The sequence below is a fragment of the Herbiconiux daphne genome, assembly GCF_024979295.1.
GTDB classification, from domain to species: domain Bacteria; phylum Actinomycetota; class Actinomycetes; order Actinomycetales; family Microbacteriaceae; genus Herbiconiux; species Herbiconiux daphnes.
Genome location: NZ_JANLCJ010000001.1, coordinates 335177 through 390242, shown reverse-complemented (window position 1 = coordinate 390242; position 55066 = coordinate 335177). Strand labels below are relative to the sequence as shown.

The window sequence follows — 55066 nt, the reverse complement described above, 5'->3', positions numbered from 1 at the left end:
TCTACGATCTCGGCCAGTGCGCCGGTCGCGTCGTAGTGATGCACGGCGCCACCCCCGTACAGGGCGACCCAGACCCCGTCTTCCGCATCCACCCAGAGCCCGTCCGGGTTGCCCACGCCGTCCGCCAACACGACGAGCGGTCGACGGCCTGTCGGCACGCCGTCGACATAGTCGAAGACGTCGATCCGGCGGGTCGGGGAATCGACGTAGTACAGCCGCGAGCCATCGCCGGTGAAGCCGAGCCCGTTCGAGATCGTCACGTCGCCGAAGACGCGGTCGACCGTCAGGTCCGATCCCAGTCGCCAGACGGCGCCGGCGCCCGGAGCGCGCGTGTACGACATCGACCCGCAGAGCAACCTCCCCTCCGGGTCGCACCCGCCCTCATTGAAGCGGACGCCGTCGCCCGTCGGCCAGACGGGCTCGCCGACCCACTCGCGCTCCCCGAGCGCATCCCAGAGCGTGAACTCGCGCTCGGTCACCACGACGGATCCCCCACCGATTCGCGGCCGCACCATCGCGGCGACCGGCGACCCGGTGTGCATCCGCCCCACCGATCCGTCAGACGCCAGGGACAGCACGTCTCCCCTCAGCATGTCGACCCATTTGAGACCACCCCAGGCCTCTGACCACACAGCTCCCTCGGCGTGGTGGGCGGCCGGATCGGTGATCTGTTCGGCCCTGACCATTCGTGGTGACTCCCTTGTATGTTGGTTAACTCTCAATGTATGTTCTATTTATAACATCGATGGTTCGATCTCAAACGTCGATGGCCGCGTCCCCCACAGATCATCCCGCGCGAAGGAGCGCTCACCCCGATGAGGATCTCCGCCTTTCCGAAGGCCTATCTCACTCCCATGGTCGTCGACCGCACGATGTCGGTCTTCGACTGGATCGACCTGGCTCGAACCCTGCCCGTCGACGGACTCGAGCTGCACACCGGATTCTTCTGGGACACATCTCCGGCCGGGGTCGACCGCGTCGGGGATGCCCTCGCCGATGCCGGGTTCGAGATGCCGATGCTCTGCGCGTCACCTGATTTCGTGCATCCGGATGCCGGCCGACGGAGGCGCGAGATCGACGACCTGGCCGAGATGATCGGCATCTCGGCGCGACTGGGCGGCGAGCGCGCGACCTGCCGCGTGCTGAGCGGCCAGGCTCATCCGGAGACGTCGATCGACCAGGGGCTCGACTGGGCGAGCGAAGCCATCCTCGAGCTGATCCCCGTCGCGCGACAGCACGGAGTGACCCTGGCACTTGAGAACCACTACAAGGCCAGCACGTGGGAATACCCCGAATTCGCCCAGCGCAAGGAGGTCTTCCTCGCGTTGCTCGAACGCATCCCCGAGCGAGTGAGTTTCGGTGTTCAGTTCGACCCTTCCAATGCCCTGGTGGCCGGTGAGGATTCGGCGGACTTCCTGGAGCTGGTGGTCGACCGCGTGGTGACCATGCAGGCATCCGACCGGTATCTGCAACCAGGCACCACGCTCGAGTCGTTGCGCCAGGCCGACGGCACGATCGGCTATTCGCCGGCGCTTCTGCACGGTGTGATCGGCCGCGGCCTGAACGACTACGACCGCATCTTCCGAATTCTGACCGACGCGGGATACGACGGCTGGATCAGTATCGAAGACGGTGTGAACGGCCTCGACGAGATGCGCGAATCGGCGGAGTTCCTCGGCAGGGCCCGCGACGACTACTTCGGCGGATCGCACGCGGTCAGGGTGCGATCACACGACCTCGCGATGGCTGCGGCCGTGCAGGAAAGGACTGCGAGATGACTCACGAGACCACCACGATCCCGCTCGACACGGACTGGCTGTTCGGCGGCGAGATTCCGCTGCCGGGAGCGGAGGACGCGCTCGATCCCGCTCGGATCGCGGAGTATGCCGATCCGGATCTGGACGATTCCGGCTGGCAGCCCGTCACCCTTCCGCACACCGTCACGCCGCTCTCCTGGAAGCTCTGGAACCCGGCGACCTGGGAAAAGGTGTGGGCTTATCGCCGTCGGTTCGCGACGCCGGACACAACGGCCGGAGAACGCGTTTTCGTCGAGTTCGATGGCGCCATGACCACAGCGGTGGTCGCTCTGAACGGGGTCGTGCTCGGCACCCACCAGGGCGGGTACCTGCCGTTCGCGTTCGAGATCACCGACGGTTTCAGCCCCGACGGCGACAACGTGCTCACCGTTGTGCTCGACTCCCGATTCAACCTGAACGTGCCACCGAACATCACGGCGCCGGCGCTCAGCTCGTCGATCGACTACGCCCAGCCAGGCGGCATCCATCGCTCGGCTCGGATGCGGATCACGCCTCCTTCGTTCATCGAGCACGTGGCTCTCAGCCATCACGACGTTCTCGACCCGGCCGCCCGCCGCACGGAGATCGTCGTCACGATCGACGCGTCCGCCCCGGCGGCGGATGCGCTGCTCACCGCACGGCTGTTCGACCGAGAGGGCGCCGAGGTCGCGAAGTCGGTCTCCGAGCCCTGGGCGGTCTCAGCCGGGCGCGACACGCACACCCTCGAACTGACCGACCTGGGCGGGGTGCAGCTCTGGGACCTCGATGACCCGGTTCTCTACACGATCGAGGTGACATTGAGCGCTGGAGGGGATGCTGCATCCGAGCGGCTCGACCGCCACACGGTGCGCACCGGTTACCGCGAGGCCCGCTTCGAACCCGACGGCTTCTTCCTGAACGGCGTGCGTCGCTACCTGATGGGCGTGAACCGGCACGGCTATTTCCCGTTCGCGGGATTCTCGATGCCCGACCGGGTGCACCGCCACGATGCGGAGATCATCAAGAACGACCTGAACTGCCAGATCGTGCGCTGCTCGCACTACCCGCAGACGGAGTCGTTCCTCGACGCCTGCGACGAGCTGGGCCTGCTCGTCTGGGAGGAGTCTCCCGGCTGGCAGCACGTGGGCGATTCGCTCTGGCAGGATCGCGCGGCCGACGACATCGAGAAGATGATCGCCCGCGACCGCCACCGCCCCTCGGTCGTGGTGTGGGCTGCTCGCCTCAATGAGACACCCGACCGACCGGAGTTCTATGCGCGCACCGAAGCACTCGTGAAGCGCCTCGATCCGACCCGGCAGACGAGTGGCACGACCCACGGCGACTACGCCCGCGCGGGCGTCTTCCAGCACGACGTGTTCAGCTACGACGACTACACGACCCGCGTCGACGACGACGGCGAGCGGCGACCGGTGCTGCTGCCGCCCGCCGACGAGCGGCCCTACCTCGTGAGCGAGGCGATCTCGACCCGAAGCAGCCCCACCACGCTCTACCGTCGGGCTGACGGCGCACGTGTTCAGCAACATCAGGCACTCGATTACGCCTACGGCCACGACGACGCGCGCGGCGACCGGCGGTTCAGCGGTTTGATCGCGTGGGTCGGCTTCGACTACGAGGCGAACATGGGCAATCATTACCGCGGAGTGAAGACCTCGGGTCTTGGAGACGTCTTCCGCATTCTGAAGCCGGGAGGGGCCATCTACCGGTCACAGGTGTCGCCGCACGTGCGCCCGGTGGCCGAACCCGCGTTCACCTGGGACCCTCCGGAGTTCGGGCAGGCCAACGCCTTCGGAGATCGTGCGGAAGGCCGCCTCTGGGGTCCGGGCGAACGTGCCATGATCTGCTCGAACCTCGACCGCCTCGACGTCTACCTCGGCGATCGTCTGGCAGGGTCGGTCGCTCCCGATCGTGCCCGGTTCCCTCACCTCGACTACGCCCCGAGCTTCGTCGACCTCACGATCCTCGCGGGCGATGGGACCGATCTGCGCATCGACGGCTTCCTCGATGGCGAGCGCGTGCTTCAACGGAGGTTCTCTGGCGATCGCTCGGGGGACTCCTTCGCACTCACCGTCGACCATCCGCATCTCGTCGCCGATGGAGCGGACGCGACGCGCGTGGAGATCGCGGTGGTCGATCGCTTCGGCGAGGCGCGGGGTTCGTCGCGCGAGCGCATCGAGTTCACCCTCGACGGTCCGGGCACACTTGTCGGCGAGTCGCCGTTCGATCTCGAAGACACCGGCGCTGTGGGAGCGGTCTGGGTGCGCACCCATCCTGGAGTGCCCGGGGTCATCGCGCTCACCGCGACGACGAGAGAGCTCGGGAGCCGCACCGTCATGATCACCAGCCACGGAGCCGGGAGCATCCCGGATGAGGAAAGGACCACAGCATGATCATCGATCTCGAGGGCCGCGTCGCGCTCGTCACCGGAGCCGGGCGGGGGATCGGTCGAGACCTGGTGCTGCGCCTGGCCGACGAGAAGGTGACGACCCTTGCGCTCGACGTCAACGCGCACGACCTCGAAGCGCTCGGCGCCGAGTTGTCGGAGCGAGGAGCCACCGGCAGCCAGTTCGTCGCGAACGTCACCGATCTCGCTCGCATCCAGGAGGTCGTGGCCGAGGCCGTGGGGCTCTACGGGCGCATCGACATCCTGATCAACAACGCCGGCGTCACGGCGACCGGCCCGATCGACACTCTGCCCGAGGAGGCCTGGCGACGGGCGCACGACGTCAACCTCACGGGCACCTTCCTCGTCTGCAAAGCCGTCATCCCGGTGATGAAGGCGCAGAAATCCGGGCGAATCATCAATGCGTCGTCGTTCGCCGCCGTGGTGCCCAGCGTGGCGCACGCGGCCTACGCCTCATCGAAGGCGGCCGTCGCGCACTTCACCCGCGCGCTCGCCGGGGAGCTCGGGCCGTGGGACATCACCGCGAACGCCTACGCACCGGGCATGATCCCGACCGCGCTGAACCACTTCACGGAGCGGCCGCAAGCCGAGCAGGACGTGCTTCTCGACACACTGACCCTGCGGCGATGGGGCTCGACGGATGACATCGGCAACCTGGTGTGCTTCCTCGCCTCAGACCAGGCGTCGTACATCACCGGCACACTGATCGACGTGAGCGGAGGCAAGCTGGTCACGCAAGTGCCGCGCGTCGCCTACGACATGTTCGATTCGGGCGACGACGCCATCATCTGACGACCGGTCGACGGCTGCTCGGTCGCCTCGTCACGCGCCTCAGGCGTGCAGCACGACCAGCTTCTCCTGAAGCAGGTCGGCTACGGCGTACTTCACGCCCTCGAGCCCCTGGCCCGAGCCCTTCACCCCGCCGTAGGGCATGTGATCGGCCCGGAACGACGGTGGCATGTTCACCAGCACGCTGCCGGCCTCGGCGGTGCGGGCGTATCGCATCGCGACCGCGAGGTCAGCCGTGTAGATCGACGTATTGAGCCCGAAGTCGGCCGAGTTCACCTCGGCGATCGCCTCCGCCACGTCGTCGACCACGACGACGCTCACCACCGGACCGAAGGCTTCCTCGCAGACCAAGGGGCTCTGCCGGGGAACGTCGACCAGCACGGTCGGCGCCAGCACTCCGTCGACGACCGACCCGCCCGCGGCGACGCGGGCTCCGGATGCCACGGCCGAATCGATCCACGACACCAGCCGGTCTCGTGCCTCAGCCGAGATCAGAGGCCCGACGACGGTGCCCTCCAGACGCGGATCGCCCGCCTGGGTGTCCGCCACGAGCGCGGCGAGGGCCGCGACGAATCGCTCGGACACTCCGCGCGTCGCATACACCCGCTGCAGGGAGACGCACGCCTGCCCGGAGTTGCCGAGCGCGGCATCCGTCGCCGCCCGGGCGGCTCTGGCGACGTCCGCGTCGTCGGCCACGACCATGGCCGTGTTCGAACCCAGTTCGAGCACGTGCAGTTTGCGGGGCGATGCCGCCTTCAAAGCCCAGCCGACCTTCGACGAGCCGGTGAAGGTGATCACCGCGACCCGGTCGTCGTCTTGCCATGCGCCCACGACAACGTCGGGAGGCCCGGTGACGAGGTTGATCCATCCGGCCGCAAGGCCCGCCTCGTGGAACAGCGAGACCAGGAGTCCGGCGGTGAGAGGGGCGTGGTCAGACGGCTTCACCAGCACGGGGCAACCGGCGGCCAGGGCCGGTCCCACTTTGTGCATCAGGAGGTTGAGCGGAAAGTTGAAGGGCGTTATCGCCGCCACCACACCCCGCGCGATCGGAATGGTGAAGGCGAGCGTGTCGGCCCCGCCGGCCACGGCGTCCAGCGGCACTGTCTCTCCCGGGAGACGCTTGGCCTCCTCGGCCGACAGCTGCACCGTGGTGATCGCACGCCCCACCTCGGCCCGCGACGCCGTGATCGGCTTGCCGGTCTCGGCCGTGATGAGTTGGGCGAACTCTTCGGCGTGCTCGCCCATCAGCTCGCCGACCCGCGCGAGCGCCCGCGATCGCTCAGGAACCGGAAGGCCGGCGGCGAGCGCCCGTGCCGCGGCGTCGACCGCAGCTCGTGAGGCTGCGGCATCCGCCACTGCCACCGTGCCGATGATGTCACCGGTCCACTTGTCGGCCACCGGCCGGTTCTCCGGCGCGGCCACCCAGCCGCCGCCGATGTAGAGTCCTTGTTCCCGCATCCGTCCGATTCCTATTCCACTGTCGTGTGCTCGGCCGCGAGCGCATCGATGTTCGTCAGCACCGAGACCACGAACTCCTCGGTGGTGGCCGTTCCCCCGAGGTCGCCGGTCATGACGCCCGACGCGAGGCTCGCCTCGAAGGCGGTCACCAGGTGCGCCGCCGCGCGCGGGTGGCCGAGGTGCTCGAGCATCATCGCTCCGCTCCAGATCTGACCGATCGGGTTGGCGATGCCCTTGCCCGCGATGTCGGGTGCCGAACCGTGCACAGGTTCGAACATCGACGGATGCTTGCGCTCAGGGTTGAGGTTGGCGCTCGGGGCGACTCCGATCGAGCCCGTCACGGCGCTGGCCAGGTCGGAGAGGATGTCGCCCAGCAGGTTGGAGGCCACGAGCACGTCGAACGTCCACGGACGCAGCACGAGAGCAGCTGCGAGCGCATCGACGAGAATGCTGCGGAGCTGCACCGCGGGGTACCCCTCGAGCGTCTGCTCGACCACTTCGTCCCAGAACGGCATGGTGTGGATGATGCCGTTGCTCTTGGTGGCCGATGTGACCCGGCCGCTGCGGGTCGACGCGAGGTCGGCGGCGAAGCGGGCGACCCGGGCGATGCCGGTGCGGGTGAAGACGGTCTCTTGCATCGCGGCCTCGGAGGGCAGGCCGCGCCCGTACCGGCCACCGATCTCGGAATACTCCCCCTCACTGTTCTCGCGCACGATCATCAGGTCGATCGGGTCGTCGCGTCGGAGCACCGAGGGGATGCCCGGCAGCGATCGAGCGGGCCGCAGGTTCACGTATTGCTCGAACCGGCGGCGAATGGGGATGAGGAGACCCCACAGGGTCTCGGTGTCGGGGATCGACGGGTCACCGACGGCGCCGAGGAAGATGGCGTCATGCCGCGCCAGGAGGTCGAGCCCGTCGGCCGGCATCATGCGACCGTTCGCGCGGTAGTAGTCGGAGCCCCAGTCGAGCTCTCGCCACTCCAGCTCCACGCCGTGCACCTCGCGCACGGCGTCGATGCAGCGGATGGCGGCGGGCACGACCTCGAGGCCGATGCCGTCACCGGCGATCACGGCGATGCGTGCCGGACCCGTCGTTCCGCTCACGGCTTCGACCCCGCCAGCTCCGGCGATCCCGAGGCAGCGGTCGCGCCGACCTTCTCGATGGCGATGTCGAACTGGGCCAGCATCCGCTCGTCTTCAGGCCTCAGCCCGGAGTCGACGATCAGCCGGTCGATGGCGTCCCACTCACAGGTGCGCACCATCGCCGACGTCTCGAACTTCGACGAGTCGGCCAGCAGCACCACGGTGTCGGAGACGTCGATCAGGGCGCGCTTGGTGATGGCGTCGAAGCTGTTCCCGCAGTACGCACCCCGCTCGTTGAGACCGCTGGCCGCGAGGAAAAGCGTGTCGATGTGCAGGTTCGCCAGGGCGGCAAGAGTGGCCGGGCCCGAGAACGAGAGCGACTCCTGGTGCAGCACCCCGCCGAGACCGGTGATCTCGACGCCCTGGTTGTTGCTCAGGATGTTGATGGCTGGTAGCGAGTGCGTGATCACCTGCAATCGCCGGTCCTGAGGAAGCAGGGCCGCGAACTGGGCCGCCGTCGTTCCGGCGTCGACGGCGATCACGGCACCGGCTCCGACCAGGCCGACGGCGTGTTCCGCGATGGCGCGTTTCGCCTCGCCCATCTTCTGGTCGCGGTCGCCGTAGTCAACACCCGACACCTCGACCGGCGAGAGCGATCCGACGCCGCCGTGGAACCCGCGCAGCCGCCCCTCGCCGACGAGGCGCGCCACGTCGCGGCGGATCGTCATCTCGGAGACGCCGAAGCGCTGCGAGAGCTCGAGGATGGTGCTGTAACCCTGTTCGATCACGTACTGAGCGAGGATGTCGCGCCGCTCCGACGCGGAGGCGTATGCGAAGCGCCCATCAGTTTCAGTCATTCGCCGATCTCTTCCTTGACACCTTCGAGTCGCGACTTCCGAACGATGCCGGAGAGGCGCTTGAGGCGGGCGACCGACCGATCGGCCATCGCCTCAGCGGGGTCGCGTTCCACTACCGTATCCGCCCAGATCGCCCGCCCCGCAAGGAATCCACTCGCGCCGCCGGCACAGCTCTCGGCCACCGCGTCGGCGAAGTCGGCCTGTTGAACACCGTTGGAGAGCACGACCCACTCCCGCTCCGCCGCCTGCGTCAGCGCGCGCGACTGGTCCCGCACCTGGGAGAGGTCGCCCGGCAGATAGCCGGGCACCTCCGCCTTGTAGACGCTGGCGCCTCGCGAGAGGTCGGCGGCGGCCTCCAGGATGGCAGCGTGCCGGTCGGCTGCGTCGACCCAGGAGCCGCCCTCCGGCGGGCGAACGATGCCCTCGACGAAGCTCGCGACTCCCGCGGCATCGGCCAGTTCGAGGAATTGCTGCACGGTTCTCTCGTGGTCGCGCACGCCTCGACGCCAGATGATGAGCAGCTTCACGGCGGCGGCTCCGGTGGCCCGTACGAAGTCGGCGGTGACCTCCTGGTCGACCGAACTACCCACCACCCCCGCACCGCGCACGCTGTGCAGCACGTCGGCGGCGAGGATCAAACCGCAGCCGCGGTCGATCCAATCCGGTCGCTCGGGCAGCGTCACACCCAGTGGGCGGTCGACGAGCACGCCGGTGGCGTGAGGGGTGAGGATGCGCGAGGCCGTCTCTTTGAAGGATCGCAGCACCGCGTCATCCACCAGGGTTCCGTCGACCGCAGGGGGGAACATCTCCCGCAGCGATTCACGCTGATCGAGGGCGACCATCGCGAAGCCGCCCTCCGGCGTCTTGAGCGGTGCGAGCAGCGCTCCGGTCGTCGTGTTCGTGCTTGGCATCAGTGCTCCACTCGATTCAGGTCGTGACAGTCATCGGCACGGCGACACCGCCGTGCGCGTTCAAGAAATCGGCGAGCTCGTCGCGGCGCGGGATGGCAGACCGGCCGTCGAGAGCGCGGCAGGAGAGGGCGGCGACGGCATTGGCCGAGCGAACGGCCTGCGGAAGGGCGTCGCCCGCGACCAGGGCGGCCAGCAGGGCGCCGTGGAACACGTCGCCGGCGCCGAGGGTCGACACGACGGGCACGTCGAAGCCTTCGACGCAGATCGAGGCGTCCGCGTCGGCCGCGGACGAGTCGCCGCCACGCAGGTAGGCGCCACCTGATCCGTCGGTCGCGACGACGACGCGTGCGCCGTCGGTCAGGGCTGCGGTGATGGCCGCCTCACGGCCGGCGCTCGCGGGGTAGCGCGTGAGCAGGCTCGACACGGAAGGCACGAATAGGTCGACATCCGCCAAATCGCCGGGCGGGAGCGGATTGCCGGCATCCACGCTGAGCCGGGGGCGCACATCCGTCACCCCCGAGAGAGCCGCGCGCACCGGCGCGAACCCGCTCTGGTCGACGTGCAGCCACCGCGAGGCGTCAACCGGGATGTCTGCGGCCGCCGGTTCGGCCGCCGGCCAGGCCACGATCGCCCGGGACTCCCCCGAGACGATGATGGAGCTCTGCGCCGTGCGCGAGCCGGGCACCATGGTGAGCCAGCGCACGTCGACGCCCTCGCGTTCGAGAGAGGCGCGCACCCGGAGGCCGGCGTCGTCGTCTCCCACCACACCGCAGAAGCCGACGGATGCGCCGAGCCGGGCGAGCGCGACGGCGGCCGTGGCGGCCGGGCCACCGCCCGCCCCGAGGAATGAGGTGGCGACGACGCGCTCGTCGGCGCGTGGCATACGCGCCACCGAGGCGATCACGTCATCGGTGGCCGAGCCGACGCAGATGACATCCAGTTGCGACATCCGCCCCTCCGTTCTAAAAGTCACACGCCATCGTCGGCATACCGAGAGTTTACACCCAGATGTTCTACTTCTATCAAGTTATGTTTGATTTCTAACACATAGTGGTTATATTGGTGGTCAACCCCTCAGTTCAATGGAGAAAGAGATCGTTGATGAGCACTCATCCCGAGCACAGCGAGCGGCGGCCATGACCGCGTCGACGCTGGATGCCGCGGTCCGTCGGTCACCCGTCCCGAACCCATCGGCCGCGCGTCGTCGCAAGAATCGCCGCCGCTTCATCGGCTGGGGGTTCCTGGCGCCGTTCCTCGTCGTGTTCGTGTTCGCACTCGCGGCTCCGATCGTCTACGCGATCTACCTCAGCTTCTTCCAAGACCGGCTGGTGGGCGGCAACGTCTTCGCCGGCTTCGACAACTACGTCGCCGCCTTCCAGGATCCCAAGTTCTATTCGGCGCTCGGCCGCGTGGTGCTGTTCTTCTTCGTGCAGGTGCCCATCATGCTGGCACTCTCGCTCTTCGCCGCCCTCGCGCTCGACAGCGCTCGGCTGCGCTGGCCGGCCCTGTTCCGCATCACGTTGTTCCTCCCCTATGCGGTGCCGTCGGTGGTCGCCGCCCTGATGTGGGGCTTCATCTACGGCACCGATTTCGGCCTGGTGGGCAACCTCAACTCGTTCTTCGGGTTGAGCATCCCCGATCCGCTATCCAGCAACCTCGTGCTGGCCGCCATGGGGAACATCGCCACCTGGGCCTTCCTCGGTTACAACATGCTCATCATGTACTCGGCGCTCCGCACGGTGCCGAAAGAGCTCTACGAGGCCGCCGACATCGACGGCGCGGGAGCGTTCCAGGTGATCCGGGCCATCAAGCTGCCGGCGCTCCGCTCCGCGTTCGTGGTGGCCCTCATCTTCTCGGTCATCGGGAGCTTCCAGCTGTTCAACGAACCGAACGTGCTGCGCACGCTGGCGCCGAACACCATCGCCACCAACTTCACCCCCAACATGTACGCCTACAACCTCTCGTTCGCCGGGCAACAGTTCAACTACGCCGCGGCGATCGCGATCGTCATGGGCATCATCACGATGATCGTCGCCTACGTCGTGCAGACGGTCGGCGTGCGGAAGGAGGACCGCTGATGGCCATCGGCACACCCACCGTCGACCGCCCCGGGCGCTCAGGGCACGCCGGGCGCACCGACCGCATCCAGGGCACCGACACCGCCGAGCGCCCTCGGGCCCAGCGCGCCAAGCGGCCGCGCAAGTCGATCATCCTGACCGCCGCCATGGGCCTCATCCTGATCTACAGCCTGGTGCCCCTCGTGTGGCTGCTGATCAACGCCACCAAGACGCAGCCCAAGCTCCTCTCGAGCTTCGGTCTCTGGTTCTCGGGCGACTTCGTGCTGTGGGACAACATCGTGCAGACCTTCACCTACGAAGACGGCGCGTTCGGTCATTGGCTGCTCAACACGCTGCTCTACGTGGTCGTGGGCGCCGGCGGCGCCACCATCCTCGCCACCCTCGCGGGCTACGGGCTGGCCCGGTTCAACTTCCCCGGAAAGAAGGCGATCTTCGCCATCATCCTGGGCGCCGTCGCCATCCCGGGCACCGCGCTGGCGGTGCCGACCTTCCTGATGTTCAGCTCGCTGGGTCTCACCAACGGCCCGTGGGCCGTGATCATCCCGTCGCTGATCAGTCCGTTCGGTCTCTACCTGATCTGGACCTACGCAATGGAATCCGTGCCCGTCGAGCTTCTGGAGGCGGCGCGGGTGGATGGCGCGGGCGAGATCCGCATCTTCTTCACCATCGCTCTGCGGTTGCTGATGCCCGGCTTCGTCACCGTGCTGCTGTTCACCGTGGTGGCCACCTGGAACAACTACTTCCTGCCCTTGATCATGCTGAGCGACTCGACCTGGTTCCCGCTCACCGTGGGTCTCAACCACTGGAGCGCGCAGGCGGTCTCGGCCGGCGGGCAGCCGATCTACAACCTCGTCATCACCGGATCGCTGCTCACGATCGTGCCGATCGTCGTCGCCTTCCTGCTGATGCAGCGCTACTGGCAGTCGGGACTGACCGCCGGCAGCGTCAAGGGCTGAGCCGTTCGACTCATCGCATCTTTCGAAACACCCCGATTACGAAGAAGTGAAAGGAAACCCATGTTCGCACACAGCACGAAACGCCGGCGTCTGGCCGGTGTGCTCCTCGGCGGCTCCGTCGCCACGGTGCTCGCCCTCACCGGATGCGCGGGCCCCGGCGGCGCGGCCGGCACCCCGACGCCGAAAGCGGTCGCGACCCAGGCCGACATCGACGCCGCGCTGCAGGAAGACACCACTCTGCAGTTCTGGGCGTGGGGGCCGCAGTACCAGGCCGAGGTCGACGCCTTCATGAAGGAGTATCCGAAAGTCAAGGTGGTGCTCACCAACAATGGCAGCAACGCCACCGAATACACCAAGCTGCAGAACGTCATCAAGGCCGGTTCCGGAATCCCCGACATCGCTCAGATCGAGTACACCGCCCTGCCGCAGTTCGCCTTCGGCGACTCGCTCGTCGACATGGCCGAGTACGGCGTGGCCTCGATGGAGGACAAGTTCTCGAGCTCCACCTGGAACCAGGTGAACGTCAACGGCGGAATCTACGGCCTGCCACAAGACGCCGGGCCGCTCGCGATGTTCTACCGTCAAGACGTCTTCGACCAGTACGGCCTCACCGTGCCCACTACGTGGGAGGAGTACTACGAGACCGCCGAGAAGCTGCACGCAGCCGATCCGAGCAAGTTCATGGCGGCCGACGGCGGAGAGGCCGCGTTCACCAACGCGATGATCTGGCAAGCCGGCGGCAAGCCCTACGCTGCGGAAGACACGGATGTCACGGTCGACCTGCAGGACGAGGGAAGCCTGAAGTGGGCCGACATGTGGACTCCGCTGGTGCAGGAGGATCTCGTCGAGCAGACCCCCACCTTCACGCCGGAGTGGACGTCGGGTCTCTCGGCCGGCAAGTACGCCACCTGGGTCGGCGGTGCCTGGGCGGCGGGAACGCTGCAGCGGCGAATCCCCGAGGCCGCAGGCACCTGGCGGGTGGCGCCCCTCCCACAGTATGAAGCCGGCGACACGGCCAGCGGCGAGCAGGGCGGCTCATCCTCGGCAGTTCTGGATGCGAGCGAGAACAAGCTCGCCGCCATCGGCTTCGTGCAGTGGATGAGCTCGGCCGACGAGGCGGCGAAGATCTGGACCGACAACGGCGGGTTCCCGGCGCAGGCGGCCACGCTGGCCTCCGACGACTGGCTGAACGCCGAGATCCCCTACTTCGGCGGACAGCAGATCAACCAGGTCTTCGCGGCGTCTGCCGATGGCGTGCTCCCGGGCTGGCAGTTCCTGCCCTTCCAGGCGTACGCCGACAGCGTCTACAGCGACACGATGGGCCAGGCCTACGCGTCGAAAGGCGATCTCGCCGACGGCCTCAAAGCCTGGCAAGGGAACATCGTCGACTACGGCAACAGCCAAGGGTTCTCTGTCAACAAGTAGTCACTCGAATGACCGGATGCGCGGGGCTGCGTGACGAAACGCACCCCCGCGCATCCGTCGATCTAGGATTCGGAGATCATGAAAGCCTTCCTCGTCACCTCTGTCGCCACAGGCACGGTTCAGGACGTCGCCGCCCCTGAGCCCGGCCGGGGCGAGGTGGAGGTCGCCGTCAGTCACGTCGGCATCTGCGGCACCGATGTGTCGTTGTTCAACGGCGACGAGGCGCGCCTCGCACACGCCCGCAGCTCATACCCGCTGCGGCTCGGGCACGAGTGGGACGGCACCGTGGTCGACGTCGGAGAGGGCGTGGATCGCTCGTGGATCGGCAAGCGGGTGACAGGCGACACCATGCTGGGTTGCGGCCACTGCGAGAGGTGCCTCGACGGGCGCCATTACCTCTGCGCCGACCGCTACGAGATCGGCGTGCGACGCGATCGGCCCGGCGCCCTGGCCGAGCGGTTGCTCGTGCCGGTGACCGCTCTGTTCGAGTTACCCGACGCCATCACCGACCGGATGGGCGCGATGATCGAGCCGGGCGCCAACGCGTGGCGGAGTGTGCAGGCCGCTTCAGTGCGCGAGGGATCGCGCGTGCTGGTGCTGGGCACGGGGGCGATCGGGCTGCTCTGCGCGCTGTTCGCGCGGGCCGATGGCGCCGAGGTGCATGTGCTCGGCCGCGATCACGATGCACTCGAGCTGGCGCGATCGTTCGGTCTGGCAGGCGCATGGACCCAGGAGGCCCTGCCTGCTCTTGTGTGGGACGCCGTCATCGATGCCACGAATGCGCCGTCGATGCCGCAATTCGCGGTCGACGTGGTCGAGCCCGGCCGTCGGGTGGTGCTGGTGGGGATCTCAGACGATCCGAGCCTGATCGATTCGCGGGTGGTGGCGCGGAAGGACGTGACGGTCGTCGGCATCCTCGGCGGTTCGCTCGGAATCCAGGCGACCATCGACGCCTACGCGAGCGGCGCGGTGGATCCGCTCCCCCTGGTCTCGCAGGTCATCGGACTGGACGAGCTTTCTGACGTGCTCACCGGGGCGCGGCCCATGAAGGCCGCCGGGGCTCCGAAGGTGCTGGTCGACCTCGCGCGCTAGGCCGAGCGACGAGCCGCCATCGCTTTCGCGTGCTCACGAGCTAGCGGATGACGGCGAACCCCCCGTTCCAGCCGATCTTCTCGGCCATCGCGAGAGTGAGCTGCAGGAAGCCGACCGCCTCGAGTTCGCGAGCGCGGCTCAGGGCGCCCGCGTCGAGGGCCGAGACGCCTCCGGCCGTGATGGCCTCGATCAGAGCATTCTTGGCTTCGGCGTCGTCACCCGCGACGAGCACGGTGGTGGGCACGCCGCCGACCTGCCTGCTGACGAGCGTGGCGGCGAACGTCGTGTTGAAGGCCTCAAGCACCCGGCTACCGGGGAGCTTCGCCTGGATCTCGGCCGCGGCGGAACCGTCTGCCGGCACCACGAGCGAGTCGAAGGTGGAGAAATCGAGGGGGTTGGTGATGTCGACGATCGTCTTGCCGTCGAGCTGTGCACCGAAGGCCGTGAGGATCCCTTGCCCTTCTGACGAATTTCGTTGCGGAGACGATCGAGCACGGTCGCTCAGCCCCGGCTGCCGCCGGTCGCGAGATGATCGTGCACCATCCTGACGACGCTCGCGCCCTCGCCGATCGCTGCCGATATCCGCTTCACCGACCCGCTCCGTGCGTCGCCGACGGCGAAGACACCTGGCATCGACGTCTCGAGAGAGCGCCGAGTCGAGCCCGCAGGCGTCGTGCGGCCTCCTGTGATGAGGTAGCCGCGGTCGTCTCGCTCGAAGTCCGGCCCCAGCCACGATGTCGAAGGGGTCGCTCCGACGAACACGAAGAGGTGGCTCGTGGCGATCTCTCTTCGCTCGCCCGACGGCATGTGCTCGACGATGACCGACTCGAGGTGGCCGTCGCCGTTCGCATCGACCAGCACCGTCTGCAGATGCACACTGATGCGGGAGTGATTCTCCACCTGCACGGTGAGGTAGCGCGACATGCTCGCGCTCAGGTCAGCCCCGCGCACGACCAGGTGCACGTGCGATGCGGTGCCGCCCAGGAAGACGGCAGCCTGCCCGGCCGAGTTTCCGCCACCGACCACGACGACCGGTTCCCCGCCGCACTCGCGCGCCTCGTTGATCGTGGCGGCGTGATAGACGCTGGTGTATTCGAAGCGATCGAGGTTGGCGACGTCGAGGCGGTTGTACGTCATCCCGCAGGCGATAACCACCGTGCGTGGAGAAGCGCTCGTTCCGTCGGAGAAGCCCACCACCAGCGAGCCCTCGGCGGCGGCGGCCAGGCTCTGAGCGGTCGACGGGGCGAAAAGTGTGGCGCCGAACTTCGAGACCTGAAGGGTGGCGCGCTCGGCGAGTTCTGCCCCTGAGATGCCAGAGGGGAAGCCGAGGTAGTTCTCGATCCGCGCCGACAGCGCCGCCTGGCCGCCCGTCGCGACGGCGTCGGCGAGAACCACGGAGAGCCCATCGGAGGCGGCGTAGACCGTGGCAGCGAGGCCCGCCGGACCAGCACCGACGACGAGCACGTCGCTGGTCGTCGGAGGCCGGGTGCTCCGCATGCCCAGAGCGCGCGCGACCTCGACGACGGACGGGTTTCGAAGGATGCGGGACCCGGCCACGATCACAACCGGCACGTCTGAGACACCCAGGCCCATGCGGCGCAGGATGGACTCGGCGCCCGGGTCGCGTTCCACGTCGAGGAGCCGATGCGGTATCCGGTTTCGAGCGGCGAAATCGAGCAGCTGACGGGTTTCGGGCGAGAAAGGCGATCCGATGACGCGCAGCCCGGCCCCGAATCCGATCGCCATCGACCGGCGAATCAGATAGGCCCGCAGGATGACGTCGCCGAGCAACGGGTCTCCGGTCACGATTGCTTCCAGTTCCTCGATCGGCACCTCGAGCGCCATCCCCCTCTCCACGGCGGCGATAGTAGTGAACGTCGGCTGCCCTTCCAGCAGTCCGATGTCGCCGACGAAGCGGCCGGGACCGTGGATCTCGACGTGCTCGCCTTCGTAGACCGCCAATCGCCCCTCAAGCACCACGAAGAACGAGACGGGAGACTCGCCCGCCCGCACGAGCACCTCATCCCCCGAGACGGGCACGGTCGTGCCGACCCGGCTCAGCGTCTCCAGCTGCGCCGGCGTGAGCCGCGGATACGCCCCGATGGTGTCCGGTGTCTCCGCGACCAGGCGCTCCGGCCCGGCGCTCGTCATGCGAATTCCTCATCGATGTAGCACCAGCGCCAGGTCTCGCCGGGCTCGAGGGAGCGCACGATGGGATGCCCGTCGTGCTGCGCGTGGGCTCGCGCGTGTCTCATGGGCGACGAGTCGCAGCATCCGACTTTGCCGCAGGTCAGACACAACCGAAGATGCACCCACGGCGTGCCGAGTGCCAGGCAGTCTTCGCAGGCACCGGGAGTGCGGGGAGACACTGGGCGCACAAACGCGAGGTGTGGATCGGCGCGGGCGGTCATGAGCCGCTGCCCTCCTTCTTCATCGCGTCGTCGAACCAGCGGCGCAGCACCGCGACCGGGGCGGCGCCGGCCTGCCGGGCGATGAGCTCGCCTCCGTGCAACACGAGCAGTGTCGGCACGGCCTGAATGCCGAAGCGCGACGACAACCCGGGAGCGCGATCGACATCCACTTTGACGAGTTTCACCTCGCCCGCCCGCTCGGTGGCCAATTGTTCCAGCACCGGGCTGACCATGCGGCACGGGCCGCACCAGCTCGCCCACATGTCGACGATCACCGGTGGATCGGCCTTCTCGGCCACCTCGGCGAATGTGTCGTCGAGGGCGTCGACGATCCAGGGGAGTGCCTCGTGGCAATTGCCGCAGCGTGGGCGGCCCGTGCCGGCCGCCAGCACGCGGTTCTTGTGACCGCAATGCGGGCAGCGGATGATCGTGCTCGCGGGTTTCATGTCACGACGTCCCGATCGGTGTCGGCGGGCGTCTGCTCCAGGTCGATGACGAGGTCGTCGTCGCGCACGTCGATGCGCGCGACCGAGCCCTCGCTCACCGCTCCGGACAGTAGCGCCCGCCCCAGCCGCGTCTCGATGTCGTGCGAGATGTACCGCCGCAGGGGCCGCGCGCCGTAGAGCGGGTCGTAACCGCGCTCGGCGATCAGGCGCCGAGCTTCCGGAGTCAGCTCGAGGGTGATCTGGCGTTCGGCCAGGCGGCGCCGGAGGTCGCCCATCAGCAGCTCGACGATCGATTCGATCTGTTCCAGCCCGAGCGGCGCGAAGACGATGGTGTCGTCGACGCGGTTGAGGAACTCGGGGCGGAATCGGCCGCGCAGCTCCGCCAGCACGAGATCGCGCACGTCATCCGTGATGCCGCCGCTGCTGTCGCGAGCGCCGGTCAGCAGGTGCTCCGCTCCGATGTTGGAGGTCATGATCACGACCGTGTTCCGGAAGTCCACCGTGCGGCCCTGGCTGTCGGTGATGCGGCCGTCGTCGAGCACCTGCAGCAGGGTGTTGAAGACATCCGGATGCGCCTTCTCGATCTCGTCGAAGAGCACGACGCAGTACGGTCGCCGCCGCACCGCCTCGGTGAGCTGGCCGCCCTCGTCGTAGCCGACGTACCCGGGAGGGGCCCCGACCAGCCGGCTGACGGTGTGCCGCTCCTGGTATTCGCTCATGTCGAGACGGATCATCGCCGACTCGCTGTCGAACAGGGCGCTGGCCAGGGCTTTCGCGAGTTCCGTCTTGCCGACACCCGTCGGCCCCAGGAAGATGAACGACCCGATGGGCCGCCGGGGGTCGCGGATGCCCGACCGGGCACGGATGATCGCGTCGGCGACCAGACGCACGGCTTCGGGCTGCCCGACCACCCGCTCCTCCAGCACCTCGTCGAGCTTCAGCACCTTCTCGCGTTCCCCCTCCTGCAGGCGCGCGACCGGGATGCCCGTCCAGGCGGCCACGATCTCGGCGATCTCCTCCTCGGTCACGACCTCTCGCAGCATCCGCTGGGGGCCCTGTTTCGACCGGAGTCGCTCCTCCTCGGCGGCGAGCTGACGTTCGAGGTCGGCGAGCGTGCCGTAGCGGAGTTCGGCAGCACGGTCGAGGTCGTAACGGCGTTCGGCGTCCTCCGCCTCCCGCCGCACGCGCTCGAGCTCGCTGCGCAATTCCTGCACCTTGCGGATCGCCTGTCGCTCGGCCTCCCACTGTGCCCGTTTCGCGTCGGCGTCCGCCCTCAGGTCGGCCAGTTCCCGGCGCAGCTCGTCGAGGCGGAGGCGGCTCGGCTTGTCCTTCTCTTTCGCCAGGGCCGCCTCTTCGATCTCGAGGCGGGTCACCCGCCGGGTGAGTTCGTCGAGCTCCGCGGGCATCGAGTCGATCTCGGTGCGCAGCCGTGCGCACGCTTCGTCGACGAGGTCGATTGCCTTGTCGGGCAGGAATCGATCGGTGATGTACCGGTGCGAGAGCGTGGCGGCCGCGACGAGCGCGTTGTCCTGGATGCGCACCCCGTGAAAGACCTCGAGGCGCTCGCGCAGTCCGCGGAGGATCGAGATGGCGTCTTCGACACCGGGCTCCTCCACCAGCACGGTCTGGAACCGGCGCTCGAGCGCGGCATCCTTCTCGATGTGCTGCCGATACTCGTCGAGCGTCGTCGCGCCGATGAGGTGCAGTTCGCCACGCGCGAGCATGGGCTTCAGCATGTTGCCGGCATCCATCGCTCCTTCGGTCGCTCCGGCGCCGACGAGGGTATGCAACTCGTCGATGAACAGGAGGATGCGGCCATCGGACGAGATGACCTCCGCCAGCACCGCCTTCATGCGCTCCTCGAACTCTCCGCGGTATTTCGCGCCCGCGACCAGAGCTGCGAGATCGAGCTGGAAGATCGTCTTGTCGCGCAGCCCTTCCGGAACGTCGGTGCGCACGATCCGCTGCGCCAGCCCCTCGACGATGGCGGTCTTGCCGACACCCGGTTCACCGATCAGCACAGGATTGTTCTTGGTTTTGCGCGACAGGATCTGGATGACGCGACGGATCTCCGTGTCGCGGCCGATCACCGGGTCGAGGCGACCCGCACGGGCATCGGCCACCAGGTCGCGGCCGTACTTCTCCAGGGCCTCGTAGGTCTGCTCGGGGGTCGCGGAATTGACGTGCTGATTGCCCCGAACGGCGGTGAGGGCCGTGAGGAAGCTCTCCCGCGTGACACCGCCACTCTGCAGGAGGCGCGCCGCCGCACTCCCGGGGTCGTCGGCGAGAGCGAGCAGCAGGTGCTCCACGGAGACATACGAGTCTTTCAGTCGCGTCGCCTCCCGCTCCGCACGATCGAGGGTCGCCGCCAGGGCCTTCGAGAGGAAGACCTGGCCGGGCGTCGCGCCGGGCCCCGTGGCCCTGGGCTTCCGTTCGATCGCGCGCTGCACGTCAGCCAGCAGAACGGCCAGGTCGACCCCAGACGCTTCAAGCAGTCGCGGAATCAGCCCGCCTTCCTGGGTAAGCAGCGCCAGCAGGAGGTGCTCGTTCTCGGTCTCCGTCTGCCCGTTCCGGCTCGCAATGCTCTGTGCTTCCTGAAGGGCTTCCTGGGATTTCTGGGTCAGTTTGTTCATCTCCATGGTGGAGTCCCCTTTCCGGAACGAAGCACCCATCGCCGGCTTTCGAGCACGTCGATGCGGGCGAGCAGATCGATGACGAGGGCGACGGCGGTGTAGTTGAGCGACAGATCGGCGTGCAGGCGCACGATCCGCCGCACCAGTTCGGGCGCGGACGGCTCGAACCACAACCGGCCCGCGCTGTCCCGCCGAGCGGGAACGAGGCCGAGCTCGACGAAGCGCTCCACCAGCTCGGGGTGTGTGCCGGAAGCGGCGGCGACCATCCCGACGTCGAGGCGGGGTGGAAGCGCCGGAAGCAGCGGAGAGCTCATGATGCGGCCCTCGGATCGTAGGCGGAGTCGCGCCGGAGTTGTTCGAAGAGCTCGCGTTCGCGGTCGGTGAGGTGCGGCGGGACCATGATCTTGACCTTCGCGAACAGATCGCCCGGTTTTCCTCCGGATTGCGGCATGCCCTGACCTTTCAGCCGCAGGCGGCGTCCGCTGGAGGAGCCGGGCGGAACCCGCACGGTGATCGGGCCCCCGGGCGCTCTGGTCGAGACGCTCGACCCGAGCGCGGCTTCCCAGGGGGAGATCAGCAGGTCCATCTCGATGTTCTTCCCGTCCAGGCGCATCCGGTGACCGGGCCGCACCCGGAAGGTCACGATGAGGTCTCCGGCCCCGCCGTCCTGTCTGCCCGTGCCTCCGCCGCCGGCCACCCGCATCCGTTGGCCGTCGAGAACTCCCGGCGGGATCTGGATGTCGAACGTCTGCCGATCGCCGTCCGGGCCGGAGACGACGACCGTGCGGTCACCCCCGCGGAAGGCCTCCTCGACGGTCAGCTCGAGGGTGGCCTCGTGGTCGATCCCCCGCATCGAGCCGAAGACGTCGCCGAAGAGGTCGCCCCAGTCGACGGATGCGCCGCCCGGCCCCGTGCTGCCCTGTGCGCTCGACCAGGTGAATCCCGAGGGTCCCGGGCGCGCTCGGGTGCCGCCGCCGCCGCCCGCCGCGCCGGCCCGCGTCTGTGACGCGTACTCGCGCTCGGCTCCCGCGTACTGACGGAACTCCGGCCCGAACCGGTCGTACTGGGCGCGCGAATCCGGATCGGCCAGCACGTGGTAGGCCTCGCTGATCTGCTTGAACCGGTCTTCGGCCCCGGCATCCTTGTTGACGTCGGGGTGATATTTGCGGGCCAGTTTCCGGTAGGCGCGCTGGATCTCCTTGGCATCGGCCGATCGCGAGACACCCAGCAGTCGGTAATAGTCGTCGGCCGCCATGACGTCACTCCTCGGCTGAAGTGACGATGACGCCCGCGGCGCGCAACAAGCGCTCCGGGGTGCCGAATCCGAGTCGGGCGACGGCCACGACCGTTCGCGGCGGCCGATCGCCCCGTTCGACCACCGACACCACCTCGTGGATGCGTGGATCGAAGGGCACCCCGACCTCGTCGATCCGAGGGTAGCCGAGGCGTTCGAGGGCGGCGATCGCTTGTTCCCGGATCGATTCCATTCCTTCGGCCAGGCCGGCGCGCTGCCCTCGGGCGTAGGTGACCGCATCCTGGAGCCCGTCGACCACGGGGAGGAAGACGGATGCCGCGCGCGCACGCTCGGCATCGCGCACGAATTCGATCTCTCGGGCCGCCCGCTTCCTCATGTTGTCGAGGTCGGCGACCGCGCGGTGCCAACGATCCTCGAGGTCGGCCAGACGCAGATCCTGATCATCGGGCGGAACGGGCCGGCTCGCCGTGACACCCCCGTGAGAGTCGGTGTCGGTGTCGGAGCCATCCGAGTCGTGCATGTCACGCTCTCTCAGTCTCGATCGAACTCGGCGTCGACCACGTCGTCGGAGTCGCCGTCATCGGCCTGGTCGTCAGACGATGGACCGTCGGATGGCCGGGCGACGGACAGGGCGGCATCCATCTGCTGCAGTTCGCTGGTCAGCTCTCGGGCCTCGGAGGCCGAGACCTCGCGCGCCACGGCCTCGCGCGCCTGCCCGATGAGCATCTCGGCGCGGGAGCGCTCGTGCTGCGGCACGGAATCGCCGTGATCGGCGAGCGTGCGCTCGACCCGGTAGGCGGCCGCGTCGAGCTCGTTGCGGGCGTCGATGTCTTCACGCAGCCGCTGGTCTTCGGTGCGGTGCTGCTCCGCCTCCTGCACCATGCGCTCGATCTCGGCCTGATCGAGATTCGTGGTGCCGCTGATCGTGATGCCCTGCTCGGCGCCGGTGTCCTTGTCACGCGCCTTCACGTTCAGGATGCCGTTCGCGTCGATGTCGAAGGTGACCTCCACTTGTGGTTCGCCGCGCGGCGCAGGCCGGATGCCCGTCAGGGTGAAGCGGCCGAGCACGCGGTTGTCGGCGGCTCGTTCCCGCTCTCCTTGCAGCACCACGATCTCGACGGAGTCCTGGCTGTCTTGGGCGGTGGAGAACACTTCGCTCCGGCGCGCCGGAATGGTGGTGTTGCGCTCGATGATCTTCGTCATCACGCCGCCGCGCGTCTCGACACCGAGCGACAGCGGGGTCACGTCGAGCAGGAGAACGTCGCTGACCTCGCCCTTCAAGACGCCCGCCTGGATGGCCGCCCCGACGGCGACGACCTCGTCGGGATTCACGGTCATGTTGGGGTCTTTGCCACCGGTGAGTCGCTTGACGAGGTTCTGCACCGCCGGGATCCTCGTCGAGCCGCCGACCAGGATGACCTCGTCGATGTCGTTGTCCGTGACCTTCGCATCTTGCATCGCCTGGCGAACCGGGCCGAGGCACCGCTCGACGAGGTCGGCGGTGATGTTCTCGAAGGTGGCGCGCTTCAGTGTCGTCGTGAGATGCTTCGGGCCGGCGGCATCCGCCGTGATGAATGGCAGACTGACCTGGGTCTGGCTCACGGTGCTGAGTTCGACCTTGGCTTTCTCGGCCGCCTCGAACAGCCGCTGGAGCGCTTGCGGGTCGTTGCGAAGATCGATGCTCTCCGCTTTCTGGAACTCGTCGGCGAGATAGTCGACCACGCGACGGTCGAAGTCGTCTCCGCCGAGGTGGGTGTCGCCCGCGGTCGAGCGCACCTCCACCACGCCGTCGCCGACATCGAGCAGGCTGACGTCGAAAGTGCCGCCGCCGAGGTCGAACACGAGCACCGTCTCGTGTTCCTTCTTGTCCAAGCCGTAGGCGAGGGCGGCCGCAGTGGGCTCGTTGATGATGCGGAGCACCTCGAGACCCGCGATGCGGCCGGCATCCTTGGTCGCCGTGCGCTGAGCGTCGTTGAAGTAGGCGGGGACTGTGATGACCGCCTCGGTCACCTTCTCGCCGAGGAACTTGGCGGCGGCGTCGACAAGTTTGCGCAGCACGAGAGCGCTGATCTCCTCCGGCGAGTAGAGCTTGTCGCGGATCGTGAAGCGCGCCTCGCCGTTCGGCCCGGGCACGATGTCGAAGCCGACCGCTTTGGCCTCTTCGTCGATCTCGTCGAATTTTCGTCCGATGAAGCGTTTGGCCGACGAGATCGTGCCCTTCGGGTTGAGGATCGCCTGCCGTCGGGCGAGCTGACCGACGAGTCGCTCACCCGTGTCGGTGAACGCGACCACCGACGGGGTCGTGCGAGCTCCTTCTGCGTTGGGGATGACCTTCGCCTCTCCCCCTTCCCAGACGGCGATCACCGAGTTCGTGGTGCCGAGGTCGATGCCGACTGCTTTGGCCATCAGAGATCCCCTTTCACTTCCGCATCAGTACCGACGGCGACCGCATGACCTTCGCGGTCGCTCGGCGCCGAAGTGATGTCGACGCGCCTCGGCTTGCTCGACTCGTCGACCGGAACGTGCAGCGTGAGCACGCCGTTCCGGAAGTCTGCCGAGAGCTTCGAGCTGTCGAGGCTGTCGCCCAAGAAGAGCTGGCGCACGAACTCACCGCGCGGACGCTCGTCGATGAGCAGCACGTCGTCGGGTCCGAAGGTGGGCCGGCGGTGCACGGTGATGGTGACCACATTGCGTTCGACGCGCACATCCACATCGGCGGGGTCGGTTCCCGGCACATCCGCGACCACGAAATAGTGTTCGCCGCGCCGATAGCCCTCGAGCGGCACGGCGCGCGTGCGCCGATTGGCGCCCAGCGCTTGTTCGACCGCCCGGTCGACATCGCTCATCCGGTCGAATCCCATCAGCGTCATGACATCCTCCTGGCTCCGGCGGGAACGATCCCGCTGAAGCCGAGTGTGCCGCGAGGGCGGCGGCGTCTCTTCGACCCGTCGAAGCCAAAGAAGTGCCGGGCATCGCCCTGTCGGGCCCACTCGAAAGCGGCTAGCCTTGGGGTGCGGAGTTCACCATCATGTGCGCACTGAGCGACCTGGAACCAGTCGCGCAAGCCGACCTCGATGCCAAGGCACGGTCAGACCTGTACGACCTCTTCAGGGTGGGTTCGACGATGTTCGAGCGGCCCACCACCCGCCGCACCCTGCGTCTCACATCCGCGGCGGCCAAGACGATCGCCGGATGCACCGTTGTAGCCGCGTACGTCGCCGAGGGCGATCGGCTCGCCCGTTACTCGGGCAGGGCGAACCGGCGCCTTGACCTCCTCGTGGAGTCGTGCGCCGGGTCGAGCGGGGCACTCAAGACCGGCCGAGGCTGGCGATACGCTCTGTTCTTGCGGGGAACCAGCAAGGTCAAAGGCGCCTTGGTGCTGCAGACCACGGTCGAGCCGTCGCCCCAGGCGCTGTTCCTGCTCTGCGCCTTGGCCGAACCGACCGGCGCGGCGCTGGCCACGTCCGAGCTCATCGACCGCGAGCGTCACCGTGTCGATGAGCTGCGGCAGCTCGGCGAGGCGAGGGAGGGCGTGAACCGCACGTTGGCGGCGACGGTCGTGCGACTCAACACCCACCAGCTGATTCTCGACTCCTTCGTCGCTGCTGCGGGCACGGGCAACGGCGAGGCGCAGATCGTCGCCGCATTGAGCGCCGTCACGCGCCGATCAGTTGCACTCCAGGATTCGTTCGGTAACGAGCGCGCCTTCGTCGGAGTCGACGGCTCGCCTGCGCCGTCCAACCTGCGGGCGCCTGCCGGCGTTCTGACGCCCGGATGGCGTTCGACCGAGATCCGCGCGGGCGAGGAGACCGTCGGCGTGATCGGCATCTTGGATCCGGATGACGACCGCTCCGATGACGATCGATTCGCGGTCGAGCACGCCAGTGCGATGATCGCCGTCGAGCTCGTGCACCACCGAGGCGTCGCGGAGGTCGAGATCCGGTTGGGTCGTGACCTCGCCGACGACCTCGTCGCCGGCGCCGATGTCATCGACGCCGGTGCCCGTGCTGAGATGCTCCATTTCGACCTCAGTGGCCCGCAACGCGCCGTGCTCGTGTCCTGGCAGCACCCCTCACCCAACGGCTTCGATCTCGGCACGGCGCTCGGCCACGAACTGGCGGCGATGCGAGTGCCCGCCCTCATCTCCCGTCGAGCAGACACCGTGCTCGCGATCGTGGCCGACCGCACCGACCTCTCAAGCCTCTACGAGAGGTTGTCGTCGGCGCTGTTCAGCGAACGGGGCACGATCGGTGTGGGCGGATGTTGCATCGCCGACGATCTGCCGCGCTCCTTCGCCGAGGCCGGCAGAGCATTGAAGATCCGAGTCGAGTCGTCCCGCCCCTACGGTCTTTCCAACCACGACGACCTCGGCCTGCTCCGCATCCTCGACACCTCGAATGACGGGCTCGAGCTCAACCGGTACCTCGACGAGTGGCTCGGCACACTGGTCGAGCACGACCGGGATCATCATTCCGAGCTCGTCCACACGCTCAGCGTGTATCTGGATTGCGGCGGCAACTACGACCGCACGGCAGGCGCGCTGATCATTCACCGCAGCACCCTGCGATACCGGCTCGGGCGCATCCGTGACCTGACCGGCCGTGACCTCGCCGACCCGGACTCCCGGCTCAACCTCCACATCGCCGTGCGCGCCCGGGCGGCCCTGCGTGACGGCCTGCGCTGAGCCGCGCCCGTTCGAAGGCGCAGAGGAAGAGAGTGTGACGTGGCATCCGATTCTCACGAAGCAGAGTTCGTCGGCCCGGGCCGGCAAGGAATAGCGGCCGGTCTGCTCGACTCGTACGATCAGACGCGCAGAGACCAGCATTCCGTCTGGGTTTCGCTGGAGGCGCCGACCGGGTGGGGCAAGACTCGCATCGCCCGCGAGTTCTACTCCGCGCTGGCCCGAACGCGCCAGACCGAGCCGGCCTACTGGCCGCGGTCGATCTCGGCCGATCGCTCGAGGGTCTCCGAGCGTCGCAAAGTCGTCAACCCGCCCGACTTCGAGCACGTGCCGTTGAGCCGGCCCGACTACCTGTGGTGGGGAATCTCCTGTGGCATGCGGAACGGCACCCCCACCGAGTCGCTGCTTCAGGATGTCGCGGTGCTGCGCAAGCACGTCGACCACCTCGAGAACGCCTGGTGGTATCGGGCCGGCTTCGTCGATAAGTTCGCCCATCCCGCGTTCCTGGCCCTCCGCGCGAAGGTGCTCGAAGACGGCGTGACCGCGGTCGCCGACTACGGGTTGACGAAAGCCGCCGAGCTCGTCGGCGGAGCGCTGCCGGGATTCTCGGCGATGAGCTGGCTGGTTCGGAAAGGCGTCGAGCAGAGCAAGGCCGCCCGGGCCCGCAGCAAGAACCTCCGCAGCGCGGAGGCGATCGTGTACCAGCCCTCCGAGGTCGACGAGGTGGAGTCGTTTCTCACCAAGATCGCTCCTCTGGTTCCCGTCGTGCTCTTCGTGGAAGACGTGCACGACGCCGACGACCTCCTCGTCGAGCTCCTCGAGCGCCTGATTCGGCGCGACGCCCCAGTGATGATCCTCACCACCGGGTGGCCCGGCGTCATCGACGCGAACCCCGGTCTCGTGCGCGCGATGAGCGGGGCCGGTGAGCGGCTGATTCGCGTCGATGAAGAGACGGCTCCCCTGCCGTCGCCTTTCCCGCCAGAAGCGTCACTTCGGGCGTTGGAGACCGCCGACCTCGCCTCGATCATGAGCTCGCACTACGAGCAGGTCAGCCCTTATACACGCGACACCCTGTTGTCTACCTACCGGAACCCCTTCGCTCTCGAACTGGTGCTCGAGACCTACGGCGACCCCGACGAAGACGTTCTCGAAATCGACCCGGTCGACCTCGAAAAACTCTCGGGCAAAGTGGCCGACCTCTACAAGACGGCATGGGAACGGCTCGGCGAACCCGAACGGGAGCGGCTGACGCTGGCGACCCTGGCCATTCCCTCGATTGTCTCCGCCGATGCCACCGACAGTCGATCCTGGGATCGGGTGATGCTGGATGCCGCGTTCGCGCACCTCGGCGACGATCGGCTCGGAGGGCACGTGGCCGGGAGCGCGATCGAGCGCGCCTGGGTGCGCCCTGTCGACGACTTCTTCTCGCAGTTCCACGATGTGGCTCAGATGAACCTCGCCGCCAACGAGTTCGCCAAGGCGCCACAGCGCATCCGGGTGCGTGCCGCACTCATCGACGAAGCAAAGCGCCTCATCGCCGACGGCGACGCTCCGGCGGATCGCGCCGCGCAAGCGAGCCGTCTCCTGCTGGCTTACCAGGCCGATCTCGACGACCGCGAATTCGTCGACGCGAGTCGCGCCCTCGTCGGCGTTCTCAGCGATCTCCACCAGGAGAACGAGGCGATCGCGCGCCTGGGCGACGATACCCACCGACGACTCGACCTCAGCGATCAGCGCGACCGCGATCTGCTCCGGACGTTCGCTCACGCTCAACGACAACGGGGCGACCCCCGGAGCGCGATCGAACTGCTCGAAGAACTGGTGGACGCGGAACGACAGGTCTATGGCCGCGAGTCGCCGGAGGTCCTCAGCACGAGTCGTTCGATCGCGGACACGATCCGCGAGAGCGATCCGGGCACGATGGACTTCGGCGCCCCGGAAGGAGCACACTAACGGTAGGCGTCTGGGGCACCCGCGGCATTGCTGGGGGATTTATTTGCGGTCCGAGCCGTCCCGGGAGAACTCATGGGCCACCTCACATACGACGGCACGCGGGTCGGTTTCGACGACCGGGTGCTCACTCATGTGCAGATCGTCATCATCCAGAAGTTTCACCGCGGTGACTGTTTTCTCATGTCGTGGAAAGACTCCCCCGCCGTCGGAGATGGCCGCGCGTCGATCTGGCTCACCCCGAGCATTCCGATCTACTTCAAGTTCCTCGGCGGCCGGGTGCCGGCGATCAACCGCATCTGGCTTGAAACGCTCAGCGCCTCGGCCGACAGTTCGACCGGGATGATCGTCACCGATGAGGATGGCAAGATCGCCCACAGCACTCCGGACCAGGACTACTTCAGCGCGATTCACTCGAGATAGGCATCACGCACCAGGTGGCTGGTCACTCCGAGGTCGTAGGGCTTCGGGCTGTCGATTCTCCTCCTGTTGACCGCTCCTGTGAACCCCCTACAAGCACGGCGCAGCCGATGCCTATGATGACGGCGATCACCCGAGGGCGCCTCTCGGAAGAATCCGCCCTCCGTCTCGAGGAGGAGAAAAAAATGAGAGCAGTCGTCTACGAGGGCCCGCGCAGTGTCAGTGTCATCGACGTGCCGGACGCGCGGATCGAGCGTCCTACGGACGTGCTCGTGCGCATCACGACCACGAACATCTGCGGTTCAGACCTGCACATGTACGAGGGCCGAACCGACTTCGAAACCGGCCGCTGGTTCGGTCACGAGAATCTCGGCCAGGTCGTGGAGGTCGGCGACGGCGTCGACAAGGTGAAGGTCGGCGACTACGTCGTCATCCCGTTCAACGTCGCGTGCGGACATTGCAAGAACTGTGAGCGCGGCCTCACCAACTACTGTCTGACCGCCCAACCGGTGCCGGAGTGGGCCGGCGCCGCATATGGCTTCGCCGACATGGGGCCCTGGGCCGGCGGCCAGGCCGACCTGCTGCGTGTGCCGTGGGGCGATTTCAATTGCCTCCGGCTCGGCGAGGATGCCGAGGAGAAGCAGGCGGACTACGTGATGCTCGCCGACATCTTCCCCACCGGGTACCACGCCACCGAACTCGCCCACGTCAAACCGGGCGACCAGACCGTCATCTACGGTGCCGGACCCGTGGGCTGCATGGCCGCGTATTCGGCCATCATCAAGGGCGCGAGCAGGGTCATGGTGGTTGATCGGCACCCCGACCGCCTGAAGCTCATCGAGGAGATCGGAGCGATCCCGATCGACGACTCCGCGGTCGACCCGGTGGAGGCGGTCAACGACATGACGATGGGGTTGGGCGCTGACAACGGGTGCGAGTGCGTCGGCTACCAGGCTCACGATCCACAAGGGAATGAGGACCCGAGTCTGACCTTGAACCGGTTGGTCAAATCCGTACGCTTCACCGGGGAGATCGGCGTCGTGGGGGTCTACATCCCTCAGGATCCGGGAGCCGCGGACGAGTTGGCCAAGCATGGCGAGGTCGCCTTCGATTTCGGTGAGTTCTGGTTCCGCGGGCAGAAGCTCGGCAGCGGCCAATGCCCCGTGAAGCGCTACAACCGGCAGCTGCGCGACCTGATCGTCGCCGGCAAGGCGACGCCATCCTGGATCGTCAGCCACGAGCTCTCGCTCGAGGACGCGCCGGATGCCTACGAGCACTTCGACAACCGTGACGCCGGCTGGACCAAGGTCGTCCTGCACCCCGACCTGGCGTCTGCGAAGAAATAGTAGAGCGTCAAGGAGGGTGGATCCGGTGGAACCACGCGAAGACGGCCGCACGCGAGCCGGGTCGGACGACTTCAGCCGTGCGGACCCTGGCCGCGCGATGGCCTTCAGCGACGCCGTCATTGCGATCGTGATCACCCTTCTCGTTCTCGATCTGCGGCCGCCCGACACCGAGCCGGGCGGGCTGCTCGCCGGGCTTCTGGACGAGTGGCCGACGTACCTCGCATACGCGGCCTCGTACGTGTATCTCGCCGTGATCTGGCTGAATCACAAGGCCGCTTTCACCCGAATCCGCGAGATGGACATCGGCCTCCAGTGGGCGAACCTCGGAATCCTGGCGACGCTCGCGCTGGTGCCGTGGCCGACAGCGGTGATCGCCAACACCGCCAGAACCGGCAACCCGGACGACCAACGCGTCGCTGTCGCGCTCTACGCCCTCGTCGGGGCCTTGCTCTGTCTGGCGTGGCTCGTCTTCTTCTCCTACTTGGCCCGCCATCCCGACCTCACCAAGGAGCATGTGCACGATTCGTACTTCGCCAACGAACGCCCGCGTGCGCTCGTGGGTGTCGTGTTGTACCTCGCGGCGGGAGCGGCGGGCGTCTTGATTCATCCGCTGGTCGCTTCGGTGATCTTCCTCCTCCTGCCAGTGTTCTACGGCATCACCAGCCACGGCTACGACCAAGGGCCGTCCTTCTTCCGCCGCCGTGCCTCCTCGCCCAGAAGCAGCTGACCTCAGGCCTGCTGTGGTGAGATCAGCGGGGCGGTAGCGCCGCGGCCAGGAACGGCGCCGTGACGCTCGGGTGGGCGACCGCGACCTCGCGCGGCGTGCCCTCGGCCATCACCCGGCCGCCGGCGTCGCCCGCGCCCGGGCCGAGGTCGATCACCCAGTCGGCCTGGGCCACCACCCGCATGTCGTGCTCGACCATGATCACCGTGTTGCCGCCGTCGACCAGCTGTTGCAGATGCTCGAGCAGGCGGTCGGTGTCGGCCGGATGCAGCCCCGACGTCGGCTCGTCGAGCAGGTAGAGCGTGTCGCCGCGCTGCACGCGACGAAGCTCCGAGGCGAGCTTCACCCGCTGCGCCTCGCCGCCCGACAGCTCGGTCGCCGGCTGCCCGAGCGCGACGTAGCCCAGCCCGACATCGAGCAGCGCATCCAGGTGCCGCGTCGCCTCGGCGTCGTCGGCGAACAGCTCGCGGGCGCGCGTGACGCTCAGGCCGAGCACCTCGGCGATGGACAAGCCCTCGAACCGGATCTCGAGCGTCTCGCTGTTGTACCGGGCGCCGTGACAGGTGCTGCAGGGCGCATGCACCGTCGGCAGGAACAGCAGCTCGACCTCCATCGTGCCCTCGCCCTTGCACGTCGGGCACCGGCCGCTCGGCAGGTTGAACGAGAATCGGCTCGCGGCATACCGCCGCTTGCGGGCCTCCGGGGTCGCTGCGAACAGGGTCCGGATGCGATCGAACAGGCCGGTGTAGGTCGCTACATTCGATCGCGGCGTGCGCCCGATCGGCTTCTGACTCACCTGCACGACCCGCCTCAGCCGATCGGCCGGCCCGGAGGCGTGCCCCGCGGTGGCCTCGGGTGCGGGAGTGAGCAGCAGTGCGTCGGCGGGCGCATCCGTTGCCGTGGTCTCGGCGCTCGACCCGCTCTCACGCTCGTCGACCTCGCTGGCGAGACTGGCCCGAAGCAGCTCCGGCACGGCCTGGTTCACCAGCGTCGACTTGCCCGACCCCGAGACGCCGGTGACCGCCGTCAGGCAGCCCAGCGGGAACGACACCGACAGCCCCGCCAGGTTGTTGCGCGTCACGTCGCTGAGTTTCAGAACGCCGTCGGCGACGCGAGGGGCGGATGCGCGGGGCACGGTCGCGGCGGAGGGACCGTCATCGAAAAGGTACCGTCGTGTGACCGACTCCTCGGCCTTGCGAAGGCCCTCGAGCTCGCCCGAGTAGACCACACGTCCGCCCGCCGCACCGGGGCCCGGGCCGATGTCGACGATCCAGTCCGCCTCGCGGATGACGTCGAGGGAGTGCTCGACGAAGAATACGGTGTTGCCGCTGTCGCGCAGTCGGCGCAGGATGCCGAGCAGCGCGGTCGTGTCGGCCGGATGGAGTCCCGCCGAGGGCTCGTCGAGCACGAACACCACGCCGAACAGCTGCGAGAGCACCTGCGTGGCCAGCCTCATGCGCTGCAGTTCGCCCGAGGAGAGCGTGATCGTGGTGCGGTCGAGCGACAGGTAGCCGAGGCCGAGGTCGGTGATCGGAGACAGCCGGGCGAGCAGTTCGCCCACGAGCCGCTGGGCGGCCAGTCGCTTCTCGGGAGCCAGGGGTCCCGCCCCGAGCGGCTCCCAGTCGGGCTCCAGCGCGACGGCCATCAGCTCCGCCACCTCGTCGAGCGGCATCGCCGCGACGTCGGTGATGGCGCGACCCTCGAAGGTCACGGCCAGGGCCTCGGGTTTGAGCCGTCGGCCGCCGCAGGTCGGGCAGCGCACGCTCCTCATGAACGACGAGGCGCGCTCGCGCATCCGGGCGCTCTTGGAGTTGGCGAACGTGTCGAGCACGTAGCGCCGCACCCCGAGGAAGGTGCTCATGTAGCGCGGCGAGCGGCCGGCGGCCACGGCCTTGCGCACCTCGGCGGGCGACCGGTCGGTGAAGATGGGCACCTGCGGCGACTCGTCGGTGAACAGTGCCCAGGTGCGCTGCTCTTCGGAGAGGTCGCGCCACGGCACGTCGATGTCGTAGCCGAGTGAGATCAGACTGTCGCGCAGTTGCTTGCCGTGCCAGGCGGTGGGCCAGGCGGCCAGGGCTCCGTCACGGATGGTCAGCGAGTCGTCGGGCACCATCAGCTCGAGCGGCACGTCGAAGACACGGCCGATGCCGTGGCAGGTGGGGCAGGCGCCCTGCACGGTGTTGGGCGAGAAGTCCTCCGCGTAGAGCATCGGGGCGCCCTCGGGGTACGTGCCCACGCGCGAGTAGAGCATGCGCACCACGCTGGAGATGGTCGTGGCGCTGCCGACGGTCGAACGCGCACTGCCGCCCGTGCGCTGCTGTGGCAGAGCCACTGCCGGCGGCAGCCCCTCGATGGAGTCGACGTCGGCCACGCCGACCTGGTCGATCAGGCGGCGGGCATACGGGGCAACCGACTCGAAATACCGGCGTTGGGCTTCGGCGTAGATCGTGCCGAACGCCAGCGAGCTCTTGCCCGACCCCGAGACTCCCGTGAAGGCCACGAGGGCGTCGCGGGGCAGATCGACGTCGACGTTCTGCAGATTGTGCTCGCGGGCGCCCCGCACCTGCACGAGATCGAAGGGTGTTCGGGCGGAGCGAGCGGTGTGTGGGGTCATTTCTTCCAGTGTGGCCCGGGGCGCCGGTTCTGCACCGCGCGCGCCGGCCACACCCTGAGTGGCGAAAGTTCACGACGTGCACCGCCCGGCCCGACGCCCCCCGCTTCACACTGCGCTTTGAGGTCGTCCGTCGGATCCGTCTCCGAGGGAATTGGCGCGACGCACGAGGTCGTCGACGAGTTCTTGCGTAAGCCGGCCCTGACTCAGGGTCACAAGCGTTTGCAGCGGAAGCTTCGCGAGCGGGGCCACGACCGCCTCGTCGACGCCGGCCTGACCGAACAGATTCCGCACCAGTGGCCCGCCCTCCGGATGATCGAGCCAGGCTCCGAGCGAACTGGTCGCGCTGACCGGTGTCGCATGGGCGCCCACGCGCGCGGTGTTGCTCAGCGCATGAGGCTCGGAAGCGGTCACGCCCGCGCTGTCCAGCGCTGCAACGCCAGACCGCACCGGCACGCCGAGGTGCGCGAGTTGCGCCGAGACACTCATCTCCGCGGCGAAACGCAGGTGGCGCGGCAGGGTCGAATAGACCGCATCGCTCACCGCTTCGACCGTGACCTCGCGCGGCGGCGACGACTCGGAGAATCTGCTCACCACACCCTCGACCGCGCGCAGCATCTCGGTTCGAACCGCGTGGTGCTGCACCGCGACCGCGGACAGGTCGTCAAGCATCGGCCCGTGACCCGGGAGCACCAGCGCCGATCCGAACTGCGCCAGGCGCTCCAATGACGTGAAGTACTCGCCGATCGATCCGTCGGGTTGCGCGATCACCGTCGTGCCCCGCCCGAGGATGGTGTCGCCGGTCAACATCGATCCCTCGGACGCGCCGAGCGGTCCCTGTTCGAGCCGACGATCCTCCTCGAGGTGAAAGCTCACCGAATCGGCCGTGTGGCCAGGAGTGCCAACGATCCGGATGCGAGTACCCGCAGCGATGATCTCCTCATCGGGCTGCAACGCGTCGGCCGCGATGCAGAAGTCGGGGTCGATCGCCCGTACGGGCGCTCCCGTCAGGGCAGAGAGCCGCCCCGCTGCCTCGGTGTGATCAGGATGGAAGTGGGTGAGCAGAATCAGGTGCACGTCGCCGTGTCCCGACACGGCCCGCATGTGGTCGTCGTCATCCGGCCCGGGGTCGACCACGACGCCGCCGCGGGAATCCGGATGCCGGATGACGTACGTGTTCGTGCCTTCCAGGGTCATCGGGCCGGGGTTCGGCGCCAGCACCCGGGTCACCAGCAAGGTCAAGCGACCCGAAGTCACCTCTTGCGTCGGCACGGTCATGCCCCGATCAACGACGAAGGACGGATTCGAGTCACAACATCGACACTAATGGGCTACAGCAGTACAGGTGAGGCTGGCCGATAGCGGGTGGAGTCACGGCGTCTTGCGGCGGCCGGTTCGCGTGCGGCCGATGGACCGGCCGTCGAGTTGCAACTTCACTCGTCCATCGCGGAAAAAGCCCCGCATTCCCTTGCTTCAGGGACCTACGGGGCTTTCGCGGTGGCGGTACCGGTGGGATTTGAACTCTAAGTTGACCACCGGAATCGTGGGGGTAGGCCGGGCGATACCCTCCACCTTGCGGAACTAAGCACTCGCATGATCACATCGGCGGGCGATGGTTTCGACAGCGATGTAGTCAACATGTAGTCACGCGCAACGTTGTGACTTAGAACACTGTGGCAGCTTAATGTGAGGTGGCCTGAGGAATCGGATTCGCTGACATGTGATACGACACCACGCCGATAGGCCTGCGTTGCCATTCAACAAGTGTGGCGCCCACTAGCATCTGCCTAGGGGGCATGGATGCAGGCCGAGATGTCGTTTCTAATCGACTCGAACATAGTGATCTCAGCCGAGCCCTTCAACGGCCAATTAGAGGACCAACAGCCCGCAGTCAGCAAGCTTCTCCGAATCGCGGCCGAAAATGGACACCGGGTATACGTCCATCCGGCCACACTCGACGATCTTCAACAGACCACCTCCGCGGCTCACAGAGCGCAGAATGTCGCTGCCTTCTCCAAGTACCCCGCGCTGTCGGAGATGCCGGTTCCCGATGAGGTTTGGGCGGTCTTTCCGGCAAGCCCGAACCCCCACGACCAGCGCGACGCTCGCATACTCACGGCCCTTCATAGCGGTGCTGTTCACTTCTTCATCACTAGCGACGAGCGATTACGCAAACGGGCGATTCGTCTGGGCCATGAACTCCGAACACTGCGACCGGGTGAGGCCGCAGTACAGCTTGCCGCCTGGCATCCAGAGTCGCCACCACCCCCACCCATGGTCGAAGCCGTGAAGACATACGAACTAGACGAAAGACAAGAGATATTCGGGTCGCTTCGAGCGGACTACAGTCCGAGCTTCGACAGCTGGCTTCAGAGAGTCAAACGCGAATCGAACTCGCGTCGGGCATGGATCATCCGGTCTCCTGAGGGCAGCTATGAGGCCCTCGCGCTGTTGAAAATGCGGGACACGCATCCAACCCGAGCCGACGACTCAGCGATAAAGCTATCCACCTTCAAGATTAGCGAAGGCGCCGGAGGGCGGCGCTTAGGTGAGTTGCTTTTGAAGGCGGTGCTGCGCTGGGCGGCCTCCGAGCCTGGTCGGCCGAGCGATCTCTTTGTCGAAGTCAACGCGAAGCAGGAACGGCTACTCGAGTTTCTCGCTGACTTCGGGTTCTTCGACGCTGGAGCCAAGACGGGTCGAGACGACGAGCGCATTTACCTCAAGCAACTCGATCCGGATGAACTGACGTCATCAAGCGGACTCGAGTATCACATTCGTTACGGTCCGCCCGCCGTCGGTTCGGGACAGCCAATGTACCTAATCCCCATCACTCCGAGCTGGTACGTGGATCTGTTTCCAGACGCCACCGTGGTCGGGGCATCCGGGTCGATGATGCTTGCAGATACCTTCTCCAGTCCAAAGGCCCACGGCAATGCAATCAGAAAGGCCTACCTATGCCACAGTCCCACCAAGAACATTCCCGCAGGCTCTACACTCCTCTTCTACCGCAGCCAGGGCGGCGTGCGCGGCGATGGCGCAGTAGTCGCGGTCGGCGTTGCTGAAAAATCGCAGCGATCAAGCGATCCAATCGAAACGATCGAGTTGTCGTTCAAGCGGACCGTCTACTCTGCGAGTGATGTGGCGGGCCTTCATCGAGGCGGACGCGACGTACTCACCATCCTGTTCCGCCACGACCGCTTTATCGTCCCTCCTTGGCCACTCCGCGAGCTCGTCTCGAATAGGGTCGTTACGACGTGGCCGCAGTCGATAGTCCGCGTAAGAAATGAGGAGGGCGCTGCATGGGTGGAGCAGCAACTAAGCGCATCGCATTGATGGCGATTCACCAGAAGTGGGCGGACGCGATCATGAATGGTGACAAGCGCGTGGAGTTCCGAAAGCGGCGACTCGCTGACGACATCAGGACGGTCTGGGTATACGCCACGGCGCCGACTAGCAAGGTGATCGGGAAGTTCACTGTTGGCGAGATCGTCACCGGCTCACCCGCGTCGATTTGGGCTCGATTCGGAGACATCGGTGAGATCAATCACGATGATTTCTTTGCTTACTACGGAGATGCGCATACAGCCGTAGCGATCGTGGTGTCGGAGGCGGAACGGTTCGCCGACGCGCTCGCCCTCGCTGAGATTGACCCGAAGCCCGCAGTACCACAGTCGTTTGCCTACCTCAGCGTACCGAGCTGAGTTCCACCCACCGAGACGGTGGGATTTGAAATCTATCTGTACCTCTGAACAGACCGGAATACGCGACAGCCCGCGGAAAATCAAGGATCTTCGTTCAATTCGACGGCCGTAGAGTCAGTACGATTTACGCAAGTGTGGTCAGAATGCGGTCGCGCCCATACGAACCAAAACTGTCACCCAGTTCATCGCGGGTCGCTGAGAATGACCGTTATGTCAATAGCGACGGATTAGGCCTCCGTGGGCGCTTGGCTGCCGAGGGCGCGCAAGAACTCCCCCCAGCACGTGTCGGCATCAGCTCCGGAGTCGAATTTGCCCAGCCACGCGTCGAAGGCCGGCGTGCCCACGAGTTTGATCTCAACCCGCAGGATGTGGTGGGTGCCATCCCGGTGGACCTTCGGCACGAGCGACACGATGTGCTCGGGATTGATCCACATCCGCGCGCTGCCGGCAGGGCCATCCCTGTCTGGCAGAGGGACGAAGCGCGGCATACGCCCAACTGTGCCGTTGAGGACCGCTGCCTCGCAATACCCGATCGCTCACAGGGTCCGGCGACGTGCTGTCCGACCCGGAGCCGCCCATATGGCGTCGAGCGTCGGTTGTCCAGCCCCTCGTGGTGCATCGGTCGTCTCCGTAGGTTCGCCAGCGAAATCGAAAGGTGGCACCTCGTGCTCAACATGCAGCTTCCCCGATCGGGCGGATCGAATGGATGCGGTCGATGACGGCTCACAGCGAAACGGCGACCGAGGCCGCCGGCGGCGAGACGAAGCTGAAGCGTCGCATCACCGGCCCACTGCTGTTCCTCTTCATCCTCGGCGACGTGCTCGGCGCGGGCATCTACGCTCTGATGGGCGTCCTGTCCGGCGAGGTGGGTGGCGCGCTGTGGGCGCCGCTGGCCGTCGCCCTGGTACTGGCACTACTGACCGCGGGCTCCTACGCCGAGCTCGTGACCAAGTACCCGAAGGCAGGCGGCGCGGCGATCTTCGCGCAGCGCGCGTTCAAGCCACCGATCATCTCCTTCCTCGTCGGGTTCAGCATGCTGTCCGCCGGGGTCATCAGCGCCGCGGGCCTCGCTCTCGCTTTCGCCGGCGAATACCTGCAGACGTTCATCAACGTCCCGCCCATTCCGACGGCCATGGTGTTCCTGGTGCTGGTCGCCGCCCTGAACGCACGCGGCATCAGCGAGTCGCTGAAGAGCAATGTGGTGATGACGGTCATCGAGGTCTCCGGGCTCGTCATCGTCGTCGTCGCGGTCGCGGCGATGCTCGGCGGTGGAGGCGGCGACCTCTCCCGGGTGACGCAGTTCCCCGAAGGGACCTCCCCCGGGTTGGCGATTCTCGGCGGCGCGATCATCGCCTACTACTCCTTCGTCGGATTCGAGACCTCCGCCAACGTCGCCGAAGAGATCCGCGACCCCTCCCGGATCTATCCGCGCGCGCTGATCGGTGCCCTGCTGACCGCCGGAGTCGTCTACGTGCTCGTGGGCCTCGCATCCGCGATCGCCTTACCGGCCGATGATCTCGCCGATTCGTCGGGGCCGCTGCTCGCGGTCGTCGGTGCCACCGGGTTCCCGGTGCCGGATTGGCTCTTCAGCCTGATCGCCCTGGTGGCGGTGGCGAACGGGGCACTTCTGACCATGATCATGACCAGCCGGGTCACCTTCGGCATGGCGGAACAGGGTCTTCTCCCGGCAGTGCTCGGGCGCGTGCTCCCGAACCGCCGCACCCCGTGGGTGGCGATCGTCGCTACCACGGTCATCGCGATGCTCCTCAGTCTTGTGGGTGATCTCGCTACTCTGGCGTCGGCCGTCGTGCTGTTGCTCTTGTTCGTGTTCATCAGCACCAATGTCGCGGTGCTCGTGTTGCGCAAAGACCGGGTCGAGCACAAGCATTTCCGTGTCTGGACGTTCGTTCCTGTGCTGGGAGTGCTGTCGTGCATCCTGTTGCTGACTCAGCAGGAGCCGATCGTGTGGCTGTTCGGCGGGGGGTTCGTTCTTCTCGGCGTCGTGTTGTATTTCATCAACCGTGCGACCGCCCGACCTATCGCCACCGACTGAGTGGCATAAGTCAAGCCACTGGCTCGGATTGGCGTCGGGCCGAGGGTAAGAGTTCATCTACCAGACGGGACTCATCATGTCGGAACGCAACACCGTCGTTCGATCGCTGCACGACCTCGGCCTCGCCGCTTGGTTCGGTGGCACCCTCATGGGCGCCGTCGGCCTGAACGGGGCCACCGCCAAGGCGAACGATCCGACCGAGCGGCTGCGGCTCTCCTCCGTGGGCTGGGCCAAATGGGCCCCGGTGCAGTTCGTCGCGATCCTCGCCCACGGGATCGGCGGAATCGGCCTCATCGCTGGGAACAAAGGCCGCCTCGCTGCGCAAAAGGAAGCGCAGTCGAACACCACCGTGAAGCTCGCAGTCACCGGTGTCGCAGCGGCCGCGAGCCTCTACTCCGGCATCCTCGGGGCCACCATCGGCAAGCACGCCGAAGAAGGGGCCGAAGGAGTCACCGAGCCCGGCTCGAAGACCTCCAGGAAGCTCGTCTCGGCCCAGCGCAAGCAGAAGGTTCTGCAGTGGGTGCTCCCGGCCCTCACCGGCGTGCTCCTCGTGCTCGCCGCCCAGCAAGGCGAGCAACAGCGCCCCGTCGCGGGCTTCCTGCACCGGATCACCGGCAAGTAGACGTCATTCCCAGCGATGCTTGAGGTGTTGACCTCAGCCGTAGGCGGGCGCCTCCCCCTTTGCTCTGGCCTCCAGCCGAGCGTTGAATTCCGCCTTCCGCCGGACCGCATTCGGAGGATCGATCCGTATTCGGAGCACGTAGCGGATTCGTCCAATCGTTCCGCCCATGCCCGCGCCGGCGGGCCCAGTTGGACAAGTCCGACGACCCGCTTCACCGCTCGGTGCGGTCGCAGGCTCCCTCTTTCGCAGACCTCGACCACTGCATTGCCCTTACGAGGGCAGTGGCAAGCTGGCTCTATGGTGCCAACGCCCACCACTGCCCCGTTTCTTAGATCGCGAAAACACCGGGGTCTGGGGCGAGCAAGCGATGACCGTCAAGTTACACGCGACAACGCCAAAGGTCCATGTTTCCCAACTGCTGGAACAGCAAAGGCCGTCCAACCCGAGGGTTGGACGGCCTCTCAACGATTGCCCGGTGCGGGCTAGTCGTTGTTGCTGTCGCGAGCGTGGGTGCCGGCCTTCGCGATGCCACGGCTGATGATGTACGCGGCGGTGACGACCGCGACGTACTGCCAGGCCTGGGCGGCACCGAAGCCCTGGCCGTCGTCGCCGTTATCGGTGACCGCGGCGGCTATCAGGATCGCTGCCGAGACGATGAGCCAGATGTAGAACTCGGTCGTTTTGAACGCCGACTTCGTCTCGGTGAGAACGCGTCGAGCAACGCTGTTGCTGGGATTGTGAGTGGCAGCGCCTTGGGCAGAGTTCGACATGGAAGTGTCTCCTTGGATGGTGGGCGGAGATTTTTCCGCCTCTGAAGCGGTCGAGCGCAACACGCCAGGTCCGGGGCGCAACGACAAAGGGCTTCGTGTTTGAAGATACGTCACCGGATCGGCGACCGTGAGGGGTTGCGATGAGCGTCGAGTCGTGCCAACAGATGTGCAGCGGTGCATAGTCAGGTACGGTTCGTGTGCCGTCAACCCGGTTGTCGGTGATCCCGGCCGGTCGTACCGTTCATCCCAGCGCACCCGGACCTCTTGCGCACGACTGACACGCTCAGTCCTAGTGCGAGGAGGCCCATCGTGGCCGCCATCCCAACCAACGTCAACGTCACCCGCACCCGTGCCCGGGCAGTCGGGTCCCGGCAAGCCAGCGACTTCACCGCTCTCGCGAAGACCATCCACGACTCGGGTCTTATGCGGCGCCGCTATGGCTACTACTGGACCAAACTCGCGGCCGTTCCCGTCACCCTCGCCGCCTGCATCATCGCATTCGTCTGCATCGGGGACACCTGGTGGCAGATGATCACGGCGGCCGTCTTCGCGGTGCTGTTCACGCAGATCGCTTTCCTCGGCCACGACGCCGCGCATCGGCAGATCTTCGTCTCGGGCAAATGGAACGACTGGACCACCCTCATCCTGGGCAACCTCTTCGTGGGTCTCAGTTATGGGTGGTGGCAGCACAAGCACACCCGGCACCACGCCAATCCGAACAAGATCGACTCGGACCCGGACATCGAGGTTCCCGTGATCACCTTCACACCGGAACGGCTGGCCCGACGCCGCGGCCGCGCGGCATCGTGGCTGATTGCTCATCAAGGGGTGTTCTTCTTCCCGATCCTCGTGCTGGAGGGGCTCTCGCTTCACCTCTCCGGGTTGCAGCGTGTGTTCGGCCGAGAGCCACTCAAGAGACGTGGGATCGAGATCGCATTCCTCACCATTCGAATCGGCGGGTTCGCAGCACTGGCATTCCTCGTGCTGTCACCGGGCGTCGCCGCCGCTTTCCTGGGCGTACAGCTCGCCCTTTTCGGTGTCTACATGGGTGCGAGCTTCGCCCCGAACCACAAGGGCATGCCAGTTGTCCCGAAGGAACTGAAGATTGATTTCCTCCGCCGTCAGGTGATGATGAGCCGGAACATCCGCGGCAACCGCACCATCGATGTGGCGATGGGAGGTTTGAACTACCAGATCGAGCACCATCTCTTTCCGTCCATGCCTCGACCGCACCTGCGCCACGCCGCCCCGATCGTCGCGGCGTACTGCGCGGAACTGGACGTGCCCTATCTGGAAACCGGTCTGTTCCAGTCCTACGGCATCGTCGTGCGCTACCTCAACCGGGTCGGCCTCGGCGACCGCGACCCCTTCGCGTGCCCGCTCGCCGCCGGGCGTCTAGCACTGTGACAGCCCCCGTGCACAGTGCTCTGCACGGCACCGCTCTCATATCGGTGTTGGCTGGAAGTGAGGGATGAGGGGTTACCAGGTGCGCGTCATCGTGCTTACCTGAAAGCGGAGGACGCATGCAGCGCATAACGATCACCGTGAGCGACACCCCCCATCCCCTCGCACAGGATCAGAACATCGATGTCATCGAGGCCGCAGCGCTTGAGGCGGTTCGCGTGGGCGGAGATATCGTGAGAGTCACTCTCTACGGCAATCGAGAACTCGCGATCCTCGTATCCCCGGGAGTGCCGATCACCTTCGAGATCGCCGAGGTGCCTGAAGAGACCCGCGATGACGGGGATCTCGATCACCCGTTCGAGCCGTATTCCGATTTCGAGAACGACTACCCTCTCCTCTAACTCGCCGCAGCCGGAAGCCGGAAGCCGGAAGCCGAGTGCAGCGCTGTAGCGCAGTCTTTTCCTGGGAGCCGTTGAGGGCTCGCGGTAAACTACACGTGTATGTCATTCCCGATGCTCGTCAGGAGGAAGCAATGTACGACCTGGGAACCTGGATCATCATCGCGGCCATAGCTGCCGTGATTCTCGCCATCGTGGTGTTCTCGATGCGGCGGGGCCGGCAGCGTGGAGCGCGGAGCGACGCTCCCACCGCGAGCGGTACTGGCGACGAGAGAGCGGCCGACGCTACGCCGGGGAAGCCCGAAGATCGCGTCGGTGACAACACCCTCGGTGATCGAAGCGACGTTGTGCGTCGTGCTCGGCGCGGTTTCTGACCGTCGCTCCATCCGCAGGGCGCGGCCCTATCAGTCTTCTCCGGGTCGAGTGCTGAGCTCGTCGCGAACGACGCGGATCGTCGTGATGTCGGGGTCGGCCGCGTCCGGGATGACCATTCCCGCTGCGACCCCGGATGTCAGGTAGTCGACCACGGCAGCGTTGATCCGCTCCCCCGGTAACACCACCGGGATACCGGGCGGGTAGGGCGTGATCTGTTCGGCCGCGATCCTGCCCGCAGCATCGATGGCCGGCACCACTTCGACAGGCCCGAAGAACGCGTCCCGCGGCAGCAAAACCGTCGGCAGCTCCAGCTGTTCGGGGTTCGGCCGGCGCACTGGGGGTGTTTCAGGAAAAGCGGGTGCGGCGGCGCTGAGGGCGGTGAGCGAGTCGGTGAGCAGGCTCAGCGATGTCTCGTCGTCGGCGAGTGAGAGAGTGGCTTCGATGCGGGTGGCGTCGCTGAGACCCATGTCGATGGACGCTTCCGTTCGCAGCCAGTCGGCGGCCTGGTAGCCGCTGATACCCAGGCCGCTCACATCGATGAGCACGTGCAGGGGGTCGAGTTCGTGCGACGCTTCCGCGCCGAGGAGCTCGTCGCCGAGCACATGCAATCCGGGCATCTCGTCGATCTGCTCGCGCACCTCGTGCACCAGCTGCAGGGTGCGGCTGATCAGGTCGTGGCCGTGTTCGACCATCTGTCGGCGCCAGCCGTCCATGGCGGCGTAGATGAGCACGTTGGCGCTCGTGGTCGCGAGAACGTCGGCGCACTGCTTCAACCGCACCGGGTCGACGAGGTCGCCTTGGAGGTGATAGATGGAGCCCTGCTCGAGGCCCATACCCATCTTGTGCACACTCACGACGCAGATGTCCGCCCCGGCATCCATCGCCCAGGTCGGGAGGTCGTCGTGGAAGGGCAGGTGCGCGCCCCACGCTTCGTCGATGATGAGGGGTTTGCCGCGCCTATGGCAGATCTCGGCAATCGCGGCGATATCGGCACAGGTTCCGTAGGGTGTAGGGCTCGTGATCAGGGCCGCCGACGCATCCGGATGCCGCTGCCACATGGCCTCGACGGATTCGGGCGACGGCGGATGCGCGAGATGCAGCCGGGCGTCCCACGACGGCCGAATCCATCGCGGCTGCAGCCCCGACAACACGAGCCCGGCGGTGACGGATTTGTGGGCGTCGCGGCTGATCAGGATCTCACCCTCACCGCGGGTGACCGAGAGGATGGCGGCCTTCACGGAGAGTGAGCTGCCGCAGGTGGAGTAGAAGGCGTGGTCGGCGCCGACCGCCTCGGCCATGAGCTTCTGCGCATCCTCGAGGTAGCCGTTGCGGGAGAGCCGGTCATCCAGGCCCGCGGAGGCAAGCACGTCTCCGCGGAAGACGTCGGCCCCGAGCACCTCGATCGTTCTCGGATCGGCGCCGCGGCCCTGCCGATGGCCCGGCGGTGTAAACCCGTAGCGGGATCGTCGGTGGTAGTCGGCGAGGCCCTCGAGGATGGGTGCGCGGGACTGGTCCAGGGGCGCGCTCATGGCCGGAACACCGCCCGCACGCATCCGTCTTGCTTGGTCTTGAACATCTCGTACCCGCGAGGCGCCTCCTCGAGGGGCATCACGTGGGTCGCGAGGTGGCCCGTGCTGATCTCGCCCGCCGCGATGCGCTCGAGGAGCATCGGGATGTACCGGTGGCCGTGCTGCTGCCCGGAACGAAGGGTGAGGCCCTTGTTCATGACGGCGCCGAGAGGGAACTTGTCGACGAGCCCGCCGAACACGCCCAGCACGAACACGCTGCCGCCTTTGCGTGCGGCCATGATCGCCTCACGCACCGCGGTGGGCCGGTCGGTCTCGAGTTTCAGCATGGTCTTGACCTTGTCGTAAAGGTAGTCGGGTCGTTGACTGTGCGCTTCCATCCCCACGGCCTCGATCGCGACATCCGGGCCGCGGCCGCCGGTGCGCTCCCGCAGCTCGGCCATCACCTCGGTGGAGGAGTAGTCGAGGGTCTCCGCCCCGATCACGGTGCGAACCTGTTCGAGGCGTTCGGGCAGCCGGTCGATGACGATGACCTTCTCGGCGCCGAGCAGCATCGCAGCGCGCGCCGCCATCTGACCCACTCCGCCCGCTCCCCACACCGCGACGACGTCGCCCGGTTTCACCCCGCCGAGATCGGCGCCCATCCACCCGGTGGGCACAGCGTCGGAAGCGAACACCGCCTGCTCGTCGGAGACTCCATCGGGAATGAGGAACGCGCCGGTGTCGATGTGGGGCACCCGCACGTAGGTGGCGTGGCTGCCGGCGAACCCGCCGGTGATCTGGCTGTAGCCGAAGCATCCGCCGGTCGACGCACCGAACAGCCCCTCCCCCAGCCCGGGGTGCGGGTTGGTGTTGTCACACAGCGAGGTCAGCTCATTTCGGCAATACCAGCACTGGCCGCAGCTCATGAACGAGCACACCACCACCCGATCGCCCACCCGGCGGTGCTGCACACCGGAACCGGTGGCGACGATCTCGCCCATGAATTCGTGACCCAGGATGTCGCCGGCCCGCATGCCGGGCACGTACCCGCCCAGCAGGTGCAGGTCGGAACCGCACGACGCGGAGAGGGTGACCTTCACGATTGCGTCGCCGGGATCGAGGATGGTGGGCTCGTCGACGTTCTCGATCTTGAGCTTGTTGATGCCTGTCCAGCACAGCGCCTTCACAACACACCCTCTTCCGGAGAACGACGCACAAGGGCGTCGACGATCGCACCGGCCGGGGTGTGCGGGCGTCTCCCCTCGGGCTGGGGATGGTTGGTGAGCACGTGGCCCACCTCGAGCAATTGCTTCGATTCGCGCAGCGCAACCCGGACAGCACCACGCAACTCGTCATCGTCTTCATCACGACCGTCGGTGTGGGGTCGGGCGCGCAGCTCGGTTCCTCGACCGCCCGGCGCGATGCTCCATCGCACGTCGATCAGACCGTTCAGTGCAGCCAACGGTTCGGGCAGGTGCTGGTCATGCACGACGTCAGCCGGGGGCCGTTGGATCGTGACCACGTTCCAGCGTGTCGCCGCTTCGCCATCGCGGTCCGAGGAGTGTCGCCGACGACGAAGCCCCGCGGCACCCGCTGCCACCGCCAGTCCGGTGACACCGATTCCGACAATCATCTTCTTCGTCATGGGCTGCTCCTTCGCTGCCGTCGCGCTGTCTCGCTCGTCACGTCCGTGACCATATCCACACGAAGAGAAGGCGGCGAGGGGCTGGACAGCCGGCGTCGACACGCCTACGGCTTGAGCGCGTCCTTGTCCACCCCCGCGCGCGTGGAAGGGAGTGGACTCCAATGGGCCCATGGACACCGCCGCAAAGAAGACGCTTCGCCGGGCCGAGCTCGTCGTCGCCAGCATCGCGCTGGCCGCGGGACTGGCCGCCGGACTCACCGCGTGCAATCCGGGCGCTCAGACCGGGCCGTACCGAGACAGCCCCGCCCCGACACTGTCACCGACCCCCACTCAGTCGATCTTTCCCACGCCCGTGCCCACGACGGTGGATGATTCCGGCACCCTGCACGGATAGCTCAAGCGAACCTGCGAATGTCAAGCCCCGATTTTTCGTGACACAGCGGCCCGCGACGCGTACCTTCAGCAGTAGCACTACTGCCGACTTCGACGGGTTGGCAGGGGGTTTCAGGTCCTGGTCCCGGCTTGTGGTCTCTTACGACAACATGGCGGTTGACACATGGGGTATCTGCATATCGGCACCAGCGGCTGGTCCATCCAAGTTGATGATCGTGCGCTGGCGCATCTGAAGATCGTGATCCTCACGGAGCTTCGGAAAGGGCACGGGATCGCGTTTTCGTGCAAGCATCCGGCCGATCAGGGAAGCGGCCGTGAAACCTTCTGGATCAACCCGAACACCGATCTCCGGTTCCAGTTCTTCGGCGGTCGCGCCCCGAGCATCAACCGGTGCTGGCTGCAGCAGATGCACGAGTCATGCGTCGCCGGAACCGGGCTCTACATCATGGAAGAGCCTCTCCAACTGCAACGCGTGTCCGCGTAGCCGGAAGGACCGCTCATGAAAACCCATCCAGGCCGAGTCGAGGTCGTTGCCGTGCCGTCAGCCGGCTGGCGGCTCCGCGACCGATCACGACGCATCTCCGACCCAAGCGGGCTACTGGGATTTGTGGAAGCAGACGAGAAGGGCCGCTTCCACACCGTCTGGCTGTGTCCGAGCCTGGCCACCGAAGACTTCACCTCCCTCGACGAAGCCATCCGCGCAGCGACCGATCATTGTGCTGCCCGGACCGGTCATGGCTGAGGTCGAGATCATCCACGAACTCACCAGCCTGGGCGGCTTCTTCATATTGCAGCACCCGTTCGACCTGTCCTCCCTGGACTGCGCAAACCTTGAAACCGTCTACCTCGACAGAGCCTCGGCCGAACGCGCTGCAGCCCTCGTCATGCTGGCAGTCACCGCCACCGACGACTGACCACACTCCCACCCCACCCTCGTGGGTTCGGGGCACTCACCGAGTTTGCCGAGACGAATCAGTCGCCTCGCACCCTCATAACCACAAGGCGGAACAGTCATGGGTTTTCTCTACTACGGCAACGACAGCTACCAGATCGAGGTCGACGACCGACCCCTCGCACACCTGAAAATCGCCCTCCTCACCCTGCTTCGCGCCGGGCGAAGCATCGCGTTCTCGTTCGAGCGACCGGTCGAGATGGGAAGCGGGCGGGAGACGTTGTGGATCTGCCCGTCGACCGACATGCGATTCCGGTTCCACGGCAGCCGCCCGCCGCGCATCAATCAGCAGTGGGTGCGCGCGATCATCGCTACCGCCGAAGCGCCGACCGGCCTTCGGCTGGTTCCCGAGCCCACGATGGCCACGACCGACACTCTCGCCGACGTGTGACCCTCCACAGGGTCCTCATCGACGTACAGTTCAGCGTCGACGAGGACCGGTTCAAGATCGATCAACTCGCCGATGACGCCACCGGAGTGTCCGACGTCACCGACCCTGGCGTGCGAGACGCCATCAGCCGGCTTCTCATCCGCGCCGATTGGGCCGAACACGGTCTAGCTCCCCTGCGCAGCATCGTCACCACGACGGCTGTGTCGGCCACGGAATGATCAGCTGTCGAAGTCGAAGAAGGCGAGCTCCGGAGGCTCATCCGTAGCGGTTCCGACCACGATGGGCTCGGCTGTCTCGATCGAGACCGCTGTCGCCGGGGTCACGAGGACCCGGGCGAGCGCGCCGGAACTGTCGATGCCCACGAAAGCGCCCCCCAGATGCACCGCGTCAAGGATGCGGGACTCGGTGTCGGCGACGACGGTATCGTCCATGACGTACGACTGCTGATTGATTCGTACAACGGTGGTCATCGTCTCAGCTTCCTCCGGGAAACGACGCTCCCCGCCGCTGCGCCCGACCCTACGCTTCGAAACGAGGCCGAGGGAAGCCTTGACAGGATGCCCAAGGCGGCTTCCGCGTCGCGCTTGCTCGTGACCCATCTTCAGCCGGTCGTCGAAACGGTTACGGGCACGTCGACCTGATACGGGACTCCGTCGATGAGGCAGAACCCGACGGGTGAATCGTGCGCGTCCCATCGAGCGCCCAGTCGAGTGCGCACGGTCACGACGCCCTCGTGGAATTCGACGACGGCATCCGGATGTGCGGTCGCGACGCCCCCACCGGCCGTGGACACGGTGCACTGACCGATGTCGAAGCGAGCGACGAACGTCATGCACTCACCGGCCTCGCTCGTGAGCATGTCGATGCCCAGGACGACCGGGCCGATGTAGACGACCGGAGATGCGTCGCTGACGAGGAAGTGGACGCTTTCACCAGCCCTGGTGCGCTCCACATGGACGGCGAGCATCGGCCACTGGTCGCTGACGCCGGCCGGCACAGCAATGACGTCGACGTCGACAGGCAGATCGCTCCACATGGGATCTCCGATGCTCGCGCACGGTCACAGGATGGGTTTGCCGCCGGTGACGGCGACGCGCGCGCCCGACACGTAGCTCGCCTCATCCGACGCCAGCAGCACGTACACGGGCGCGAGCTCGGCAGGTTGCGCTGCCCGGCCCATGGGCACCTGCTCCCCGAACCCCGCCACCTTGTCCTCGGGCATCGTCGCCGGGATCAACGGCGTCCACACCGGACCAGGTGCGACGCTGTTCGCGCGAATGCCTCGCTCGGCGAGCAGTTGCGCGAGAGAGGCGGTCATGTTCGCGATCGCCGCTTTCGTCGCCGCGTACGGCAGCAGACTCGGTGACGGCGAATCCGAGTTCACCGACGACGATCCGATGATCGACGCCCCGGCCTGCATGTGCGGCAGAGCGGCCTTCACGAGGTGGAAGAACGCGCTCATGTTCGTGGCGACCGTGCGATCCCACTCCTCGTCAGGCACCTCTTCCAGGGTGGGCCGGTCCATCTGGAACGCCGCGTTGCTCACCAGAACGTCCACTCGTCCGAATCGTTCGACGGTCGCCGCGATCACAGCCCGGCAGTGCGCCGGGTCGGCGAGGTCGCCGGGAATGAGCACCGCGCGACGGCCGGCTTTCTCGACCCAGTGGCGGGTGTCTTCAGCATCCGTGTCTTCGTTCAGGTAGCTGATGACTACGTCAGCGCCCTCGCGGGCGTAGGCGATGGCCACGGCTTTGCCGATGCCACTGTCGGCGCCCGTGATGACGGCGATCTTTCCCTCGAGCCGGCCCGAGCCGACATAGCTCTGCTCGCCGTGATCAGCTTTCGGCGTCAATTCGCCCTCGACTCCGGGGACCTCTTGCTGCTGCGGGGGTTGCTGACTCATCGTGCTCTCCTTCTCCCGTACTTGACCGTCAGCGTGCGTACGCCGACAGGATGGATTCATTCGCGACCTGGATCGTCGCGAGGATCTCGTCGACCGCGTCATCGAAACCGTCGACCACCGCCACCCGGTAGGGAGGCAGCACATCGATGGCCTCGAACAGGCCGTGACCGAGATCGGTGACGTAGCCGACACAAGCGAGGCTCGACGTGAGTAGCACGCTCCACTCGGTGGCTGAGCTCCGATCGAGCACGGCCTCGAAGGGCGGATGCGCGGCGTTCGTGCCCGACCTCGAGGTCGGCATGCCGGTGCCTTCCTTCCTATTTGGTGCTGAGCTTGTCTTTGATCACGCCGGCTGCTTTGTCGACGATGTTCGGCTTCGCATCCGTGCCGAAGAACCGCGAATCGGGTTGGGTGGGCGGCGGCATCGGAACCGACGTCTCCGGCCCGTCGCGGTAACTGAACTCGCCCTTGCCGTCGGGGGTGGGGCCGGCTGCCCACGAGCCCTCCGCCGCGGCGGGGCCGTCAGAGAAATTGATGTACTCGTAGGAGAACTCGCGGTGCTCCTGGTTGATCGGGAAGTTGCTCGGCACCGGCAGGGTCTCCGTGCCCTCGGCCTGCAGTTCCGCGATCGCGGCCAGCCACTGGTTCTGATGCATCGTGTCGCGCGCGATGAGGAACGACAGCAGGTCGCGCACGCCCTTGTCGTCGGTCATGTTGAACAGCCGGGCGGCCTGCACGCGGCCCTGCATCTCGGCGTTCGCGTTCGCGGTGAAGTCGGCCAGCAGGTTACCGCTCGCCGTGACGTAGGAGCCCTGCCAGGGGTTGCCGTTGCTGTCCACCGGGCGCGCTCCGGCACCGGCGACGATCGCTGCCTGCACGTCGGTTCCGCCGATGACCGCGCCCAGCACCGGGTCGGCCGCCATGGCCGCTTCGGACTGCTCGACCGGCGCCTTCTCGAGCAGCTGGGCGATCATGATCGCGAGCATTTCGACGTGCCCGAACTCCTCGGCGCCGATGCCGAACAGCAGATCACGGTACTTGCCCGGTTTGTGGGAGTTCCAGGCCTGGAATCCGTACTGCATAGCCACGGAGATCTCCCCGTACTGGCCACCAAGCACCTCCTGCAGGCGCCGGGCATACACGGCGTCGGGCTTCGACGGCGACGCCTTGAATTGAAGTTCCTGCTTATGGAAGAACACGCTCCACCTCCGATCCGGGCCACCCGGTGGCGACCCACGTGATCGGAAACCTACGACCCACAGATGAGCCGCCGAGGGGCTGGACACGAACGGGCACCGGATGTACCGTGCGATCCCGCGAACCGATCGCACGCGAGGCGCACCCGCGTGGTGAGCACCACTTCAGACCCGTGGCCGGGCGAGGAGTGTCAGGGGCGGTGGGCGGCGCCCTCGATCACTTCTTGTGCGACGTCCGACAAGCGGCGGCCGCTGTGACGGGCGCGGTTGCGCAAGACGGTGAAGGCTTCGTGCATGTCGATGCGTTCGGTCTGAGCGAGAACGCCCTTGGCCTGCTCGATGAGCACGCGGCTGTCGAGCGCGCGCTGCAGCTGCTCCTGTGCGATGCCCGATTCCCGTAGTGCGCGTTCCTGGAGGATGCCGATCGTCGCGACATCCGCCAACGCTCTCGCGATCATGGTGTCTTTCGGGTCCATCGGTCCGGTCCGGTCGCTGAAGATGTTCATCGACCCGATCGTTTCGTCGCGCAGACGCATCGGGATCGCGTACATGGACTGGAAGTCCACCTCGGCGGCGCTGGTCGCGAAGGCCGGCCAGCGCGCGTACGTGTCGGCGATGTTGTCGACCGAGACCGGTTTGCCGGTGGCGTAAGCGTCGAGGCACGGGCCTTCGTCGGCGCGGAGCTGGAGGATGCTGATGAGCTGACTTCGTTCGCTGGTGGAGGCGACCACCTCGAGACCGCCAGTACTGTCCGGCAGCAGGATGCCGGCTTCGTTGGCTTCAACGATCTGTGTGGTTTGCTCGATGAGAGTCTGCAGGACCTCGACGATGTCGTAGCCGGTGACGAGGGTGTCGGCGAGACTCACGAACGTCTCGGCGACTCGTTCTTCTCGGGTGAGTGCCGTCATGTCCTCAACTTACTCCCGCCTATTTGCCGGGTCACGGCTCGAACGTGATTCGTCGCCCCGTGATCTCCGCCGCTGTCTCCCGCACGGTGCGGCCGGATGCGAAAGCGTTCGCCCGGATGAGCAGCAGAGCATCCGTGGCGCTGACGCCCATCTGCGCGATGACCATCCCGGTCGCCTGATGCACCTCACGGCGCGAGTGCGGACCGTCGTCCTCCGCATCATCATCGCGGTGCTCCAACGCGTACCGAAGAACGTCTAGCGCTGTGACGCGCGCGAGTGCCAGGGCGTTCGTCAGCTGCTCAGCGGAGAGCACGTCCGGTGCCTCGGAGTAGAGGTCGACAGCGCCAATGTTCACCGCGCCGATGGTCAGCGGAAACGAATAGAACGCGTGCACATCTAAGGTCGCGATGGCATTCAAGAACAGCGGCCACCGGGAATGAGCGGTATCGCTGATGTCGGGCACGACGACGGTGCTCTGCGTGACGTACGCATCCCAGCACGGTCCTTCCCCGAGATCGATCTGGAACTCACTGAGCTCGGCCGCGAGACCATCGCTGGCGCTGACCGTCTCGACCTCGAACGGCGCACCCAGAGTCGCGATCGCCGCCCGGTCAACGGGAAGCGCGTCGAGAAACGGCGTACCGAAATCGGGTTGGTCGGCTGCGAATGCGAGATCCGATGCGATGGTGTCCTCCTGACCTACGCCGCCAAGCGGGGCGTGAGCGGCCTGGGTCCAGGACTACCTGATCCCCACAGTAGCCCCCGTGCCTGGCAATCGTCCCCGGAGGACGATTATGCCGCCACATCTGCTCACAACGGAGATCATCTCGACAGGGCGCACGCTTGCGGTCACCCGGCGCAGCGTAAAGCTCTGTGTGTTCGGAGTGATAGCTTTCATGCGCCTCGAGCCCACGTTGACTCGCGCGACGCCTACATCGAAATGATCGATCGGGCCTGCCGGGTCCATGCCTGGGTCGCGACCTGTACGGCGTCCCACGGGGAGCCGAGCGGGGGCGTGTAGGAGAGGTCGAGGTCGCTCATCGCGTCGACGGTCATGCCGTGGTGCAAGGCGGTGGCGTAGGTGTCGACGCGCTTGGCGATCTCCGCTCCCCGGGCGCCGACGAGCTGCGCGCCGAGCAGCAGCCCGGATTCGGTGTCGCCGGTGATGCGGATGCTGAGGGGGTTCGCGCCCGGGTAGTACGCTTTGTGGTCGTCCGCGATCGCGGTGCCGCTCAGGGGCGTGTGCCCGGCCGCGATCGCTTCGTGGTCGCGGAGGCCGGTTCGGGCGGCGACGAGGTCGAAGACCTTCACGACCTGGGTGCCGAGGCTGCCGGCGAACCGGGCACTCCCGCCGATCGCGTTTTCGCCGGCCACGCGGCCCTGCTTGTGCGAGGTGGTGCCGAGAGGCAGGTAGGTGACGCCGAGGAGGCGGTGGTGTGTGACCACGCCGTCGCCGGCCGCCCAGACGTGGGGCAGTCCGGTGCGCATGCGCTCGTCGACGACGACCGCTCCCCCGGCACCCGTGGATGCGCCGGCATCCGTGAGGAGGCTGGTGTTGGGTCGCACGCCGACGACCACGAGCACGAGGTCGGCCGTGCGGGCGAACTCGGTGCCGTCCTGCTCGCCGGTGACGGTGAGGCCGGCGGCGGTGCGGGTGATCTGCTGGACGCGGGTGCCGGTGACGACGTCGACGCCGTGGCGGGTGAGTTCGTCGTGGACGAGGGCGCCGAGTTCGGGATCGAGGGTGGAGAGCACTTCGGGACCGCGCTGGAGCTGTGTGACGTGGAGGCCGCGGACGGTGAGGGCTTCGGCCATTTCGAGGCCGACGTAGCCGGCGCCGACGATGATCGCCGTTTCGGGCTGGTGTTCGTCGAGGTAGCGCTCGAGCACGAAGGTGTCGCCCATCGAGTGCAGCACGTGCACGCCGTCGTCGGGGCCGAGCCTGCCCGCTTCGATGCCGGCCGTCGACGGGGATGCCCCGGTGCCGACCATCAGCTCGTCGTAGGCGATCGTCGATTCCTGCCCGTTCGCGTCGCGGACGGTGAGCTGCTGGCCGGCGACGTCGATGCTCGTGGCGAGGGTGTCGAGGCGGAGCTGCATCCCGGTCGCTTCGAGGTCGGCGTGGGTGCGGTGCGCGAGCGACTGCCACGGGTTGACCTCGCGGGAGAAGTAGTAGGGGATGCCGCAGATGGAGAAGTTCGGGTACGAGTCCGCGACGACGACGGTCACGTCGACGGAGGGGTCGAGTTCGCGGGCACGGAGTGCGGTGGAGATTCCGGCGTCGCTTCCGCCGATCGCTACGAGGTGCATGGGGGTGTGCCTTTCAAGGGGTGGATCAGTGGGCTTCGACAGGGATGACGACGTCGCCGGTCGTGCGGGCGGCGGCCGGGTCGAGGACGAGCAGCAGGCCGAGGCCAAGGGCGGCGCCGGCGAGCTGGGCGAGGATGAACGGGGCGATGGATGCGGGGGCGATGCCGGCGAAGGTGTCGGTGAAGGTGCGGGCGATCGTCACGGCGGGGTTCGCGAATGACGTCGAGCTGGTGAACCAGTAGGCGGCGCCGATGTAGGCGCCGACGGCGGCCGCGGTGACGCCGCTCTTTCCGGTGCGGGCGAGAGCGAAGATCAGCAGCACCAGGCCCGCCGTGGCCACGACCTCGCCGACCAGGTGCCCGCCGGATGCCCGGTCGGTGGTCGAGAAGGCGGGGGCCGTGTCGAACATGACGCCGGCCAGCAGGGTGCCGGCGATGCCGCCCCCGATCTGCGCGAGCAGGTACGGGCCGAGATCGCGGCCCGGGAGGCCGTGGCCACGCCGGCCGATGAGCCAATCCGCGATCGACACGACCGGGTTGAAGTGCGCCCCGGACACCGGGCCGAGCATCAGGATCAGCACCGCCAGGCCGAGCGCGGTCGCGATGCTGTTCTCCAGCAGTTGCAGGCCGACGTCGCCGGCCGAGAGCTGCTGCGCCGCGATCCCGGACCCCACGACGACCGTCACGAGCAGGCCGGTGCCGACGAATTCAGCGACCACCCGGCGTGCCAGGTGCGGTCGGGACAGCTCGGGGTGAGGATGTGGAATTTTCATGTCGGCCCCATCTTGACTCGAACCAAGTAGTTCAGTCAAGATTGAAACAATGAACATTGAACGAAATGAAGAGTTGGAGCGGCGGGCAGCGAAGCACGCCGCGCTCAGCGAGCCGGCACGGCTGCGCATTGTCGACCTGCTCACGCTGGGCGACCTCTCCCCCACCGAGATCCAGGTCGCGCTCGGCATCCGATCGAACCTCATCACCCATCACCTGAACGCCCTCGAAGCCGTCGGCATGATCGCCCGGACCCGCTCGGAGGCCGACAAGCGCCGCTCCTACGTGCACCTGACCACCACCGCGCTCACCGGGCTCACCCCGGGCGCGGTGGAACGGGCCGACCGGGTGGTGTTCGTCTGCACCGCGAACTCAGCGCGGTCGCAGCTCGCGGCCGCACTCTGGGAGCAGCAGTCGACCATCCCGGCCGCCTCCGGAGGCACGC

The 55066-nt window shown here is 66.9% G+C and carries 58 protein-coding genes (2 of these 58 cut by a window edge); 26 read left to right on the top strand and 32 right to left on the bottom strand.

From position 1 onward, the window contains the following. A protein-coding gene (locus N1032_RS02045; protein WP_259537154.1) for an SMP-30/gluconolactonase/LRE family protein crosses the window boundary here: on the bottom strand, nt 1-686 show its 5' portion. Its footprint begins 172 nt before the window's first position; the window shows 686 of its 858 coding nt (coding positions 1-686); its start codon is at nt 684-686; its stop codon lies beyond the left edge, outside the window. Nucleotides 687-815: 129 nt separating this feature from the next. On the opposite strand from N1032_RS02045, the gene N1032_RS02040 reads away from it, so the two are divergent. Genes N1032_RS02040 through N1032_RS02030 form a run of 3 tightly spaced genes read left to right on the top strand, consistent with a single transcriptional unit; the run spans nt 816 to nt 4989 of the window. Beyond that, nucleotides 816-1778 carry a sugar phosphate isomerase/epimerase family protein gene (locus tag N1032_RS02040; protein ID WP_259537153.1) on the top strand — a complete coding sequence of 321 codons (963 nt, stop codon included), beginning with the start codon at nt 816-818 and terminating at the stop codon, nt 1776-1778. Beyond that, on the top strand, nt 1775-4183 hold the full coding sequence (locus tag N1032_RS02035) for a glycoside hydrolase family 2 protein (RefSeq protein ID WP_259537152.1): 2409 nt from the start codon (nt 1775-1777) through the stop codon (nt 4181-4183). Before N1032_RS02040 ends, N1032_RS02035 begins: the two co-directional genes overlap by 4 nt. Continuing rightward, nucleotides 4180-4989 (top strand): SDR family NAD(P)-dependent oxidoreductase, encoded by an 810-nt coding sequence (locus N1032_RS02030; protein WP_259537151.1) that lies wholly within the window; start codon nt 4180-4182, stop codon nt 4987-4989. Before N1032_RS02035 ends, N1032_RS02030 begins: the two co-directional genes overlap by 4 nt. Before the next feature lie 39 nt (nt 4990-5028). Here N1032_RS02030 and N1032_RS02025 read toward each other — a convergent pair whose 3' ends face one another. Genes N1032_RS02025 through N1032_RS02005 form a run of 5 tightly spaced genes read right to left on the bottom strand, consistent with a single transcriptional unit; the run spans nt 5029 to nt 10243 of the window. Next, a complete protein-coding gene (locus N1032_RS02025) occupies nt 5029-6444 on the bottom strand; it encodes an aldehyde dehydrogenase family protein (RefSeq protein WP_259537150.1) in 1416 nt (471 codons plus the stop codon). A gap of 11 nt (nt 6445-6455) precedes the next feature. Further along, on the bottom strand, nt 6456-7547 hold the full coding sequence (locus tag N1032_RS02020) for a tartrate dehydrogenase (RefSeq protein ID WP_259537149.1): 1092 nt from the start codon (nt 7545-7547) through the stop codon (nt 6456-6458). Further along, nucleotides 7544-8383 (bottom strand): DeoR/GlpR family DNA-binding transcription regulator, encoded by an 840-nt coding sequence (locus N1032_RS02015; protein WP_259537148.1) that lies wholly within the window; start codon nt 8381-8383, stop codon nt 7544-7546. Before N1032_RS02015 ends, N1032_RS02020 begins: the two co-directional genes overlap by 4 nt. Further along, nucleotides 8380-9294 carry an aldolase gene (locus N1032_RS02010; RefSeq protein ID WP_259537147.1) on the bottom strand — a complete coding sequence of 305 codons (915 nt, stop codon included), beginning with the start codon at nt 9292-9294 and terminating at the stop codon, nt 8380-8382. The genes N1032_RS02015 and N1032_RS02010 overlap by 4 nt, the downstream gene beginning before the upstream one ends. 16 nt (nt 9295-9310) lie before the next feature. Then, nucleotides 9311-10243: a carbohydrate kinase family protein gene (locus N1032_RS02005; protein WP_259537146.1), complete on the bottom strand. Its 933-nt coding sequence runs from the start codon at nt 10241-10243 to the stop codon at nt 9311-9313. 187 nt (nt 10244-10430) lie between these two features. Here N1032_RS02005 and N1032_RS02000 point away from each other — a divergent pair, with 187 nt between their 5' ends. The 4 genes from N1032_RS02000 (at nt 10431) to N1032_RS01985 (ending at nt 14845) form a co-directional block, all read left to right on the top strand. Then, nucleotides 10431-11372, top strand: a complete 942-nt coding sequence (locus N1032_RS02000) for a carbohydrate ABC transporter permease (RefSeq protein ID WP_259537145.1) — start codon at nt 10431-10433, stop codon at nt 11370-11372. Beyond that, nucleotides 11372-12328, top strand: coding sequence for a carbohydrate ABC transporter permease (locus N1032_RS01995; RefSeq protein ID WP_407932993.1), 957 nt, complete (start codon nt 11372-11374; stop codon nt 12326-12328). Before N1032_RS02000 ends, N1032_RS01995 begins: the two co-directional genes overlap by 1 nt. A gap of 60 nt (nt 12329-12388) precedes the next feature. Next, on the top strand, nt 12389-13753 hold the full coding sequence (locus N1032_RS01990) for an ABC transporter substrate-binding protein (protein ID WP_259537143.1): 1365 nt from the start codon (nt 12389-12391) through the stop codon (nt 13751-13753). A 78-nt stretch (nt 13754-13831) separates the two neighbouring features. Beyond that, nucleotides 13832-14845 (top strand): zinc-dependent alcohol dehydrogenase, encoded by a 1014-nt coding sequence (locus tag N1032_RS01985; RefSeq protein WP_259537142.1) that lies wholly within the window; start codon nt 13832-13834, stop codon nt 14843-14845. A 40-nt stretch (nt 14846-14885) separates the two neighbouring features. Here N1032_RS01985 and N1032_RS01980 read toward each other — a convergent pair whose 3' ends face one another. The 10 genes from N1032_RS01980 to N1032_RS01935 form a co-directional block, all read right to left on the bottom strand. Continuing rightward, entirely contained in the window at nt 14886-15206 is a 321-nt protein-coding gene (locus N1032_RS01980) for an NAD(P)-binding domain-containing protein (RefSeq protein ID WP_310795908.1), read from the bottom strand. Nucleotides 15207-15346: 140 nt separating this feature from the next. After that, nucleotides 15347-16996 (bottom strand): FAD-dependent oxidoreductase, encoded by a 1650-nt coding sequence (locus N1032_RS01975; RefSeq protein ID WP_259537140.1) that lies wholly within the window; start codon nt 16994-16996, stop codon nt 15347-15349. Next, entirely contained in the window at nt 16993-17256 is a 264-nt protein-coding gene (locus N1032_RS01970) for a UBP-type zinc finger domain-containing protein (RefSeq protein WP_259537139.1), read from the bottom strand. Before N1032_RS01970 ends, N1032_RS01975 begins: the two co-directional genes overlap by 4 nt. Next, the gene (trxA, locus tag N1032_RS01965; RefSeq protein WP_259537138.1) at nt 17253-17702 is read right to left on the bottom strand and encodes a thioredoxin; all 450 of its coding nucleotides are present in this window, start codon (nt 17700-17702) and stop codon (nt 17253-17255) included. The genes N1032_RS01970 and trxA overlap by 4 nt, the downstream gene beginning before the upstream one ends. Next, entirely contained in the window at nt 17699-20341 is a 2643-nt protein-coding gene (clpB, locus tag N1032_RS01960) for an ATP-dependent chaperone ClpB (RefSeq protein ID WP_259537137.1), read from the bottom strand. The genes trxA and clpB overlap by 4 nt, the downstream gene beginning before the upstream one ends. Then, nucleotides 20332-20649, bottom strand: coding sequence for a chaperone modulator CbpM (locus N1032_RS01955; RefSeq protein WP_259537136.1), 318 nt, complete (start codon nt 20647-20649; stop codon nt 20332-20334). The genes clpB and N1032_RS01955 overlap by 10 nt, the downstream gene beginning before the upstream one ends. Further along, nucleotides 20646-21590: a J domain-containing protein gene (locus tag N1032_RS01950; RefSeq protein WP_259537134.1), complete on the bottom strand. Its 945-nt coding sequence runs from the start codon at nt 21588-21590 to the stop codon at nt 20646-20648. Before N1032_RS01950 ends, N1032_RS01955 begins: the two co-directional genes overlap by 4 nt. A gap of 4 nt (nt 21591-21594) precedes the next feature. After that, nucleotides 21595-22110, bottom strand: coding sequence for a nucleotide exchange factor GrpE (locus N1032_RS01945; protein ID WP_259537133.1), 516 nt, complete (start codon nt 22108-22110; stop codon nt 21595-21597). An 11-nt stretch (nt 22111-22121) separates the two neighbouring features. Continuing rightward, nucleotides 22122-23996, bottom strand: coding sequence for a molecular chaperone DnaK (gene dnaK, locus N1032_RS01940; RefSeq protein WP_259537131.1), 1875 nt, complete (start codon nt 23994-23996; stop codon nt 22122-22124). Further along, nucleotides 23996-24460 (bottom strand): Hsp20/alpha crystallin family protein, encoded by a 465-nt coding sequence (locus N1032_RS01935; protein WP_259537130.1) that lies wholly within the window; start codon nt 24458-24460, stop codon nt 23996-23998. The genes dnaK and N1032_RS01935 overlap by 1 nt, the downstream gene beginning before the upstream one ends. Nucleotides 24461-24618: 158 nt before the next feature. Between N1032_RS01935 and N1032_RS01930 the strand changes: the two genes are divergently transcribed. The 5 genes from N1032_RS01930 to N1032_RS01910 all read left to right on the top strand — a co-directional run bounded on the left by N1032_RS01930 (nt 24619) and on the right by N1032_RS01910 (nt 30714). After that, nucleotides 24619-26274, top strand: coding sequence for a PucR family transcriptional regulator (locus N1032_RS01930; protein ID WP_259537128.1), 1656 nt, complete (start codon nt 24619-24621; stop codon nt 26272-26274). Between the two features lie 39 nt (nt 26275-26313). Further along, nucleotides 26314-28224: a hypothetical protein gene (locus tag N1032_RS01925; protein ID WP_259537126.1), complete on the top strand. Its 1911-nt coding sequence runs from the start codon at nt 26314-26316 to the stop codon at nt 28222-28224. A 72-nt stretch (nt 28225-28296) separates the two neighbouring features. Further along, nucleotides 28297-28644: a DUF7882 family protein gene (locus N1032_RS01920; RefSeq protein WP_259537125.1), complete on the top strand. Its 348-nt coding sequence runs from the start codon at nt 28297-28299 to the stop codon at nt 28642-28644. 182 nt (nt 28645-28826) lie between these two features. Beyond that, nucleotides 28827-29987 carry a glutathione-independent formaldehyde dehydrogenase gene (locus N1032_RS01915; protein WP_259537123.1) on the top strand — a complete coding sequence of 387 codons (1161 nt, stop codon included), beginning with the start codon at nt 28827-28829 and terminating at the stop codon, nt 29985-29987. Between the two features lie 16 nt (nt 29988-30003). Continuing rightward, the gene (locus tag N1032_RS01910; protein WP_259537122.1) at nt 30004-30714 is read left to right on the top strand and encodes a TMEM175 family protein; all 711 of its coding nucleotides are present in this window, start codon (nt 30004-30006) and stop codon (nt 30712-30714) included. 22 nt (nt 30715-30736) lie between these two features. Here the strand turns inward: N1032_RS01910 and N1032_RS01905 are convergent, their stop codons facing one another. Further along, nucleotides 30737-33325, bottom strand: coding sequence for an excinuclease ABC subunit UvrA (locus tag N1032_RS01905; RefSeq protein ID WP_259537121.1), 2589 nt, complete (start codon nt 33323-33325; stop codon nt 30737-30739). A gap of 105 nt (nt 33326-33430) precedes the next feature. Beyond that, nucleotides 33431-34579 carry an MBL fold metallo-hydrolase gene (locus N1032_RS01900; RefSeq protein WP_310795907.1) on the bottom strand — a complete coding sequence of 383 codons (1149 nt, stop codon included), beginning with the start codon at nt 34577-34579 and terminating at the stop codon, nt 33431-33433. Between the two features lie 543 nt (nt 34580-35122). Between N1032_RS01900 and N1032_RS01895 the strand changes: the two genes are divergently transcribed. Then, the gene (locus tag N1032_RS01895; RefSeq protein ID WP_259537120.1) at nt 35123-36655 is read left to right on the top strand and encodes a PIN domain-containing protein; all 1533 of its coding nucleotides are present in this window, start codon (nt 35123-35125) and stop codon (nt 36653-36655) included. Continuing rightward, entirely contained in the window at nt 36622-37023 is a 402-nt protein-coding gene (locus N1032_RS01890; protein ID WP_259537119.1) for an ASCH domain-containing protein, read from the top strand. The genes N1032_RS01895 and N1032_RS01890 overlap by 34 nt, the downstream gene beginning before the upstream one ends. A 227-nt stretch (nt 37024-37250) precedes the next feature. Here N1032_RS01890 and N1032_RS01885 read toward each other — a convergent pair whose 3' ends face one another. Further along, the gene (locus N1032_RS01885; protein WP_259537117.1) at nt 37251-37457 is read right to left on the bottom strand and encodes a hypothetical protein; all 207 of its coding nucleotides are present in this window, start codon (nt 37455-37457) and stop codon (nt 37251-37253) included. 281 nt (nt 37458-37738) lie between these two features. Here N1032_RS01885 and N1032_RS01880 point away from each other — a divergent pair, with 281 nt between their 5' ends. Both N1032_RS01880 and N1032_RS01875 read left to right on the top strand, forming a co-directional pair. After that, nucleotides 37739-39076: an APC family permease gene (locus N1032_RS01880; RefSeq protein WP_259537116.1), complete on the top strand. Its 1338-nt coding sequence runs from the start codon at nt 37739-37741 to the stop codon at nt 39074-39076. Between the two features lie 76 nt (nt 39077-39152). Then, on the top strand, nt 39153-39698 hold the full coding sequence (locus tag N1032_RS01875) for a hypothetical protein (protein ID WP_259537115.1): 546 nt from the start codon (nt 39153-39155) through the stop codon (nt 39696-39698). Between the two features lie 482 nt (nt 39699-40180). On the opposite strand, the gene N1032_RS01870 is transcribed toward N1032_RS01875, so the two are convergent. Then, nucleotides 40181-40468, bottom strand: coding sequence for a hypothetical protein (locus tag N1032_RS01870; protein ID WP_259537114.1), 288 nt, complete (start codon nt 40466-40468; stop codon nt 40181-40183). 309 nt (nt 40469-40777) lie between these two features. On the opposite strand from N1032_RS01870, the gene N1032_RS01865 reads away from it, so the two are divergent. From N1032_RS01865 to N1032_RS01855, 3 genes are all read left to right on the top strand, one after another. Beyond that, nucleotides 40778-41875, top strand: a complete 1098-nt coding sequence (locus N1032_RS01865) for a fatty acid desaturase family protein (RefSeq protein ID WP_407932992.1) — start codon at nt 40778-40780, stop codon at nt 41873-41875. A 116-nt stretch (nt 41876-41991) separates the two neighbouring features. Then, complete coding sequence (locus tag N1032_RS01860) at nt 41992-42273, top strand: hypothetical protein (protein WP_259537113.1); 282 nt, start codon at nt 41992-41994, stop codon at nt 42271-42273. Between the two features lie 131 nt (nt 42274-42404). Next, the gene (locus N1032_RS01855; protein ID WP_259537112.1) at nt 42405-42644 is read left to right on the top strand and encodes a hypothetical protein; all 240 of its coding nucleotides are present in this window, start codon (nt 42405-42407) and stop codon (nt 42642-42644) included. A gap of 30 nt (nt 42645-42674) precedes the next feature. Here N1032_RS01855 and N1032_RS28230 read toward each other — a convergent pair whose 3' ends face one another. The 3 genes from N1032_RS28230 to N1032_RS01835 are packed head-to-tail and all read right to left on the bottom strand — an operon-like array spanning nt 42675 to nt 45798. Next, nucleotides 42675-44174 carry an aminotransferase class I/II-fold pyridoxal phosphate-dependent enzyme gene (locus tag N1032_RS28230; RefSeq protein WP_310795906.1) on the bottom strand — a complete coding sequence of 500 codons (1500 nt, stop codon included), beginning with the start codon at nt 44172-44174 and terminating at the stop codon, nt 42675-42677. Next, nucleotides 44171-45340, bottom strand: coding sequence for a zinc-dependent alcohol dehydrogenase (locus tag N1032_RS01840; protein WP_259537111.1), 1170 nt, complete (start codon nt 45338-45340; stop codon nt 44171-44173). The genes N1032_RS28230 and N1032_RS01840 overlap by 4 nt, the downstream gene beginning before the upstream one ends. Further along, entirely contained in the window at nt 45337-45798 is a 462-nt protein-coding gene (locus tag N1032_RS01835; protein ID WP_259537110.1) for a hypothetical protein, read from the bottom strand. The genes N1032_RS01840 and N1032_RS01835 overlap by 4 nt, the downstream gene beginning before the upstream one ends. A 169-nt stretch (nt 45799-45967) precedes the next feature. Here N1032_RS01835 and N1032_RS01830 point away from each other — a divergent pair, with 169 nt between their 5' ends. The 6 genes from N1032_RS01830 (at nt 45968) to N1032_RS01805 (ending at nt 47752) form a co-directional block, all read left to right on the top strand. Continuing rightward, entirely contained in the window at nt 45968-46192 is a 225-nt protein-coding gene (locus tag N1032_RS01830; RefSeq protein ID WP_259537109.1) for a hypothetical protein, read from the top strand. Nucleotides 46193-46354: 162 nt separating this feature from the next. Then, nucleotides 46355-46675 (top strand): DUF7882 family protein, encoded by a 321-nt coding sequence (locus tag N1032_RS01825; RefSeq protein ID WP_259537108.1) that lies wholly within the window; start codon nt 46355-46357, stop codon nt 46673-46675. A gap of 15 nt (nt 46676-46690) precedes the next feature. Beyond that, complete coding sequence (locus N1032_RS01820; protein ID WP_259537107.1) at nt 46691-46933, top strand: hypothetical protein; 243 nt, start codon at nt 46691-46693, stop codon at nt 46931-46933. Then, on the top strand, nt 46926-47105 hold the full coding sequence (locus N1032_RS01815) for a hypothetical protein (RefSeq protein ID WP_259537105.1): 180 nt from the start codon (nt 46926-46928) through the stop codon (nt 47103-47105). The genes N1032_RS01820 and N1032_RS01815 overlap by 8 nt, the downstream gene beginning before the upstream one ends. Before the next feature lie 99 nt (nt 47106-47204). Next, a complete protein-coding gene (locus tag N1032_RS01810; RefSeq protein WP_259537104.1) occupies nt 47205-47534 on the top strand; it encodes a DUF7882 family protein in 330 nt (109 codons plus the stop codon). Beyond that, nucleotides 47531-47752, top strand: a complete 222-nt coding sequence (locus tag N1032_RS01805; protein ID WP_259537103.1) for a hypothetical protein — start codon at nt 47531-47533, stop codon at nt 47750-47752. Before N1032_RS01810 ends, N1032_RS01805 begins: the two co-directional genes overlap by 4 nt. Here the strand turns inward: N1032_RS01805 and N1032_RS01800 are convergent, their stop codons facing one another. The 9 genes from N1032_RS01800 to N1032_RS01760 form a co-directional block, all read right to left on the bottom strand. Then, nucleotides 47753-48004 (bottom strand): hypothetical protein, encoded by a 252-nt coding sequence (locus tag N1032_RS01800; protein WP_259537102.1) that lies wholly within the window; start codon nt 48002-48004, stop codon nt 47753-47755. 131 nt (nt 48005-48135) lie between these two features. Then, nucleotides 48136-48570, bottom strand: coding sequence for a hypothetical protein (locus N1032_RS01795; protein WP_259537101.1), 435 nt, complete (start codon nt 48568-48570; stop codon nt 48136-48138). 24 nt (nt 48571-48594) lie between these two features. Further along, nucleotides 48595-49437, bottom strand: coding sequence for an SDR family oxidoreductase (locus N1032_RS01790; RefSeq protein WP_259537100.1), 843 nt, complete (start codon nt 49435-49437; stop codon nt 48595-48597). A gap of 28 nt (nt 49438-49465) precedes the next feature. Then, on the bottom strand, nt 49466-49738 hold the full coding sequence (locus N1032_RS01785) for a hypothetical protein (protein ID WP_259537099.1): 273 nt from the start codon (nt 49736-49738) through the stop codon (nt 49466-49468). Nucleotides 49739-49754: 16 nt separating this feature from the next. Beyond that, the gene (locus N1032_RS01780) at nt 49755-50636 is read right to left on the bottom strand and encodes a manganese catalase (protein WP_259537098.1); all 882 of its coding nucleotides are present in this window, start codon (nt 50634-50636) and stop codon (nt 49755-49757) included. 188 nt (nt 50637-50824) lie between these two features. Then, nucleotides 50825-51541 (bottom strand): GAF and ANTAR domain-containing protein, encoded by a 717-nt coding sequence (locus N1032_RS01775; protein ID WP_259537097.1) that lies wholly within the window; start codon nt 51539-51541, stop codon nt 50825-50827. A 31-nt stretch (nt 51542-51572) separates the two neighbouring features. Beyond that, nucleotides 51573-52226, bottom strand: a complete 654-nt coding sequence (locus tag N1032_RS01770) for a GAF and ANTAR domain-containing protein (protein WP_331485883.1) — start codon at nt 52224-52226, stop codon at nt 51573-51575. Between the two features lie 245 nt (nt 52227-52471). Beyond that, entirely contained in the window at nt 52472-53851 is a 1380-nt protein-coding gene (locus tag N1032_RS01765; RefSeq protein ID WP_259537096.1) for an FAD-dependent oxidoreductase, read from the bottom strand. 25 nt (nt 53852-53876) lie between these two features. Further along, entirely contained in the window at nt 53877-54623 is a 747-nt protein-coding gene (locus N1032_RS01760) for an aquaporin (protein WP_259537095.1), read from the bottom strand. 49 nt (nt 54624-54672) lie between these two features. Between N1032_RS01760 and N1032_RS01755 the strand changes: the two genes are divergently transcribed. After that, nucleotides 54673-55066, top strand: partial view of an arsenate reductase/protein-tyrosine-phosphatase family protein gene (locus tag N1032_RS01755; protein WP_259537094.1) — the 5' portion only. The gene runs 281 nt beyond the window's last position; only the first 394 of its 675 coding nucleotides appear in the window; its start codon is at nt 54673-54675; its stop codon lies beyond the right edge, outside the window.

Bases quoted from the DNA above. Each gene is read 5' to 3' on its own strand.
- N1032_RS02040 (WP_259537153.1), top strand. From the start codon at position 816: ATGAGGATCTCCGCCTTTCCGAAGGCCTATCTCACTCCCATGGTCGTC.
- N1032_RS02035 (WP_259537152.1), top strand. From the start codon at position 1,775: ATGACTCACGAGACCACCACGATCCCGCTCGACACGGACTGGCTGTTC.
- N1032_RS02030 (WP_259537151.1), top strand. From the start codon at position 4,180: ATGATCATCGATCTCGAGGGCCGCGTCGCGCTCGTCACCGGAGCCGGG.
- N1032_RS02025 (WP_259537150.1), bottom strand. From the start codon at position 6,444: ATGCGGGAACAAGGACTCTACATCGGCGGCGGCTGGGTGGCCGCGCCG.
- N1032_RS02015 (WP_259537148.1), bottom strand. From the start codon at position 8,383: ATGACTGAAACTGATGGGCGCTTCGCATACGCCTCCGCGTCGGAGCGG.
- N1032_RS02010 (WP_259537147.1), bottom strand. From the start codon at position 9,294: ATGCCAAGCACGAACACGACGACCGGAGCGCTGCTCGCACCGCTCAAG.
- N1032_RS02005 (WP_259537146.1), bottom strand. From the start codon at position 10,243: ATGTCGCAACTGGATGTCATCTGCGTCGGCTCGGCCACCGATGACGTG.
- N1032_RS02000 (WP_259537145.1), top strand. From the start codon at position 10,431: ATGACCGCGTCGACGCTGGATGCCGCGGTCCGTCGGTCACCCGTCCCG.
- N1032_RS01995 (WP_407932993.1), top strand. From the start codon at position 11,372: ATGGCCATCGGCACACCCACCGTCGACCGCCCCGGGCGCTCAGGGCAC.
- N1032_RS01990 (WP_259537143.1), top strand. From the start codon at position 12,389: ATGTTCGCACACAGCACGAAACGCCGGCGTCTGGCCGGTGTGCTCCTC.
- N1032_RS01985 (WP_259537142.1), top strand. From the start codon at position 13,832: ATGAAAGCCTTCCTCGTCACCTCTGTCGCCACAGGCACGGTTCAGGAC.
- N1032_RS01975 (WP_259537140.1), bottom strand. From the start codon at position 16,996: ATGACGAGCGCCGGGCCGGAGCGCCTGGTCGCGGAGACACCGGACACC.
- N1032_RS01970 (WP_259537139.1), bottom strand. From the start codon at position 17,256: ATGACCGCCCGCGCCGATCCACACCTCGCGTTTGTGCGCCCAGTGTCT.
- trxA (WP_259537138.1), bottom strand. From the start codon at position 17,702: ATGAAACCCGCGAGCACGATCATCCGCTGCCCGCATTGCGGTCACAAG.
- clpB (WP_259537137.1), bottom strand. From the start codon at position 20,341: ATGGAGATGAACAAACTGACCCAGAAATCCCAGGAAGCCCTTCAGGAA.
- N1032_RS01955 (WP_259537136.1), bottom strand. From the start codon at position 20,649: ATGAGCTCTCCGCTGCTTCCGGCGCTTCCACCCCGCCTCGACGTCGGG.
- N1032_RS01950 (WP_259537134.1), bottom strand. From the start codon at position 21,590: ATGGCGGCCGACGACTATTACCGACTGCTGGGTGTCTCGCGATCGGCC.
- N1032_RS01945 (WP_259537133.1), bottom strand. From the start codon at position 22,110: ATGCACGACTCGGATGGCTCCGACACCGACACCGACTCTCACGGGGGT.
- dnaK (WP_259537131.1), bottom strand. From the start codon at position 23,996: ATGGCCAAAGCAGTCGGCATCGACCTCGGCACCACGAACTCGGTGATC.
- N1032_RS01935 (WP_259537130.1), bottom strand. From the start codon at position 24,460: ATGACGCTGATGGGATTCGACCGGATGAGCGATGTCGACCGGGCGGTC.
- N1032_RS01930 (WP_259537128.1), top strand. From the start codon at position 24,619: ATGTGCGCACTGAGCGACCTGGAACCAGTCGCGCAAGCCGACCTCGAT.
- N1032_RS01920 (WP_259537125.1), top strand. From the start codon at position 28,297: ATGGGCCACCTCACATACGACGGCACGCGGGTCGGTTTCGACGACCGG.
- N1032_RS01915 (WP_259537123.1), top strand. From the start codon at position 28,827: ATGAGAGCAGTCGTCTACGAGGGCCCGCGCAGTGTCAGTGTCATCGAC.
- N1032_RS01905 (WP_259537121.1), bottom strand. From the start codon at position 33,325: ATGACCCCACACACCGCTCGCTCCGCCCGAACACCCTTCGATCTCGTG.
- N1032_RS01895 (WP_259537120.1), top strand. From the start codon at position 35,123: ATGCAGGCCGAGATGTCGTTTCTAATCGACTCGAACATAGTGATCTCA.
- N1032_RS01890 (WP_259537119.1), top strand. From the start codon at position 36,622: ATGGGTGGAGCAGCAACTAAGCGCATCGCATTGATGGCGATTCACCAG.
- N1032_RS01885 (WP_259537117.1), bottom strand. From the start codon at position 37,457: ATGTGGATCAATCCCGAGCACATCGTGTCGCTCGTGCCGAAGGTCCAC.
- N1032_RS01880 (WP_259537116.1), top strand. From the start codon at position 37,739: ATGACGGCTCACAGCGAAACGGCGACCGAGGCCGCCGGCGGCGAGACG.
- N1032_RS01875 (WP_259537115.1), top strand. From the start codon at position 39,153: ATGTCGGAACGCAACACCGTCGTTCGATCGCTGCACGACCTCGGCCTC.
- N1032_RS01870 (WP_259537114.1), bottom strand. From the start codon at position 40,468: ATGTCGAACTCTGCCCAAGGCGCTGCCACTCACAATCCCAGCAACAGC.
- N1032_RS01860 (WP_259537113.1), top strand. From the start codon at position 41,992: ATGCAGCGCATAACGATCACCGTGAGCGACACCCCCCATCCCCTCGCA.
- N1032_RS01855 (WP_259537112.1), top strand. From the start codon at position 42,405: ATGTACGACCTGGGAACCTGGATCATCATCGCGGCCATAGCTGCCGTG.
- N1032_RS28230 (WP_310795906.1), bottom strand. From the start codon at position 44,174: ATGAGCGCGCCCCTGGACCAGTCCCGCGCACCCATCCTCGAGGGCCTC.
- N1032_RS01835 (WP_259537110.1), bottom strand. From the start codon at position 45,798: ATGACGAAGAAGATGATTGTCGGAATCGGTGTCACCGGACTGGCGGTG.
- N1032_RS01830 (WP_259537109.1), top strand. From the start codon at position 45,968: ATGGACACCGCCGCAAAGAAGACGCTTCGCCGGGCCGAGCTCGTCGTC.
- N1032_RS01825 (WP_259537108.1), top strand. From the start codon at position 46,355: ATGGGGTATCTGCATATCGGCACCAGCGGCTGGTCCATCCAAGTTGAT.
- N1032_RS01820 (WP_259537107.1), top strand. From the start codon at position 46,691: ATGAAAACCCATCCAGGCCGAGTCGAGGTCGTTGCCGTGCCGTCAGCC.
- N1032_RS01815 (WP_259537105.1), top strand. From the start codon at position 46,926: ATGGCTGAGGTCGAGATCATCCACGAACTCACCAGCCTGGGCGGCTTC.
- N1032_RS01810 (WP_259537104.1), top strand. From the start codon at position 47,205: ATGGGTTTTCTCTACTACGGCAACGACAGCTACCAGATCGAGGTCGAC.
- N1032_RS01800 (WP_259537102.1), bottom strand. From the start codon at position 48,004: ATGACCACCGTTGTACGAATCAATCAGCAGTCGTACGTCATGGACGAT.
- N1032_RS01795 (WP_259537101.1), bottom strand. From the start codon at position 48,570: ATGTGGAGCGATCTGCCTGTCGACGTCGACGTCATTGCTGTGCCGGCC.
- N1032_RS01790 (WP_259537100.1), bottom strand. From the start codon at position 49,437: ATGAGTCAGCAACCCCCGCAGCAGCAAGAGGTCCCCGGAGTCGAGGGC.
- N1032_RS01785 (WP_259537099.1), bottom strand. From the start codon at position 49,738: ATGCCGACCTCGAGGTCGGGCACGAACGCCGCGCATCCGCCCTTCGAG.
- N1032_RS01775 (WP_259537097.1), bottom strand. From the start codon at position 51,541: ATGACGGCACTCACCCGAGAAGAACGAGTCGCCGAGACGTTCGTGAGT.
- N1032_RS01765 (WP_259537096.1), bottom strand. From the start codon at position 53,851: ATGCACCTCGTAGCGATCGGCGGAAGCGACGCCGGAATCTCCACCGCA.
- N1032_RS01760 (WP_259537095.1), bottom strand. From the start codon at position 54,623: ATGAAAATTCCACATCCTCACCCCGAGCTGTCCCGACCGCACCTGGCA.